Below are 54,068 nucleotides of genomic sequence, written 5' to 3' on the forward strand. Positions count from 1 at the left end.
AGCCTCGCGGCCATGAGCCACGATGCCGCAGCCCTGGAGTCCTTCGTCAAGCGTTACCTCGACACGGTCGCGGGCGGTTCCGCCGCCGAGGTCGCCGCGCTGTACGCCGACGACGCGACGCTGGAGGATCCGGTGGGCAGCGGCGAGGTGCACATCGGGCGTCAGGCGATCGAGGGCTTCTACAAGAACCTGACCGCGGCGGGCGCCGAGATCACGACCGAGCTGCTCAAGTTCCGCCCGGGCGGGCACGAGGCGGCCTTCCTGTTCGCGATCGTCGTCGGGGGAGCGATGCGCATCGAACCCATGGAGGTCATGACGTTCGACGCCGAGGGCAAGATCACCGGCATGAAGGCCTACTGGTCGGCGGCCGACATCACGCAGCTCTGACAGATTTGCGGAGCCCCGCACCGCTTCGGTGGTGCGGGGCTTTTTCGTGGCCTCAGAAGACGGCGAACCACATGGCGATGTAGTGGCAGATCGCCGCTACCGCCGTGCAGGCGTGGAAGAACTCGTGATGGCCGAACGTCGTCGGCCACGGGTTGGGCCACTTGAGCGCGTAGAGCACGCCGCCGATGCTGTAGAGCGCACCGCCGACGATCAGCAGCACCACTGCGGCCACGCCGGCACCGTTCATGATCGGCCCGATGAACCAGGCCGCGACCCAGCCCAACAGGATGTAGAGGGGCACGCCCAGCCAGCGTGGTGCCGACGGCCAGAACATCTTGAGCAGCACACCGGCGATCGCTCCACCCCAGACGATCCAGAACAGCACCATGCCTTTGGATTCGGGCAGGGCCAGCAGTGCGAACGGGGTGTAGCTGCCCGCGATGAAGATGAAGATCATCGAGTGGTCGGCGCGCTTCATCCATTTGCGTGCGCTCGCGGATTTCCAGTTCACCCGGTGATAGGTGCCGCTGACGGTGAACATCGCCACGATAGTGAAGGTGTAGAGCAGGGTCGCAAGGCCCGCGCGGGTGGACTCCACCGACCACGACACCGACACCAGAGCTGCCCCGGCGATGAACGCGACGATGGCCGAGTAGACGTGGATCCAGCCCCGTGCTCGCGGCTTGCCGAGGAACTGGGCGACGCCTTCGGCGACGGCCTCGGGCAGATCTTCTGCGGGCCGGTTCAGGGCGGCCGCAGAGCGGTAGGGCTTGGTGCTACCGGTCGGCGCAGTCATGTCACCTCCATTGAGAACCGTGGTGTACCCCGACGTTCACAGTAGTCTGGACTCTCGTGGACATCATTCCCCCGCGGCTCAAGGAACCGGCCTATCGGCTCTACGAGATGCGGTTGCGTCAGGAACTGGCGCAGTCCAGATCCGAACTGCCCCGCCACATCGCGGTGTTGTGCGACGGCAACCGCCGTTGGGCGCGTGACGCAGGTTACGACGATGTCAGCATCGGCTACCGGATGGGCGCGGCCAAGATCGCCGAGATGTTGCGCTGGTGCCAGGCCGCGGGCATCGAGATGACGACGGTCTACCTACTGTCGACCGAAAACCTGCAGCGCGATCCCGACGAGCTGTCCGCCCTGCTCGAGATCATCACCGACGTGGTCGAGGAGATCTGCGCCCCGACGAACACCTGGACCGTGCGTACCGTCGGTGACCTGGAGTTGTTGGGGGAGGAACCGGCCCGCCGACTGCGTGAGGCCGTCGAATCGACCAACGGCAGGGGCGGCAAGTTCCACGTGAACGTCGCCGTCGCCTACGGCGGCCGCCAGGAGATCGTCGACGCCGTGCGCTCGCTGTTGTCGAAGGAACTGGCCAACGGTGCCACCGCCGAGCAACTCGTCGAAGCCGTCACGGTCGACGGGATCTCGGAGAACCTTTACACCTCAGGCCAACCCGACCCGGACCTCGTCATCCGCACCTCGGGTGAGCAACGGCTCAGCGGATTCCTGTTGTGGCAGAGCGCATATTCGGAGATGTGGTTCACCGAGGCGTACTGGCCCGCCTTCCGGCGCGTCGACTTCCTGCGTGCTCTGCGCGATTACACGGCCAGGCATCGCCGCTTCGGCAAGTAGTGCCAAACTGAACATATGGCTGCGCTGTCGGCAGTGGTCTTCACGCTCAGCTGGTGGCTGGGTCTCTACCTGCTCGCCCGTGATCCGCGTAAGCCCGTCCTCGTCCTCGCGGCGATCGGGCTGACCAGCTTCGCGGTGGTCGTCGCGCTGGACGCGGTCCGGTTGGTCACCGGCTCGGAAGTGCTCAGCCGTATCGAGATTTACCTGGTGGCGCTGCCGGGTATCGCCTGGTTCGCGGTCATGGTGGAACTGGCCCGCCCGGCCGATACCTTCCGGTCCCGTGCCGGTGAGATCGCCGCGATCTTCGCCGTCGCGGTGCTGGCCCTCGCCGGTGCGGGCCTCGCGGGCAGCGTCGACGGGCCGTTGCGGACCGGCCACTGGGTGATGTTCGCGGTGATCTCGCTGTCCTCGCTGGGCGCCATGGTCAAGGCCGTGCTCGGCGGCGCCAAGCCCGGGTCGGTGGTGGGGTTCATCATCGTCGCGACGCTGTTCTTCGCCCTCGGCAACGCGATCCTGGTGATCCCGCTGGGCCTGGTGCCGAGCTGGCTCGCGCTGGCGTCGACCGGATTCGACGTCGCCCTGCTCGGTGTCGCGGTCGCGATCTGGGATGCCTTCGACGAGGGCCAGGCGCTACGCGCGGACATGCGCCGCTCGATCATCGGCACGTTGGTGATCGCGGTCCCGTTCGCCGTCCAGGCCCTGGTCGGCATGGTCGTGCTCGACGCCGGGACCGGCCGCACCGTCATGACCATCCTGCTGTTCACGAGCCTGGCGGTCGCGGTCGCGGTGGAGGTGCTGGCCGATCCGCTGGCCGGGCTGCTCGACCGGCTCGCCTTCTCCCGGTCTCCGGATCTGCGCGCCGATCGTGAAGCGCTGCGCCAGACCGAAGCCGCGCTCCCGCTGCGATCTCCCCACCCGTTGGGCGGTATCGACGACGACGCCTTCGCCCGGCTCACCCGGCGCGCACTCGGCCATTACGGCGATCTGTCCAAGCTGGTCGCCAGCCCGCTGACGTCACTGCCCGCCATCGACGACCGGCTGGCTCAACGCGGGGCACCGGATCAGCCGCTGGAACGCGCCAACGAACTCAAGGCGCTGCTGGCCGATCGCATCGCCGCGCTCAAGCCGCGGGGGAGCGGCGACTTCGGCACCACCGAGCAGTGGCGCCACTACAACTCGCTCTACTTCCCGTACGTCGTCGGCGTCCGCGCCTATGCGCAGAACGCCACCGCCGCCGGGCTGGACCCGGTGGCCCGGCAGGCCTGGCAGTGGTTGGTCACCGAAGTGCCGCAGCGGTCCCTGCACAACTGGCAGAACGCGGCGGCCCGCGTGATCGCCGCGGATCTGCGCGGCGATCTGGTCACTGCCAACGACTGACACCTGCACCGCGCTGACCTGGGCTTGGCAGTGCTTGGCAGTGTTTGGCGTCGATCTGGCAGCGGCTGGTGAGCAGTGTCGGAGGTGTTCCACCAATCGACACCCTCATCGCCGAGGAGCCCGAGATGACCGCCACGCTGCACCAACCATTGGCCGACTCCACACCCGGAGCGGTTTCGAAAGATTCCCTTCTGCGATTCGCCTTGCGCGCCGATGCCACCGTCTGCGCCGGCGTCGGCCTGATGGTGTCGATGGCTGCCGATCAGCTGGCCCGCATCGCGGGTCTGTCGGCCACCGCGGGATGGCTCGTCGGCGCCGGCCTGGTCGGCTACGGCGCGCTGCTGTACGTCCTCGCCGCCATCCCGCGCGTCCGGCGGGTGGGCATCGGCGTCCTCGCCGGCAACGTGGCGTTCGCGATCATCACGGTCGTCGCCATCGTGGCGGGCTGGTTGGCGTTGACCGGCACCGGAATCGAACTGGTTCTCGGATTCGTCGGTGCCACCGCAGTACTGGCCTGGCTGCAATACCGCGGAGTGCGCCGTCTGGCGTGACTCCCTCCCGAGCCGGTGCGGGGTGCCTGCCGGAAGAGGTTACGGCGCGTATCCCCGCACCGTGCTCCACCGCTCGAACCGAATGCATCACCAGGAAATCACCAGAGAAGGAGAATCATGTCCGCCATCACCTCCGCCGGATACGCAGGCACCACGAAGGCAACCGATTCGCTGCTGCGGCTGGCCATGCGGCTCGACGCAGTCCTCGTCGGTATCAGCGGGATCGCTCTGCTGGCCGCGGCCGGGTATTTCGCCGATCTCACCGGGCTGCCGAAATCCGTCGAGTACGGCGTCGGCATCTTCTCGGTCGTCTACGGCATCGCGGTGTTCGCCCTGGCCGGCATCGAGCGGGTGCGTCCCGCAGGCATCGGCACCGTGATCGCCAACGCGGCATGCACCGTGATCGCCCTGATCGCCGTGTTCACGATGGCACTGACCACCGCAGGCGTCGTGGTCGTGATCGGCGCCGGCCTCTACACGCTGGCGATGGCCGAACTGCAGTACGTCGGAGTCCGGCGGATCCCGGCCTGACCGTTCGCCACAGACAGCGTCCAGAGCCCAGGCTCTGGGCGCTGTCCGTGACCGATAATGGCCGGGTGGAATTGCAGTGGGGGACCGAGCACACCGAGCGGCTGCGATCGGTACGCGTCGGCTGGGACGGCACCGAAGTGGGCGCACCGTGTTTCCCGCCGGATTGGGATACCGCACCCGACGACCTCGATCTGCTGCGCATCGCCACCGGGTTCGGTGCCTGTGCCACAGGCGAATACGGATATCAGCGCCCGCCGGCCGACCATGAATACTCGTTCTTCGTCGAAGAACTGCCGGAATCGGGCGAGTTCGGTTTCACCGACCAGCACCGCACCCTGCTGGCGCAGATGAGTTGGGAACTGTCCGATCCCTATTTCGGCGAGGAGGTGCCCGGTTGTGATCCCAAGCGGCCGTACGGCGACTTCACCTTCTACCAGTTGGAGATGGCGCTGCACCTCGGGCTGATCCCGCCGAAGAAGCCGGAGGGCGAGGACCCGATGACGCCCGAGCTGGTCACCGCGATGACCGAACTGCACCAACGCATGCAGCCCGCCCTTCAGGTGTTCCTGCACCACTTCTCGATCGCCGACGGCGAGCGGTTCGTAGGCAACGACTGGGGTGGCTGGGAACGCGCCTGAGCGGTCCGGCCGACGAAACTCGGGTAGCGCACTACTCATGGCGTGGCGACCGCATGCGCCCACACTGAGCTCAAACGGCGCTACCCGGGAGATTCGCGATGCCAGAAGATTGTGACGTCTGCATTGTCGGTGCCGGCCTGTGCGGCATGAACGCGCTGTTCGTGGCCAGCACGTACCTCAGACCCGATCAGAAGATCATCCTGATCGACCGTCGTCCCCGGGTCGGTGGAATGTGGGTGGACACGTATCCGTATGTGCGGCTGCACCAACCCCATCCGATGTTCACTGCCGGCAACATCAAATGGACCCTTGACCGTGAGCCCTCCTATCTGGCCACCAAACCCGAGGTGCTCGATCACTTCAGCTACTGCCTGCACCAGATCAGACAACGAGTACGGGTCGAGGAACACTACGGCTGGGATTTCCAGTCCGCGGATACCAGCGATGGTGCCGTACAGGTCTCCTGCCGCGACGGGGACGGAGAACTGCGCACCATCCGGACCGCCCGATTGATCAAGGCCTACGGCGTGCGGGTGATGCCGAACGAAGCGCTTGAGCTGTCCAGTGAGCGGGTGCGGTCGGTGTCGCCGGACTCGTGTGATGTCCGCTCGGGGGAGATCCACGACAGCAATACCCCGGTGTGGGTGATCGGCAGCGGCAAGACCGCCATGGACACCGCGCACGCGCTGATCACGTCGAGCCCGGGACGCGAAGTGAACATGGTGGCGGGCTCGGGCACCTTCTTCGCCAGCCGGGATCGGTTCTTTCCAGCCGGTGCCCGGCGCTGGGCCGGTGGGACCTCGTTGACCAAGATGGCCATCGAGATGACCCGGCTCTTCGATGGCACCAACGAGGACGAGGTTGCGCGCTGGTTCCGCTCGGCCTACGGCACCTGCCCGACACAGCAAGCCGATCATTACGTTGCCGGCGTCCTGTCAGAGGCCGAGAACACCACCATCTCGGCGGGTCTGAACGATGTGGTGATGGACCATCTCGTCGACGTCGTCGACAGCAACGGTACCGCCGATCTGGTGTTCCGCACCGGGGCCAGAAAAGCCGTTACGCCGGGCAGTTGGATCGTGAACTGCACCGGGTATCTCACCAAAGGCGAGCATCCTTACGAGCCGTATGTTTCCGGCGAAGGTTCCGTTTTGTCGATCCAACTGCGTTCCGCCACTGTCCATTTGACGTCATTCGCGGCCTACTTCGCGACGCACCTCATGTTTTTGGGTAAGTTGAACACGGTGCCGCTCTATGAGCTCGATCTGCAGGACCTGGCGCAGAAGTCGAAAAAATCGTTGGTGTACGCGATGTTCACCCTAGCCCAGCACAACCTGAGCCTGATTTCGGATGCGGTGCCGGTCAGTGTGTTCCGTGAGTGCGGCCTGGACTTCAACCGCTGGTATCCGATGCCGCGCCAACTCTCGGCCACCGCCCGCTTCATGGCGACCCATCACCGGGACCGCGAGCATCTGCGTCGCACCCTGGACACCGTGCGGGAGCGCTTCGACGTGCGCTGCGGGCCGCTGGTCGCAACGCCGGCCGGGACCGGCTAGAGCTTCCGCAGTCGCAGCCGGTTGATCGAATGGTCGGCGTCCTTGCGCAGCACCAGGGTGGCGCGCGGCCGGGTCGGCAGGATGTTCTCGATCAGGTTGGGCCGGTTGATGGAATGCCAGATGTCGCGGGCCGCGAACACCGCCTGCTCGTCGGTCAGGGTCGAGTAGTGGTGGAAGTGCGATGCCGGGTCGGCGAACGCCGTCGAGCGCATCGTCAGGAACCGCGAGATGTACCACTTCTCGATGTCCTCGATGCGCGCGTCGACGTATACCGAGAAGTCGAACAGGTCCGAGATCATCAGGGCCGGACCGGTCTGCAGGACGTTGAGGCCTTCGAGGATGAGGATGTCCGGATGCCGGACCACCTGCTTCTCACCGGGCACGATGTCGTAGAGCAGGTGTGAGTACACCGGCGCGCAGACCTCGTCGGCGCCGGATTTCACCGCGGTGACGAACCGCATCAAGGCACGTCGATCGTAGCTTTCCGGGAAACCTTTGCGGTGCATGAGGTTCCGCCGGTGAAGCTCTTTGTTCGGGTAGAGGAACCCGTCGGTCGTCACCAGATCCACGCGGGGGTGGTGACCCCAGCGGGCCAACAGGGCCTGCAGCACACGGGCAGTGGTCGACTTCCCGACCGCGACACTGCCGGCGACGCCGATGACGAACGGCACCGGTCGGTCCGGATTCTGCTGTGGCTCACCGAGGAACTCCGCCGTCGCGGCGAACAGCCGCTGGCGGGCGGCGACCTGAAGATGGATCAACCGGGCCAGCGGCAGGTAGACCTCTTCGACCTCGAGGATGTCGAGTTTCTCGCCCATACCGCGCAGGCGCAGCAGTTCGTCCTCGGTGAGTTTCAGCGGTGTCGACATGCGCAGTGCACGCCATTGACTTCGGTCGAACTCCACATAGGGGCTCGGCTCGCTCGGCCGCGGCATCCGATCAGTCTTACATCTACGGTTGGGGGCATGGCTAACGGGATCGAGAAAAAGACGGGCTCCGGAACCGGCACAGTGACGGACTCGGCCACTCTCATTCGCGAGTATCTGCTCCTCGGACTGCGTTTCGACCGGGTCGAGGAGGGTTACGTCGATTCCTTCACCGGTGACCCCCAGCTGCGTCGTGCGGTCGAGAACGAGCCTGCGCCCGACCCGGCCGACCTCGCTCGTCAGGCGGACCGGCTGCTGGCCCAGATCCCCGACGACCTCGACCGCGACCGCGCCGAATACATTGCCGCGCACCTGAGGGCGCTCAACTGTGCGGGCCGCAAGTTCGCCGGTGAGCAGGTCGGATTCGTCGACGAGGTGCAGGCCTATTTCGACGTCCGGATCAGCAAGGGCGATCCGGAGAAATACGGGCAGGCCCACGTCAAACTCGACGAGGCCCTCGGTGGCACCGGCCCACTGGCCGAGCGGATCCAGGCGCATCGCACGGGAGACGAGATCCCTCCGGCGCGGCTGGAGGAGTGCATCCACGCGTTCTCGTCGGCCCTGCGTGACAAGGTGCGCGCCGCGTACCCGTTGCCCGAGGCCGAGACCATCACCTACGAGGTGGTCACCGACAAGCCGTGGTCGGGGTTCAACTACTACCTGGGCGACTACAAGTCCACCGTCGCGGTCAATGCCGATCTGAAACAACAGATGGCCAACCTGCCCCGACTGGTGGCCCACGAGTCCTACCCGGGTCATCACACCGAGCACTGCCGCAAAGAATCAGGACTAGTGGCCGGTCAAAATCAACTCGAACAGACGATCTTCCTCGTCAACACCCCGCAATGCCTGATGGCCGAGGGCCTGGCAGATCTGGCATTGCATGCCATCGTCGGGCCGGGTTGGGGCGCGTGGGCGGCCGATATCTACGCCGACCTGGGCCTTCGGTTCGACGGGGAGCGTGCCGAGTCGATCTCGGAGGCGGTGGCCGGGTTGGCCGACGTGCGCCAGGACGCTGCGCTGATGCTGCACGACGAGCATCGCGACGTCGACGAGGTGGTGGAGTTCCTCAAGCGCTGGCTGCTGGTCGACGACGATCGGGCCAGGCAGTCGCTGCGGTTCCTGTCCTCGCCGCTGTGGCGGGCCTACACCAGCACCTACATCGAGGGGTACAGGTTGCTGCGCGGGTGGCTGGACGACCGGCCCGCCGGCGTGACGTTGACGGAGCGCTTCGGCCGGCTGCTCGATGAGCCGCTGATCCCGTCGACCTTGCGGACTTAGTCTCGCTTGGCAGCAAATTCCTCGGACCGATCTCAATGCCTCGACCGTGGTTCGTGGGGCCTTTGCCGTACGTGTTCTGCATTGCGTTGCCTCGCCGGTATGACGGTGGTCTCAAGTGCTTGATTACCTTAGTTACCAGTCAGTAACATTGTTGCCATAGGGCCTGGTGGCAGTACCGGGTCGGGCAAAGGAAATGACCATGGCAGCAACAAGGGAAAGACTGGAAAAGATCAAGCGCATGGCCGGCGTGATCGTGGCGGCCGGCGCGGTGGCGTTTGCCGGAATCCTCGGTTCGGGCGCGGTGGCCAATGCCGCCGGACCCGTTACGAAGGTCGGCAGCGATCCGGTGGCCCCGGTCAGCCCAGGGGGTAAAAAGACTCCCTTCACCAAGGTCGGCAGCGATCCGGTGACATCCGTTATCTCGGGCATTGCCGACGCCGCCATCTCTGGTGGCTCTGGTGTCGAGATCCCGCCCCTCGTCAGCCCGTGGCCCGGCGGCGCGTGGGCCGGTCACGATTGGAGCAAGGGATACCCCGGTGGCGGCCTGGCCAATGGCAAGGGCGGTGGCGCTGCCATCCACGGCAAGGCCGGCGGCGCCTGGAATCACCGCTGACAACCGCGAAACCAGGCGAACCGATGGGTCCGCCTGGTTTTCTGCGCGGTGCCAGTTATCGGCGCCGTAGCTCGAAATTTGCTGAGGGCAACCTCGGATGTTCCGTGCCTGCGCCCGCTGACGTGTTGTACCTGCGCTGGGTGTGTTCACAAAAGCACAGTTGAATAGACAAATACTGACCTTGATTCGCTGATTTGCAGGCTCTGGGTTCTCGCATCCCGATGCCTTGATCGGGCTCGCGGGCCGGGCGTAAAATATTTGCTGAGCATCGTGCGACGTACCGGGCGGCAGCAAGGGGTCGACATGACTACAACGGGCACGAAATCGAACCGGGTCAAGCGCATGGCCGGTGTAGTCGTGGCCGGATCGATGGCCTTGGCCGGGCTGCTCGCCGGACCTGCGATGGTGGCGAATGCCGATCCCGTCGTGGTGTTGAACGGCGAGACGGTGGCCCCGCCGAAGCCTCCTCCTCTCGTGAGCCCGTGGCCCGGTGGAGCGTGGGCCGGCTGGGACTGGAGCAAGGGGTGGCCCGGTGGCGCCTGGGCCGGGCACGACTGGAGCAAGGGGTGGCCCGGCGGCGGTTATGCCAACGGCAAGGCCGGCGGCGCATGGAACCACACCAAGTAGTGATCTGACCGCCGACGCCTCCTGGGATGAGCTGCTCATAGCGCCGGTATTGCGGGCTTAGGCTCGCAGGGTGTCTGAGTTTCGGCTGTATGTCCCCCAGTTGGCCATGCCGCTCAACATGCTCCTGCTGGCGTGGATGGTGATCGGCCGGGGACTGTTTGCACAGCTCGGGTGGATGGTGGTGTTCGGCGTCCTCGCCGCACCATGGCTGGCACTGTGCCTGGTGTTCACGAGCAGGTTGATGCGTAAGCAGCCGGGCGGGGAGCTCACTTCCGGGCAGGCCTGGGCCCAGGTAATCCTGTGGGCGTCGATGTTCGTGTTCGGGCTCGCCTGTGTCGACGGCGGAGACAGCCCCGGCGCATTCCCCTCGGTCCTGATGAAGGTGATCGGCGACGGACCGCACATGGAAACCGTCAGCAACGTCCTGTGGGCCGGATCGGTGATCGTCGGGATCGCCGCCTGGTTCGTGTTGCTCACCAAGCTCACCCGCGGCATCGCTGTCCCGCCGCCGGCTCAACCGCCCTATCCCTACCCCGGATACCCGCCGGCCTATCCCCACCCCGGTTACCCGCCGGGCCAAACCGGCCCGGGACCTTCGAGCTGACCCGCTCCGACTAGGCTGAATGCCATGGCAGCAGACCCGTCCTCCACCTTGCCCGCGGCTTCCGGCGCCGATTACGCCGACACTTCAAGCGCCGCGTACCAGGCCGCATTGCAGGTCATCGAGTCCGTCGAGCCCCGGGTCGCCGCAGCCACCCGCAAAGAGCTTGCCGATCAACGGGATTCGCTCAAGCTGATCGCCAGTGAGAACTACGCCTCCCCGGCGGTACTGCTCACCATGGGCACCTGGTTCTCCGACAAGTACGCCGAGGGCACCGTCGGCCACCGCTTCTACGCGGGCTGCCAGAACGTCGACACCGTCGAGGCCCTGGCCGCCGAGCATGCCCGTGAACTGTTCGGCGCCCCGTACGCCTACGTCCAGCCGCACTCGGGCATCGATGCCAATCTGGTTGCCTACTGGGCCATCCTGGCCACCAAGGTGGAGGCCCCCGGCCTGGCCGAACTCGGCGCCAAGCACGTCAACGACCTGTCCGAGGCGGACTGGGAGACCCTGCGCAACAAGCTGGGCAACCAGCGTCTGCTCGGCATGTCCCTGGATGCCGGTGGGCACCTGACCCACGGTTTCCGACCCAACATCTCCGGCAAGATGTTCCATCAGCACAGCTACGGGACCGACCCGGAGACGGGTTTCCTGGACTACGACGCCGTGGCCGCCGCTGCCCGCGAGTTCAAGCCGCTGGTGCTGGTCGCCGGCTACTCGGCGTACCCGCGCCGGGTGAACTTCGCCAAGATGCGCGAGATCGCCGACGAGGTCGGCGCCACGCTGATGGTCGACATGGCGCACTTCGCCGGCCTGGTGGCGGGCAAGGTGTTCACCGGTGACGAGAACCCGGTGCCGCACGCCCACGTCACCACGACCACCACCCACAAGTCGCTGCGCGGTCCGCGCGGCGGCATGGTGCTGGCCACCGAGGAATTCGCCCCGGCCGTCGACAAGGGCTGCCCGATGGTGCTCGGCGGGCCGCTGAGCCACGTCATGGCGGCCAAGGCCGTCGCGCTGGCCGAGGCACGCCAGCCGGCGTTCCAGACCTACGCCCAGCAGGTCGCTGACAACGCCCAGGCGCTGGCCGACGGCTTCGTGAAGCGCGATGCGGGCCTGGTCACCGGCGGCACTGACAACCACCTCGTGCTGCTCGATGTTCGTTCGTTCGGCCTGACCGGCCGCCAGGCCGAGTCCGCCCTGCTCGACGCCGGTGTCGTCACCAACCGCAACGCCATCCCGGCCGACCCGAACGGCGCCTGGTACACCAGCGGCGTCCGGCTGGGCACCCCGGCGCTGACCAGCCGCGGATTCGGCGCCGACGACTTCGATCGGGTGGCCGAGCTGATCGTCGACGTGCTGTCCAACACGCAGGCCGAGGGCACTTCGAAAGCCAAGTACAAGCTGGCCGACGGCACCGCCGAGCGCGTGCATGCGGCCTCGGCCGAACTGCTCGACGCCAACCCGCTGTACCCGGGCCTCACCCTCTGAGCCGGCGCGGGCGACATCACATGTGGCCTGAGTTTTAGAAACCTGTAAACCTCGGTTACAGTTACCTCATGGCACAGAAACCTGTCGCTAATGCGCTGACCTTGGAGCTTGAGCCCGTTGTCGAGGCCGAGCTGCGTCGCCACCTGGATACCGAGGATCTCTGGTACGCACACGATTACGTGCCGTTCGACCAGGGCGAGAACTTCGCCTTCCTCGGTGGCCAGGACTGGGATCCCTCGCAGGTGACGCTGCCCAAGACCGTCACCGACGCCCTGGAGATCCTGCTGATCACCAAGGACAACCTGTCGGGCTATCACCGTGAGCTCGTCGAGCACTTCATCCTCGAGGACAAGTGGGGCCGCTTCCTGGGCCGCTGGACCGCCGAGGAGCACCTGCACGCCGTCGCGCTGCGCAACTACCTCGTCGTCACCCGCGAGATCGACCCGACGGCCAACGAGGACGTCCGCGTCGAGCATGTGATGAAGGGTTACCGCGCCGACAGCTACAGCCAGATCGAGACGCTGGTGTTCATGGCGTTCTTCGAGCGCGCCCACGCGGTGTACACCCGCAACCTGCGGGCCCAGATCGCCGAGCCGGTGCTGGGTTCGATGGTCGACCGCATCGTCCTCGACGAGGAGCGCCACGAGCTGTTCTTTGCCAACCTCGTGTCGCACCTGCTGGGCACCCATCGCGACGAGACCGTGGCGGCCATCGCCGCGCGCGCCCGTGAGCTCGATGTGATCGGCGCGGACATCGACGCCTACCAGGACAAGGTGGCGGTGGTGGCCGAGGCCGGCATCTTCGACAAGGCCGCGCTGGCCCAGGTCATCTCCGACCGGATCACCGCGTGGGGACTGGCCGACGAGGCAACGCTCCAGGAGTTCATCAAGGCGTAACTCGCCGGGCGTTATTCACGCGGCGCGCCAGCCAGCAACCCCGCCACGGCGGGAGTAGCGTCGAATCCGATGGCTAGCGACATGCTCTGCTGTCCGGACGGTACCGATCGGTTTGATCACGAGAGGACCGGCTCCGGTCCTGGTGCCGCAGTGTCCACCGAGCAACTCGTGTGGGGCCGCGCGGGTTCTAGGAGCGCCACGTGACTGATCTGCCTGTCCGTACCTATGTGCTCGACACATCCGTGTTGCTGTCCGATCCCTGGGCATGCACCCGGTTCGCCGAGCATGAAGTGGTGGTCCCGCTGGTCGTGATCAGCGAGCTGGAGGCCAAACGGCATCACCACGAGCTGGGCTGGTTCGCCCGGCAGGCGCTGCGGATGTTCGACGATCTGCGGCTTGAGCACGGGAGGCTGGATCAGCCGATTCCCGTTGGGGCGCAAGGTGGAACGCTACAGGTCGAGTTGAACCACATCGACCAGTCCGTCTTGCCTTCGGGCTTCCGTACGGAAACCAACGACACCCGGATCCTGGCCTGCGCTGCGAATCTCGCTGCCGAGGGCAAGCATGTCACGCTGGTGAGCAAGGACATCCCGCTGCGCGTCAAGGCCGGCGCGGTGGGCCTGGCCGCCGACGAGTACCACGCCCAGGATGTCGTGGTGTCCGGTTGGACGGGCATGACCGAATTCGACGTCGCGGCCGAGGACATCGACACGTTGTTCTCCGACGGCGAGATCGATCTGGCCGATGCTCGGGACCTGCCCTGCCACACCGGAATTCGGTTGCTGGGCGGTAGTTCGTCGGCGCTCGGCCGGGTCAACGCCGAGAAGCGGGTGCAGCTGGTGCGTGGTGATCGCGAAGTGTTCGGCCTCCGGGGAAGGTCAGCCGAACAACGCGTCGCCCTCGATCTGCTGCTCGACGAATCCGTCGGCATCGTGTCGCTCGGTGGCAAAGCCGGCACCGGCAAATCCGCGCTGGCCCTGTGCGCCGGCCTGGAAGCGGTGCTGGAGCGCAGAACCCAGCGCAAGGTGGTGGTGTTCCGTCCGCTCTACGCCGTCGGCGGTCAGGATCTCGGCTACCTGCCGGGCAGCGAGAGCGAGAAGATGGGGCCATGGGCGCAAGCCGTCTTCGACACCCTCGAAGGGCTCGCCAGCCCGGCGGTGCTCGAAGAGGTGCTCTCCCGCGGCATGCTCGAAGTGCTTCCGCTGACCCATATTCGGGGCCGTTCACTGCACGACTCGTTCGTGATCGTCGACGAGGCCCAGTCGTTGGAGCGCAACGTGCTGCTGACCGTGCTGTCGCGGCTGGGTGCCGGTTCGCGGGTGGTGCTCACCCACGACGTGGCCCAGCGCGACAACCTGCGGGTGGGCCGCCACGACGGCGTCGCGGCTGTCATCGAGAAGCTCAAGGGGCACCCGCTGTTCGCCCACATCACGCTGCAGCGCAGCGAGCGGTCGCCGATCGCCGCGCTGGTCACCGAGATGCTGGAGGAGTTCAGCCCGGGCGCGCTGCCCTGAGTCGGAGTGATTTGGGTGCGTTCGGTAACGCCTGGCGTTACCGAACGCACCCAAATCGCCAGCCGGTAGGCTGCCGGGGTGGCGAGGCTCCCCAACAGTCAGGCATGGCGGTGGACTGTGGTCGGCGTGGTCGCCGCCGTCGTGGTCCTGGTGGTGGGGGTGCTCACCGGGCACATCCGCCGCGACGACCCCGACGACGTGGATTGCGCGACGGAGCGGTGCATCGCGCTGACGTTCGACGACGGGCCCGGCCCATACACCGACCGGCTCCTGCAGATCCTCAAGGACAACGACGCCAAGGCGACGTTTTTCGAGATCGGCAACAAGGTCGCCGCCAACCCCGAGGGTGCCAAACGGGTGGTTGAGGCCGGCATGGAGTTGGGCAGCCACACCTGGGAACACCCCAACATGACGACCATCCCGCCCGAGGAGATCCCGGCCCAGTTCAGCAAGGCCAGTGACGCGATCGAGGCTGCGACGGGCCAGCGGCCCAAGCTCGTGCGCACCGCGGGCGGGCTGGTCAACGACCAGGTGCTCGCCGAGGCCGGCAAGCAGGGGCTGGCCGACATCAACTGGGACGTCATTCCGTTCGACTGGGCCAACGACGCCAACATCGCCGCGACCCGCTACATGCTGATGACGCAGATCAGGCCCAACAATGTGGTGTTGTTTCACGACACCTACTCGTCCACCGTGGACCTGGTGGAGCAGTTCATCCCGGTCCTCAAGGCCAACGGCTACCACCTGGTGACCGTGAGCCACATGCTCGGTGAGCGCGAGCCGGGCACCAGTTACGGTAGCCGGGAGAACGGCCCGCCCGTACCGCCTGCCGAGGCGCTCAAGGACATTCCGCCGGAGGAGATCCCGTTGCTGCCTGCGACGCCGTCGCCTCCGCCGATGCCGAACTTCCCGATCACCGACATCCCCGGTGCGAATTCGGGGGGCCCCAACAACGGGGCGTGAGACGTACATCGCGCCGGTTTGAGGACCAAAGACCCTAACCGGCGGGCCCGGGCGCGACGAGGCTTGAAGCATGCCCGAGACGATGTTCGATTCTGCGACCCTCACCCGTGCGGTGCAGCTGGCATCACGTGCGCCGTCATTGCACAACACCCAACCGTGGCGGCTGGTCGTCGACGGCAGTGGGGTGCACCTGCACCTGGACCCGAGCCGCGTGGTGACCGCGACCGATCGATCGGCGCGTGAGGCGGTCATCAGTTGCGGGGTGCTGCTGGATCATCTGCGGGTGGCGATGGCCGCGGCCGGATGGGCCACCAGTGTCGACCGCTTCCCGAATCCGAATGACCCCGATCATCTGGCGACGCTGCAGTTCTCGCCGATGGACTTCGTCACCGATGCGCATCGTCGGCGGGCCGACGCGATCCTGGCCCGGCGAACCGACCGGCTGCCGATGGCCGGGTATGCGGACTGGGATTCCTTCGAGAGACTCTTGAGGTTGCGGTTGCCCGACGGCCCGGTGCACTTGGACGTGCTGGCCGAGGAGATGCGCGCCGACGTGGCAGAGGCGGCGGCGCTGACCGAGACGCTGCGCCTCTACGATTCCGCCTATCATTCCGAACTTGCCTGGTGGACAACACCGTTCGCGACCGAGGACGGTATCCCGCCGAGCGCCCTGGTCTCGGCTGCGGAAAGCGAGCGGGTCGCGGTGGCGCGGACCTTCCCGGTCACCGCGCACAGCGATCGCCGCCCCTCCGTCCACGACGACTCGGCCACCCTGGTGGTGCTGTCCACCGACGGGTACAGCCGGGCAGACGCCCTCGACGCCGGCGAGGCACTCTCGGTTCTGCTGCTGGAATGCACGTTGTCGGGTCTGAGCACCTGCCCCGTGAGCCACGTGACCGAGTTGCACGCCAGCCGCGACATCGTCGGCACGCTGATCGGCCGTGACGCCTGCCCTCAGTTGCTGGTCCGCATCGGCATCGCCCCGACACTCACCGATGCACCACCGCCGACACCGCGCCGCACCGTCGACACCTTCGTGACCTTCGAATAGGAGATGACCATGACCGACACCCTGATCGCCCCCGCCGCCGCAGCTACCGCCACTGGTGCGGCCGTCGTGGTCGAAGCCGACGGCCGCACCGCGAGCAACGACGCGCTGCACGCCGCGATCGAGGAGGCCGTGGGACGCGGTGCGCCGTTGCGGGTGCTGACCACCTGGGGCGCCCGGCACCGCGAGATGTACGACGCGACCGCCGTCGCCGAGCGTGACCGGTTGTCGGCGGCACAGCTCGAGCGCCGCCTGGCCCGCGCGCTGAAACGATCCCCGGACCTCGATGTGCAGAGCATCGACGGCTACGCCGGCGTCGCGGAATACCTGACGGCACATCCGGAATCGGCGCAACTGCTCGTGCTCGGTGCCGATCACCCCGATTCCGCCGGGTTGCAGGCGGCGTTGGCGCACTCGGGTTGCGCGGTGCTCACTTGCGATCGGCGCCATCGGTTGTGAGACTCGGGGAATGATCAGAGTCTTTCTGGTCGACGACCATGAGGTGGTCCGCCGCGGGCTGATCGACCTGCTCAGCGCCGACCCTGAGCTCGACGTGATCGGTGAGGCCGATTCGGTGGCGCAGGCCCTGGCCCGGGTGCCGGCGCTGAAGCCCGACGTCGCGGTGCTCGACGTCCGGCTGCCCGACGGCAACGGCATCGAACTCTGCCGGGACCTGTTGTCGCGCATGCCCGATCTGCGCTGCCTGATGTTGACGTCGTTCACCTCCGACGAGGCCATGCTGGACGCCATCCTGGCCGGCGCCAGCGGCTATGTCGTCAAGGACATCAAGGGGATGGAACTGGCCCAGGCGATCAAGGACGTCGGGGCCGGGAAGTCGCTGCTGGACAATCGCGCCGCCACGGCGCTGATGGCGAAACTGCGCGGCGACGCCGAGCGGTCCGACCCGTTGGCCGGGCTGACCCAGCAGGAGCGCGTGCTGCTCGACCTGCTGGGGGAGGGGCTGACCAATCGGCAGATCGCGGCCCGGATGTTCCTTGCCGAGAAGACCGTCAAGAACTACGTGTCGCGGTTGCTGGCCAAGCTGGGCATGGAACGTCGCACCCAGGCCGCGGTATTCGCTTCCAACCTGGAACGTCGTAATCATCAGTGATGCCAGGGCCTTTGGTCACTGACGGATAGGGCCTTTGCCCATGGCGCCGCGCTCTACACCCGCAATAGCGTCGTCGCTATGGAAACCGGAATATCAACGCGCAGTGAGCCGGTCGAGATTCTGTCCGAGCGTGAGAGTTGGGAGCTGTTGGGCAGTGCGTCGCTCGGCCGCCTCGTCACCGCGGTCGACGACGAGGCGCACGTCTTCCCGGTCAACTTCGTGGTGCAGAACCGAACCATCCTGTTCCGCACCGCGGCGGGGACGAAACTGATCAGTGCGGCGATCAACAACCATGTGGTGTTCGAAGCCGACGACCACAACGCAGCCGAAGGCTGGAGCGTGATCGTGCGCGGCGTGGCACGCACCCTGCGCACCGACGATGAACTCGACGAGGCCGAACGGGCGCAGTTACTGCCATGGACGGCGACGGCGAAGACGCACTATGTCCGGGTCTCACCCGTCCGGGTCACCGGTCGCAGGTTTCGGTTCGGACCTGAGCCGGCCGCGCGGTGACGAGTTGGACGAGCTTGGTGCCCCACGGCCGGTAGTGCCAGCATGGTGGACGTGACTGGGCATGGTGCGCACCCCGACGATGAACAGCGAACTCCACAGTTGCGGGACACCCTCTCGCAGCTGCGACTGCGCGAACTGCTCACCGAGGTCCAGGACCGGGTCGAGCAGATCATCACCGGCCGCGACCGCATCGACGGCCTGGTGGAGGCCATGCTCGCGGTGACCTCGGGCCTGGACCTCGAGGTCACGCTCAGCACCATCGTGCGCACGGCGATCGAGTTGGTCGACGCCCGCTATGGCGCACTGGGCGTACGTGGCGACGACCACGAGCTGACCGAGTTCGTGTATCAGGGCATCGACGACGAAACCCGGGCCGTGATCGGTCATCTGCCCGAGGGGCGTGGCGTGCTCGGCGTGCTGATCGACGATCCGAAACCGATCCGGCTCAACGACATTCACGAACACCCGGCGTCGGTGGGATTTCCGCCCAACCATCCGCCGATGCGGACCTTTCTCGGCGTCCCGGTGCGCATCCGTGACGAGGTGTTCGGCAACCTCTACCTCACCGACAAGACCAACGGGCAGCCGTTCAGCGAGGACGACGAGGTGCTGGTGGAGGCCCTGGCCGCGGCAGCCGGAGTCGCGGTGGAGAATGCCCGGCTCTACCAGCTGTCCCGTGACCGTCAGGCCTGGATCGCGGCCACCCGCGATATCGGGACCGAACTACTCGGCGGCACCGATCCGGCCAGGGTGTTCCGGATGGTGGCCGACGAGGCGCTCAACCTGACCGGTGCCGACCGCATCGTCGTCGCGGTGCCCGGCAGCGAGGTTCCCGCCGATGAGGCCGACACCCTCGTGGTGGCCGCGACGGCAGGGCGTCCGACCACGATCGACTCGATCCCGGTGGGCCCGCACGCAGCGGAGGCGGCGGTGGGTGCGGCGTTCCACGATGGCACGCCGCACCGGCTGGACCGCCTCGAGCTGGACGGCGCGGGTGGCCCGGCGCTGGTGTTGCCGCTGCGTGCCACCGACACCGTGGCGGGCGTGCTGGTGGCCGTGCGGGCCGACGGTGCCCAGAGTTTCACCGCCGAGCAACTGGACATGGCCGCAGCGTTCGCCGACCAGGCCGCGGTGGCCTGGCAACTGGCCAGCTCCCAGCGCAACGTGCGCGAGCTGGAGATCCTGGCCGATCGCGACCGCATCGCCCGGGACCTGCACGACCACGTCATCCAGCGCCTGTTCGCGGTCGGACTGTCCTTGCAGGGCACGATCCCGCGCGCGCATTCTCCGGAGGTGCAGCAGCGGCTCACCGACACCGTCGACGATCTGCAGGCGGTCATCCAGGAGATCCGGACCGCGATCTTCGACCTGCACGGTGCCCACGCCGGTACGACGCGGCTGCGGCAGCGGCTCGACGACGTAATCGCCCAGTTCGCCGACGCGCCGATACACATCAGCACACGGTTCGTCGGCCCACTGTCGGTGGTCGATGCGACCCTGGCCGACCATGCCGAGGCGGTGCTGCGCGAGGCGATCAGCAATGCGGTACGTCACTCGGGGGCAAGTGAACTCGCGGTTCTCGTCGAGGTGGCCGACGACCTGTCCATCGAGGTGTCGGACAACGGCTGCGGGATCGCCGCCGAGATCACCGAGAGCGGCCTGGGGAATCTGCGGGCCCGGGCGTTGAGTGCCGACGGCCGGTTCACCATCACCGACGGGCCCGACGGTGGGACCGTGTTGCGTTGGGCCGCACCGCTTCCTGAGTAACGTTCAAACGAAAGCGCCCCGAAACCTGGTGGTCTCGGGGCGCCTCGGCAGAAAGCGAGGGCTACTCGCCTTCCTTCACCTTCGCCATGGCCAGGACATCGAGGCGCTTGTCCAGCTCGGCCTCCGACAGCTTGTCGCCGATCAGGCCGCGGTCGATGACCGTCTGGCGGATGGTCTTCTTCTCCTTGAGCGCCTGCTTGGCGACCTTGGCGGCCTCCTCGTAGCCGATCGCCGAGTTCAGCGGCGTCACGATCGAGGGGGAGGACTCGGCCAGGGTGCGCAGGTGCTCCTCGTTTGCCACCAGGCCGTCGATGCACTTCTCGGCGAACAACCGAGACACGTTGGACAGCAAGGTGAACGATTCGAGCACATTGCGGGCCATCATCGGGATGTACACGTTGAGCTCGAAGGCACCGGACAGGCCGCCGACGGTGACGGCGGCGTCGTTGCCGATGACCTGCGCGGCCACCTGGGTAACCGCCTCGGGCAGAACCGGATTGACCTTGCCCGGCATGATCGAGCTACCCGGCTGCAGGTCCGGCAGCTGGATCTCGCCCAGGCCGGTCAGTGGGCCGGACCCCATCCAGCGCACGTCGTTGGCGATCTTGGTCAGCGAGGCGGCGATGGTCTTGAGGGCACCCGATGCCTCGACCAGCCCGTCGCGGGCCGCCTGGGCCTCGAACGAGTCGGCGGCGGTACGCAATTCGGCCAGGCCGGTCTGGTTCACCAGCACCTCGACCACCTTGGGGCCGAAGCCGTCGGGGGCGTTGAGCCCGGTGCCCACGGCTGTGCCGCCGATGGCGAGCTCACCGAGGCGGGGCAGCGTGGCCTTTACCCGCTCGATACCGGCCTCGATCTGGCGGGCGTAGCCACCGAACTCCTGGCCCAGGGTGACGGGCACCGCGTCCATCAGGTGGGTCCGGCCCGACTTGACCACGGTCTTCCACTGCCTGGCCTTGGCGGCCAGCGACTCGTGGAGCACCTCGAGCGCCGGAATCAGATGGCGCACAGCGGCTTCGGTAGCCGCAATGTGGGTGGCCGTCGGGAACGTGTCATTGGAACTCTGCGACATGTTGACGTGATCGTTGGGGTGGACCTCAACCCCGTTGCGGGCGGCGATCGAGGCGATCACCTCGTTGGCGTTCATGTTGGAGCTGGTGCCCGAACCGGTCTGGAACACGTCGATCGGGAACTGGTCGTCGTGCAGGCCGTCGGCGATCTCGCCGGCCGCGGCGATGATGGCGTCGGCCTTGTCGGCGGCGAGCAGGCCCAGGTCCTTGTTGACCTGCGCGCAGGCCGCCTTCAGCAGGCCCAGCGCGCGGATCTGGGTGCGCTCCAGCCCGCGGAAGGAGATCGGGAAGTTCTCCACGGCGCGCTGGGTCTGCGCCCGCCACAGGGCGTTGACCGGCACCCGGACCTCGCCCATGGTGTCGTGCTCGATGCGGTACTCGACAGCTCCGTCGGTATCGGTGCTCATGTTGCCCTTTCTGGCGAGTTACGGGAGCGGGTAGGCGGCGGTCTTGTCGCCGGTGAAGTCGATGGCGGAATATTCGTTGAGTTTGGTCAGCCGGTGGTAGGCCTCGATCATGCGGACGGTGCCGGACTTGGACCGCATCACGATGGACTGGGTGGTGCACCCGCCCGGGTAGTACTGCACGCCCTTGAGCAGGTCACCGTCGGTGACGCCGGTGGCGCAGAAGAAGACGTTGTCACCCGAGACCAGGTCGTCGGTCGACAGCACCTGGTCCAGGTCGTAGCCGGCGTCGAGTGCCTTCTGTCGTTCGGCGTCGTCGGTGGGGGCCAGCTGGGCCTGGATCGCGCCGCCCATGCAACGGATCGCCGCCGCGGCGATGATGCCTTCGGGGGTGCCGCCGATGCCGGCCAGGATGTCGGTGCCGGAGTTGGGGCGGCAGGCCGAGATGGCGCCTGCGACGTCGCCGTCGGTGATCAGCCGGATGCGCGCACCGGCGGCGCGGGCATCCTCGATCAGCTGGGCGTGGCGCGGCCGGTCCAGGATGCACACGGTCAGATCGCTCACCGAGGCGCCGCGCACCTTGGCCACCCGCCGGATGTTCTCGCCGATGGGAGCGGTGATGTCGATGGCGTCGGCGCACTCGGGGCCGACGGCGATCTTGTTCATGTAGAACACCGCGGACGGGTCGAACATCGCACCGCGCTCGGCGACGGCGAGCACCGAGATCGCGTTGGGCATGCCCTTGCTCATCAGCGTGGTGCCGTCGACCGGGTCGACGGCGAAGTCGCACTCCGGCCCGTCGCCGTTGCCGACCTCTTCACCGTTGAAGAGCATCGGGGCTTCGTCTTTCTCGCCCTCGCCGATGACCACGACACCGCGCATCGACACCGAGTTGACCAGCTCACGCATGGCGTCGACAGCGGCCCCGTCGCCGCCTTCCTTGTCGCCGCGGCCTACCCAGCGGCCTGCCGCCATGGCGCCGGCCTCGGTCACCCGGACGAGCTCGAGGGCAAGGTTGCGATCCGGGGCTTCCCCCCGCGTGGGACTCATGGCCCAGATTGTCCCAGAACGTGGTCAGCGTTTGGGAGCTGGGATACTGGCGAGCATGTCCTCCGAGCCGACGTCTCAGCCAACCCCGGTCCCGAAGCCGGAAAAGTCGCGGTTGCTGCAGGACGGCCGGGACATGTTCTGGTCGATGGCGCCGCTGGTGGTGGCCTGCATCGTGCTGGCCGGGATGCTGGGGATGTGCTCGTTTCAGGCGGGTGGGCCCGGGGCCGGTCCGGCCCCGGAATTCGATGCTCCGGCCGCGCTGCAGGCCGACGCCGACACATTGAAGATCCCGATCCGGCTGCCTCAGCTGCCCGAGGGCTGGCAGCCCAACTCCGGCAGTCGCCATGGCATCGACGGCGGCCTGACGTTGCCGGACGGTCAACATGGCCGCGCGGTGTCGTCGCGCATCGGCTACCTCGCTCCCAACGGCAAGTACTTGAGTCTGACCCAGAGCAATGCCGACGAGGCCGCCCTGGTGGCCTCGATCAAGCCGGATTCGTATGCGTCCGGCACCCAGGACGTCGACGGGGTGACCTGGGTGGTCTACGAGAGCAGTGACCCGGAACCGGTGTGGACGACGAAGCTGAGCGGACCGGCTCAGGTCGCGATCACCGGCGCCGGTGGTACCGATGAGTACCGTACGCTGGCGAGTGCGACGCAGAAGCAGTCGCCGCTGCCGATCAAGAGGCCGTGACGCACTAACGGATGGAGCCCGTGTTGTCGTCGCCAGTTGCAGATCTCACCGGGTGGACCGCCACCCCCTTCACCGCCGCCGATCAGACCTACGACGTCTACCGCAAGGGCGAAGGCCCCGGCGTGGTCCTGATTCCCGAGATTCCCGGTCTGCATCCCGGCGTGCTCGCGCTGGGCAACCATCTGGTGGACAACGGCTTCACGGTGGCCGCACCGTCACTGTTCGGCACCCCCGGTGCCGCTGCGGTCCGCCCCGGCGCCATCGCGGTCACGGTGAAAGCGTGTGTGACACGGGAGTTTTCGGCATTCGCGACGAACGCCGACCGGCCCGTCGCGCATTACCTCCGGGCGCTGGCCCGCGATCTCAACGCCAGCACCCCGGGTAAGGGAGTCGGCATCATCGGACAGTGCTTCACGGGCGGCTTCGCGCTCGCCGCCGCCGTCGACGACAGCGTGCTGGCGCCGGTGCTGAGCCAACCGTCGGTGCCGGTCGCCCTGACCGCGGCGCAGAAACGCGATCCGGGGATGTCGGAGGCCGAGCTCAAGATCGTCGAACAGCGCGTTGCCAATGACGGACTGTGCGCGCTGGCCCTTCGGTTCAGCCAGGACAAACTGGTGCCGGGGGAGCGGTTCGCCACCCTCAAGGCCCGCCTGGGTGACGCGTTCGAGGTGATCGAGATCAATTCGAAAAAGGGCAATCCCGACGGTCTGTCCGCGTCGGCCCACTCGGTGCTGACCGATCAGGTCCGTGAGGTCGACGGGCATCCCGCGTACGAGGCGCGTAAGCGGGTGGTGGCCTTCCTCACGGAGCGGCTGGCTTCGTAGCGTCTGCTTCGGCTTTTGGATCGGATTCGGCTCGGGGTGCGTCGTGCTTGCCCCCGAGCCGCTTCTGGATCCACTCCCAGATGCGTCGCCACGGCCGCTGACCCGGCTCGTCGGGCTCGGTGGTCTCCAGCTCGACGCCCTTGAAGACTGCCAGGTAGACGCTGACCGTGGTGACGATGATGATCATCAGCACCGGCCCGATCACCAGGCCGAAGAATCCGAACATCGAGATGCCGGCGAACACCGCCAGCAGCATCAGTGCCGGATCCAAGCGGGCGGCCTTGGGTACCAGCCAGGGGCGCAGCACATTGTCGATGTTGGTGACCACCAGTAGGTGGAACACCACCACGAAGATGCCGCCGATGATGTTGCCGAAGAACATCATTCCGATGCCGAACGGAATGGTCACGATGCCGCCACCGAGCGGGATCACCGACAGGGCGGTCAGCAGGATCGCGAAGACGAAGAACCCGTTGTGGAAGCCGGCGATGTAGATCGAGATGGCCCCGGCCACGCCCTGGCAGAACGCGATCACGAACTGTCCCTTGACGGTTCCCTTCACCATGGCCCCGGTCTTGGCCAGGTACAGGTCGGTGATCTCCTCGCCGAGCGGGTTCAGCCGGCGGATCAGCGTGGCCATCTCGGCGTTGTTGACCAGCATCGAGATGAACACGTACAGGAAGATGATCGATGCCGTGATCGCGCCGACCATGCCGCCGACCGCGCCCTGCAGGATGCCGAGCAGCCACTCGCCGAGGTGCTGAGAAAGCTTGACCACGGTGTCGCGCAAGGAATCCGCCGTCAGGTGGATGTCCAGGAACGGTACCCGGCCCAGCAGTGAGTTGACCAGTTGCAGGGTCCGGTCGCCCAGGGTGCTGACATCGGTGTCGGCGATCCAGGTGCTGACCGTGTTGACGAGCTGGGTCACCTGCACGATGGCCATGAAAACCACCAGTGCCACCGGGATGATCACCATGAGGATGGCGACCAGCAGCGTGAGCGTGGCAGACAGGCCGGTGCCGAATCGGCGCTGAAACCGTTGGTAGAGCGGGGTGAACAGATACGCGCCGACGGCAGCCATCACGATCAGGACGAAGAAGCCACGCAGGAAGTACGCGCCGAGCAGCACGGCCAGCACCGTGACGACCGCCAGCGCCCGCTTCTGGGTGAGGGTGAACTCGTCTTTCATCGGGTCCCTTCCCGCCGTTGGGCTGACCCTATCGCCACGCTGGCGTGACGGTCGGCATTGAGCGTCACTCTGGCGTGACGCTCGAGCCCTCAGTCGAGCGGTGCGCGGCCTGACTGGCCCGCTGGGAGGCGACGAAGCGCATCGAGAGTCGCTGCATCAGGCCCGGTGCCACCCGCGCGAACAGCCATGAGGCCTGGGCGCGACGGGGTTTGACCAGGATGGCCTTGTTGCGCGCGATCGCACGCAGGGTGTCGGCGGCGAGCCGGTCGGCGTCGTAGGCGGTTTTGACGCCCTGGCCCTGCAGGAAGTAGTCGCGTCCGACGAAGCCGCCGACCGCGCCCTTGTCCAGGATCGGCGTCTCCACCGCCGCCGGGCACACTGCCAGCACGCCCACGCCGTGGGCGGCCGCTTCCGATCGCAGCGCCATCGACAGCCCGACGACGGCGTGCTTGGTCATCACATAGCTCGTGAGCTGGCCCGCCGCAGCCAGACCTGCCATCGAGGCGGTGTTGACGATGTGGCCGTGGCCCTGCCGGATCATCTGTGGATACGCCGCGGCGACGCCATGGACGACGCCGCGCACGTTGATGTCGATGATGGCGTTCCACTGGTCCAACGTCAGGAGCTCGGTGTCGCCGCCCCAGACGATGCCTGCGTTGTTGAACATCAGGTCGAGCCGACCGGCCCGGTCCACCACGCCGTCGACCGCGGCCTGCACGGCGGCCGCATCGGTGACGTCCAGACGTGCCGACCGGGCGCCGAGCGGAGCCGCAGTGCGGGCTGCGGCGTCCTCGTCGATGTCGGTGCAGAGCACCTCGGTGCCCGCGCCGGCCAGCGCGCGGCACAGCGCCGCACCGATTCCGGATCCGGCGCCGGTGACCAGTGCCTGCTTGCCGGCCAGAGAGGTCACGCCTGGGCCAGCTTCATGACGTGTCCGAGGATGTCCGGGTAACGCTTGAGGTGTGCGCCGCCGTTGAGATCGAGCACCTCGCCGGTCAGCCACGAGGCCTGGGGTGAACACAGGAACACCACGGCGGCCGCGATGTCCTCGGGGGTTCCGCTGCGGCCCAGTGCGGTGTTCTCGATGTACTCCTCGACCACGCCGGGGATCATCGCCGCGGGATCGGTCAGCGGCGTCTTCACAAATCCCGGCGCGATCGCGTTGACCCGGATGCCGCGTGGTCCCATCTCCAGCGCGGCCACCTGCGTCAGCATCGACAATCCGGCCTTGGCCGCGCAGTAGGCGCTCATGCCGGCCGCGGGCTGGCGCCCGTTCAGCGATGAAATCGACACCAGGACACCACCTTCGGGCAGGTTACGCCCGGCGTGCTTGGCGACGATGAACCCGCCGTTGAGGCAGACGTCGACGACTGAGCGGAAGTCCTCGGCTGCCAGGTCGGTGATCAGCCCGACGTTGCTGAATCCCGCGCAGTTGAGCACGATGTCAATAGATCCGGCCCGGGTAACGTCGGCGAACAGCTTCTCCACCGAGCTCTCGTCGGTGACGTCGGCGTAGTGGCTCGTGTGCGGCGCTCCGAGTTGAGTGGCCCGGGCTGCGGCTCCGTCAGCGTCACGGTCGGCCACCACGATGCGACAGCCGTCGGCGGCCAGGGCCTGGGCGCTGGCCCAGCCGATCCCCGAAGCTCCGCCGATGACGATCGCGACCCGCTGGTTCATGCTCGACTCCCGTCCGCTTGCTCGTCGGGACGGTGATCGCCCCACTTCTTGTCAATCGCGTTCCATGGGTCGGCCAGTGTGCCCGGATAGTCCTTGTACGCGGACTTCGACCGCAGGAACGCGCGGATCAGGGGAGCGGCCAGGCCAATCGGAAAACGCTTCAGGCCGGCGTTCGCCCTGGTGTCGGCGAGTAGCTGCGGCCACGAGTGATGCTGGAACCCGAGCGCCTCCTGCGAGCGGCTGGTGTCCATCCAGTCGGTGGCGAACCAGGCGGCGTCATCGTCGGGATTGCCGGGACGGCCGATCGGCAGGCCACCCTTGATTCCCATCGCGGCAGCCGCCTGCGAACCGACCGCGGACTGGATGTGCCGGTGCGTCTCGGCGTCGCCGCCGATCAGCAGCACCTCGTGGTTGGCGGTCTCGGTCGGGACTGTGGTGGCCGCGACGAAGGCGGCCGCGACATCGCGCACATCGACGGTCTGCAGCCGCCCGTCGGCGGGCAGCACGCTCTCGAACGAGATGAGGTCGACGTCGATGCCGAGGCTGAACTCGGAGCTCATGACCCCACCGAGACGCAGGATCAGCCAGTCCAACTTCGAGGCCCGGACCAGGGCCTCGGCCTCCACCTTGTGCGTGCCGTAGATGTCGGACGGGTTTACCGGGGTGTCGGGGGTCAGCACATCGTCGATGTGGTGCGGATTGCGGGCGCCGTAGACCGCGATGCTTGAGGCCTGGACGAATCGGGGCGGGGTCGGCTGGGCCTGGGCGGCCCGCAGCAGCGATGCGGTGGCCTCGACGTTCACCTTGCGGGCCAGCCCGCGACGCATGTAGCAGAACGGCGGGATGATGGCGGCGAGGTGGATGATCGCCGCCGGCGCGACCGCCGCCACCAGTGCGTCGACGGCCGCGGCGTCGGTCAGATCGGCCCAGCGCACGTCGACAGATGAGGGGAGCGCGGCGGCAGCCTTACGGTTCGCCGGCACGTCGAGATCGGTCGCGACCACCGTGCGTCCGCCGGCGGCCAGCGTCTTCACCACGGCTGAGCCCACCAAACCGAACGCGCCGGTAACCAAAACAGCGTCGGACATAGGCCTCCTCGCTAGAACGTGTTGCAACACTAGCGAACGCAGGTGTGGTGTGTGTCACCGCGATCCGGAACTCCATCGCGCGTTCACCGGCAGGCGTTCGCCCGGGGTTGCTCAGCAACCGGTGACCCTCCGTTGTGCTGGGAGAGCGCGAGGTCGGCGAATGTTGCTGCCGTTGCCTCAAAAGCATCGGCCAGTGGCACTTTGCGACGTTAAGTGTGACCGGAGACACGCTGGCCATCTCAGTGTGACGCATTTGCCCGAACGGTCGTCGTCGCCGGATTTGGAAATTTGCCCGAGGGGTATGCAAGGTGTGGCTGTACGTATCGACGAAAGTGAGCCAATCGCAGGCGTTTGTGATGTACTCGGTTGCACGCGTCAGTAATTGGGGAGGTGTGGGATGTCCGAAGATGTCGTGACGGGGGTTAACGACAGCGACTCCGGCGAAATTGCCGAAGAGGTTGCTGTGGGTTCCTCGGTGGTCGTTTATCCGGGAACTGACGACGAATTGCACGGCACCGTCGTCGAAGATTTCGCAGACTTGGCCGGGACCGCGGTTGAGGTCGCCGGCGAGCGAATTGTCGAACCGGCGCGCCGGTGGGCAGTCAACCTCGACGACGGCGGTCTGGTGTTCGTCGACGACGACAGCATTGCGCTCGCCGCGCAGGCTGCCTGAGTTCCAGGCAGTTCACCGCAGGCTCAGCGGAAGCTGACGTAACCGCCGCACCAACAGGCTGGGTTGCCATTCGGCAGCCCCGGCTGGACTGATGGTGTCGGTGATGCCGAGCAGAGCCGAGATCACGATGCGGGCTTCGAGACGGGCCAGTGCGGCCCCGAGACAGAAGTGCCCGCCCTTGCCGAATGCCAAGTGAGTCTTGATATTCGGCCTATCCAGCCGGAACTCGTTCGGAGCGTCGAACGCCGCCTCATCTCGGTTGGCTGCACCCCACAGCAGCAGTAGGTGGCTGTCCGCCGGCAGCGTTACGCCCGCCAGTTCGGCATCGGCCAGTACATGCCGGTAGTGGCCGCGGAACGGGGATTCGAACCGCAACACCTCTTCCAGGAACGGCGCGATCATCGTGGGATCCTGGCGCAATTTCCCTGCCAGTTCGGGCTGACGGCTTAGTATCCCGACGGCGCTGCCGATCAACGACGCCGTCGATTCGCCTCCCGCGCCCACCAGTTGGATCAGCATGAACACCGCCGTGTCGCGGGACACGCGCTCGGCCCCACAGTAGGTCGCCAGGTCGCCCAGCAGATTCTCGCCTGGATTTGCCGATGCTTCGACAAACCGTTCGGTCAGGTAGCCGCCGAGTTCGACGGCTGCGATCCCCGATGCGGTCAGCTGCTCGGAGTCGACGAGCCCGTCCAGGAGTTGGGTGCTGGCATAGGCCCACGCCACGAGTCGGTCCACGTCTTCGGACGGCAGGCCCAGCAGTTGCGCGACCACCATCATGGGCAGCCGGTCTGCCACGGCCGACATCCACTCGAACTCCCCGGCGGCCTGGGCGAGCAGGTCCGCAGCCGTGGCGGCGATGAAGGGCTCGAGCTCCGAGATCCGCTTGGCCGCCATCCGTGGCAGCACCAATTTGCGGTGGGCGGCATGAGCCGGATCGTCAGCGGTGGCCAGTACGTGGATGGGGCCGCCCGGCTCGCCCATGCCGAACGCGCTGACGGTGCCGTCGGCCTGGGACCACATGGTGGCGGTGAGGTTCGACGAGAAGTCGTGCGTGCGGGCGGTGGCCTCGAGGACGGCGTCGAACGAGCTCACCACGAAGAACGGTGAGTCGCCGACCTGTGCCACCGGTGCGTGCGCCCGCAGGCGGTCATAGAGCGGATACGGATCCTGCAGGCAAGCGGGCTGGAACAGTTCGTGTGCCAGGAGCATTTGGCCAGGTTGGCTGGCTGTTCGAGGCCCGTCAACGATGGCGGCACATGTTGATATTCGCCGCCGGGTTGCCGGTTGCGGGGGCGTCTCAATCGCGGGCGGTGATCTGCGCTTCTCGTGAGATCTTCGAGGCATTTTGTCGCATCATGCGATAAATTGGGCATCATGTCTCCCAGGCGTGAAGACTGGTTGGTCGGGGGCGACCGACGTGTCGAGGCTGCCGAACGGATCTATGCCGCCGCGGCCGAGATGGCTGCCCGCGACGGACTGGATGCTCTGGATATCGATGCGTTGGCGGCGCGGGTCCACTGCTCACGCGCGACGGTGTACCGGCATGCCGGGGGTAAGACGCAGATTCGCGACGCCGTGCTGGCCAGGTTGGCCGTATCGATCGTGGGGGAGGTGCGTCGTGCAGTCGACGGCCTGACCGGAGCGGAACGGGTGTTGGTCGCCGTTACCGTTGCGCTGCAACGCATCCGGGCCGACCCAATGTTCGGCCTGCTGCTCAGCTCACTGCGGAGCGAGGGAGGAATGGCGGACCTGGCGCAATCGCCGGTCCTTGCCGCATTCGCCACCGAACTGACCGGACTCGGCGAGGACGACCCGGCGGCCGCGGCGTGGATCGTGCGGCTGGTGTTGTCGTTGTTGGTCTGGCCGGGAGCCGACGAGGCGGCCGAGCAAGAGATGTTGAGGCGCTTCGTGGCGCCGGCGTTCGGCTAGGGCGCTTTGACGCACCGAAAACCGATGTGGCTCATGCCGGTATCCACCATCTGGGGTCGCCGGGCGGCCGGCCGGTAGCGCATGCAGTAGCTGTCGGCGCACAGGAATGAGCCCCCCTTGATCACCTTGCGCCCGATCTGGAACTGGGGCTGGTCAGGGTCATAGGTATCTGCGGCGCAGCACGGCGTGGTGGCCCGGTCCGCGCCGTACCAGTCGCTGGTCCACTCCCAGACGTTGCCTGCCATGTCGAACAGGCCGTAGCCGTTGGGCTCGAAGCTTCCGACCGGTTTCGTTGTGCCATAACCGGTGTCGGGTAGGTACGGGAATTCGCCGTGCCAGTAGTTCGCGAGGCGCTGCCCGGGTTGCTCGGGCTGGTCGCCCCACGTGTATGCCGCACCGACGATTCCGCCGCGGGCCGCGGTTTCCCACTCGGCCTCGCTCGGCAGTTCCAGGCCGGCCCAGTCCGCGTAGGCCGCAGCGTCGTCAAAGGCGATGTGCACCACGGGGTGCTGCTCGCGGCCTTTCAGTGACGAGCGTGGTCCGCGTGGGTGGTTCCAGCGCGCACCCGGCGTCCATGCCCACCATTGGCTGATGTGTCGCAGATCCACCGGCCCCGCAGTGCGCCGGAACACCATCGAGCCGGGGACGAGGTTCTCGGGTGGGGCACCCGGGAAATCGTCGGGGTTCACCGGACGTTCGGCGACTGTGATGTAGCCGGTGGCCGAAACGAACTGCGCGAATTCGCTATTCGTCACCTGGTGGCGCTGGATCCAAAACCCCGCGGTCGCAACCTCGCGTGCCGGTGCCTCTTCGGGGTAATGCGCGTCGGAGCCGAGGATCGTCGTCTGCGCCGGAACCCACACCAGATCGGCCGATGTCATGCGTCGACTCTGCGGTGAGGGCGAAGGGTACTCGCACTTTCGCGCCCTGGACGCAGAGTCGACGACCTTGGTGCGGAGTCAGTCAAAGACCGTCGTCCAATCTTTGCGCATGCTCGCCACCGTCCAGCCGCGGTCGGCGGCGAGCCCCAGCGCCTTCTCGGCCCCTGCCGTGTAATCGAATTCGCGGTCGGCATCATCGTGGCGCACCACCATGCTCAACGACGGACCCGCGCCGCCGGCGGTGTACTCCAGCATCTGGATATCGCCGTTGGAGTTGCCGACCGCGAAGATCGGCCGACGCCCGATGCGCCCCCAGATCCGCACCGCCTTGACCGGTCCATCGTTCAGGAACTCGGGGGTGGCTGTCGTCCTGAGTTGACCGTCGACGAAATCCAACCCCACCGAACTGCCGATCACGCGCTCAGGCGGGACGCCGTACATCGATACCGTCACCGGACGCATGAAATCGCGGCCGCCACCGGAGACAATGTAGTTGGTGAAGCCGTTGGCCTCCAGGTAACGCAGCAACTCGACCATCGGCAGATAGCCGCACGTGGTGTACGGACGCCCCAGCGTCGGGTGCTGCGCCTCGGCGAAGAACGCCTTGATCCGGTCGGCGTGGTCCTCGACAGTCAGTCCGGCATAGGCCGAAAGTATGCCGCCGGCAAGGATTTTGAGAGCAGAGTCATCGCCGTTGTAGTGCTTGGTGACGGCATCGCCGAACCAGGCCAGGTCGCCGGCAGCCGCAGCCTGGTACGGCTGTGTGGCTGCCAGCGCCGGGTCGGCCGCGGCTTGCTCGGCCAGTCGGCGCACCAGGAAGTCCAGCTGGATGTACGCCGGCTTCTCACACCACAGCGTGCCGTCGTTGTCGAACACGGCGACGCGCTCCTCAGGAGCCACCTGCTCGGTGACGCGCCCCACGAAGTCGACGATCGCCGACTTCGTGGGCCCGTCGTTCCAGGATTTCAACACCTGGTCAGCCGCCCATGCGTTCGAGGAAGTTGTGGAGTTGATCGACTGCGTTGCTGATGGTGAACGAGGCCGGTTCGCGGCGCGGTGGGAATTCCTTGAAGGTCTCTAGGAACTGGGTGACCAATGCGTTGGCCATGAGGGCGAGGTAGTCGTGTTCGAACCACCAATCCCAATAGGTGTTGGAGGTGATGTCGGCGCGCTCGTAGGGGTCGGTGCGCAGGTTGTACAGCTTCGGCGCGCGCAGGACAGTGAACGGTTCGAACCAGATCTGCAGCGTGCCCTGGCAGCGCTGCTCCATGAACACCACTTTCCAGTTGTCGATGCGCACCCCGAGTACGTCGCAGTCGTCGGAGAAGTAGATCAACCCGCGGCGAGGGCTCTTGCCGACCTCGCCGGTGAGGTACGGCAACAGGTTGAAGCCGTCGATGTGAACCTTGTACTTTGTGTCCCCGGCCTTGTAGCCCTTCTTGAGCTTCTCGACGATGTCGGCGTCGCCGGCCGCGGCCAGGAAGGTCGGCAGCCAGTCGTGATGCTGGACGATCTCGTTGGAGACGCTGCCGGCTTCGATCTTGCCGGGCCAGCGGATCAGCTCCGGGATGCGAAACGCGCCTTCCCAGTTGGTGTTCTTCTCACTGCGGAACGGCGTGGTCGCACCATCGGGCCAGGTGTTGGCGTGCGGACCGTTGTCAGTCGAGTAGATGACGATGGTGTCCTCGGCCAGGCCCAACTCGTCGAGCGCATCCAGCAGCTGACCGACATTGCGGTCGTGGTCGACCATCGTGTCGTGGTAGCCGGACTGCCAGCGCCCAGCCTGTCCGACGCTTTCGGGCTTGGTGTGCGTGCGGAAATGCATGTGGGTGGTGTTCATCCAGACGAAGAACGGCTTGTCCGCTTCCTTCTGGCGTTTGATGAAATCGATGCAGGCCTCGGTGGTTTCGTCGTCGATGGTCTCCATGCGTTTCTTGGACAGCGGTCCGGTGTCTTCGATGCGTTGTTTGCCTACCGGGCCGAAGCGCTCGTCGACCTCGTCGGACTCCTCCTCGGTCGCCCAGGAATGGACCACCCCACGCGGCAGCATCTTCCTGCGCAAATGGGGGGCCTCTTCTTCGGTCGGGTAGTCGGGGTGCTCCGGCTCCTCTTCGGCGTTGAGGTGGTACAGGTTGCCGAAGAACTCGTCGAAGCCGTGATTGGTCGGCAGATACTGGTTGAGGTCACCGAGATGGTTCTTGCCGAACTGACCGGTGGCGTAGCCGAGCGGTTTCAGCAGCGATGCGATCGTTGGGTCTTCGGGGGACATTCCGACGTCCACTCCGGGCATGCCGACCTTGGACAGGCCTGTGCGATACACACTTTGGCCGGTGATGAATGACGATCGGCCGGCCGTACAGCTCTGCTCGCCGTAGGAATCGGTGAACAGCATGCCTTCTTTGGCGATGCGGTCGATGTTGGGTGTTCGATAGCCCATCAGTCCCATGCTGTAGCAGGACAGATTGCTGATCCCGATGTCGTCGCCCCAGATGACCAGGATGTTGGGTTGGTTGTTCGGCATGTGCCAGGCCTCGCTTTCGTATCGGATGCTGTTGTCGCGCCTGCTACCTGTCCCCTCGACCCAGTCCTGACGTTATGTGCCCACAGCGCATCGGAGGACGGACTTGCCCGTCTCTCAGGGAAAACACAACTCCTGCTTGGTCAGTCCTTGGCCAGGAACGCGTGCAGCTTCTCGACCGCGTGGTCGATGCTGAAACTGGCCGGTGGGTGCCGCGGCTTGAACTCCTCGAACGTTTCGAGGAATTTCGTCGCCATCGCCGTCGCGTAGAACACGAAGTAGTCGTGGCGCAGCATCCACTCGTAGTACGTGTTCGACGTGATGTCGGCGTACTCGTAGGGGTCGGTGCGCAGGTTGAACAGCTTCGGCACGCGCAAAGGCGTGAACGGTTCGGCCCAGATCCGCAGTGTGCCCTGGCAGCGCTGCTCGGCGAACACGATCTTCCAGTTCTCAAACCGCATCGCCACCAGATCGCCGTCGTCGGAGAAGTAGAAGAACCCGCGTCGAGGGCTCTCCTCGACCTCGCCGGTCAGGTACGGCAACAGGTTGTACCCGTCGACGTGGACCTTGTACTCAGTCTCGCCGTCGGCCCCGGCTTTGTGCCCCTTCTTCAGCTTCTCGCTGATGTCGGGGTCACCCGCGGCCGCGAGCAGGGTGGGCAGCCAGTCGTGGTGCTGGACGATCTCGTTGGAAACCGTGCCCGCCTTGATCTTTCCGGGCCACCGGATCAGCTCCGGCACCCGGAAGGCGCCCTCCCAGTTGGTGTCCTTCTCACTGCGGAACGGGGTGGTGCCGGCATCGGGCCAGGTGTTGCGGTGCGGGCCGTTGTCGGTGGAGTAGATGACGATGGTGTCGTCGGCGATCCCGAGCTCGTCGAGCACGTTGAGCACCGTGCCCACATTGCGGTCGTGGTCGATCATCGTGTCGTGGTACGGCGACTGCCACAACCCGGCCTGCCCACGGCTTTCCGGCTTGGTGTGGGTGTAGAGGTGCATATGGGTGAAGTTGCACCACACGAAGAACGGGTTGCCCTCGCCGTGCTGGCGCTTGATGTAGTCGACGGTCGCGTCGGCGATGTCCTCGTCGATGGTCTCCATGCGCTTGGTGTTCAGCGGACCGGTGTCCTCGATGGTCTGCTTTCCGACCGCCCCGTACTTCGGGTCATCGGGTTCGGTCGAGACCGTGTCGGTGGCTTTGCACTTCAAGACGCCACGCGGTTTGGCCAGGTTGTAGAGCCTCGGGTAGCGATCCTCGTGCGGATAGTCGAAGTTCTCCGGCTCTTCTTCGGCATTGAGGTGGTAGAGGTTGCCGAAGAACTCGTCGAAGCCGTGCACGGTGGGCAGGTACTTGTTGAGGTCGCCGAAGTGGTTCTTGCCGAACTGGCCGGTGGCGTAGCCCATCGGTTTGAGCAGCTCGGCGATCGTCGGATCTTCGGCGGCCCAGCCGATGTCGGCTCCGGGTATGCCGACCTTGCTCATTCCGGTGCGGTAGACGCTTTGTCCACTGATGAAGGCCGCTCTGCCGGCGGTGCAACTTTGCTCACCGTAGGAGTCGGTGAATCGCATGCCCTCGTTGGCAAGGCGATCGATGTTCGGGGTGCGGTAGCCCATCAGCCCGTCGCTGTAGCAACTGAGGTTGCTGATGCCGATGTCGTCGCCCCAGATCACGAGAATGTTCGGCTTGCCGTTAGGCATGTTGGCTCCTCGCCTCGACAGATCCACCCCGACCCGATTCCGACCTTAGGCGCTCTGTGGCGTGCTCGCCGCGGCTTCGTCCGCCTGTCGCCGGATATTTACGCATTCGTCCAGCGTTGCAGTGGTAAGACCAAAGCCATGAGTGAGCCGACAGTCCGCGAGGCAGTGCGCACCCTGCACCCCGGTTACTTCGCGCTCGTCATGGGCACCGGAATCACGTCCATCGCAATGACATACCACCGTGCGCATGCGATTTCGGTGGTGCTGTTGTGGATCGCGGGCGTCGCCTACGTGGTTCTGGTGACGCTGACGGTCATCCGTATCGTCGCCTCCCGCCGTGAGTTCATGGCCGACCTGACCGATCCGAGCCGCGGTTTCGCCATGTTCACGTTCGTGGCCGCGACCTGCGTGGTCGGCACCCGATTGGCCGCCGACGGCCATTACGGGTTGGCGTTCACACTCTTGGCGATCGGCTGGGTCGCCTGGATGGTGCTGGGCTATGTGGTGCCGTGGACGGCGGTGCTCGGTCAAGCCGTCCGACCGGTGCTGCAGAGCGCCAACGGCACCTGGTTCATCTGGGTGGTGGCCAGCCAGTCCATCGCGGTGCTGGCCGCGGCATTGCAGCCCGAAATAGCCGTGGGCCGTTCGGAATTGGCGTTGCTGGCGGTGTTCTCCTGGTCGGTCGGGATATTCCTCTACGGTGCAGCGGGCATCTTCGTGGCCGTTCGGATGCTGGTGTACCCGCTGCTGCCCACCGATCTCACGCCGCCGTACTGGGTGGCGATGGGTGCCACCGCCATCACCGTGGTGGCCGGGGCTCGGATCGTGGAGATGGCGGATGCACCCATGGTCGCCGCCACGCGCGGCCTGATCGCGGGAACGTCGGTCTTCTTCTGGGCCTTCGGCACCTGGCTGATCCCCCCGCTGATCGCGGCCGGGATCTGGCGCCACTGGGTCCATCGCATTCCGTTGCGCTACGACGCCACCCTGTGGAGCGTGGTCTTCCCGCTCGGCATGTACGGCGTCGGTGGCCACTACCTCGGGCAGGCCGATCAGCTGCCGATCGTGGAGCGCATCGGATACATCGAGAGCTGGATCGCGCTGGCGGTGTGGGCGCTGGTATTCGTGGCGATGCTCCGCCACATCGTCCTCACGCTCTGGCTGGATCGCGATGTCGCCTCTGGCGTGGACGCCGTATCCGGCGCACCCTTGGAGGTGGAGGGTGATTGACATGTACGACAAGGATCTGACCAACAAATGGCTCGTCGAGATCGCGTTCTCCGAGGACGAGGTCCACACCCACGCGTCGGCCCGGGCACAGGTGCGCGATGACACCATGTCCACCACCGGGGACGCCTACCGCAACCCGAAAGACCCCGGCGCACCGATGATCGGCGAGGAGATCGCTGCGGCCCGTGCCCTCATCGCCTTGGGCAGCGATCTCCTGCATGCCGCATCGGCACGCATCGAGCAGTCCACGCACCACCCCGTGCATCTGTACCGCTGAACCGGGCTGGCCGGGTGTCCGCACCGGGTGCGGCACACTCTTCGGCATGTCCGACCACTCTTTGCGCGGGGTCATGTCGGTGACCGCGCCGATCGGCCTGGCGTTCATTCCGCTGGGCATGGCTCTGGGGCTGCTGGTGGTCCACGCGGGCCTGAATTGGTGGTGGGCGCCGGCCTTCGCCGCGGTGATCTACGCCGGATCCCTGGAATTCCTGATGGTGGGGCTGGCGGCCACGGCGGCACCTGTGGGCTCGGTCGCACTGACCACGTTCATCGTGAACAGCCGGCACGCGTTCTACGCGCTGTCGTTCCCGCTGGACCGCGTCAAGAGTCCGGTGGCCAAGCTCTACAGCACCTACGCGCTGTCGGATGAGGCGTACGCGGTGGCGGTGAGCCCGGCTGCCGAGCACTGGACGAGTCGGCCGATTCTGATGATGCAGGCGGCGTTGCAGGCGCTCTGGGTCACCGGTGCCGCGCTGGGGGGATTGATCGGTTCGGCGCTGCCGGTCGAACGATTGCAGGGGCTGGATTTCGCCCTGACGGCGCTGTTCGTCGTGCTGGCCATCGATGCGTACCGGCAGCGGCCCGACCGGCTGACCGCATTGACGGCGGTGGCCTGTGCAGTGGTTGCCTGGCTGTTGGTGCCCGGCCAACTGCTCGTCTGCGCGTTCGCCGGCTTCACAGTGGTGCTGCTGGCCCGACTCGGCGTCGAACGGCGCCGCCATGCCTGACGGCACCGGTCACATCGCGCTGCTGGTGGCTGTCGCGGCCGGTATCACCTGGGCGTTGCGCGCGCTGCCGTTCGCGGTTCTCGCGCCGATGCGGCACAGCACCGTGGTGCGCTACCTCAGTACGCACATGCCGCTCGGGGTGATGGCCATGCTGGCGATCTATACCTTGCGCGGCCACACCGATGGCAGTATTCGGCAAGTGCTGTGGTTGGGCATCGCGGTGGCTTCGACGGCGGCCCTGCACTGGGTGCGCGGCAGCGCGCTGTTGTCGATCCTGGCCGGTACGACGATCTATGTCGTGCTGATGTCGTTGTGGGCGTGAGGGATTCGCGCGGTCGGGCTCAGCGAGCGACCGCTGCGGCCGGCTCCTTCTTCGCCGACTCCATCTGGCGGAACATGTCGACGTAATAGGGCGTGCACTCTGCCATTGCCTGTTCGGTGGTGAACAACGGCTCGTAGCCCAGGTCGCGCTTGGCCTTCGCGATGGAGAAGTAGTTGTTGAGGTAAAGCCGTTCCACCGCAAGGGGTTCGATCAACGGCTCCGGCAGGGCGAACTTGAAGTGCAGCCACTGCCAGGCCATCATCACCTTGTGCACCAGGCGCCCTGACACATAGAACGTCGGCAGCGGGCGGCCGCACGCCGCGAGGACGGGGCGGGCGAACTCGAACATGTTGATGGGCTCGCCGTCGTTGATGAAGTAGGCCTGGCCGGGTGCGGTGCCGCCGGGGACCAGGTGCTGGCCGGCCAGGATGAACCCGTGGATCAGGTTGTGCACGTAGGAGTTGTCCAGCTTGATGTTCTTGTTGCCGACCAGGACCTTGACGTGTCCGGCGAGCACGTTCTCGAACACTTTGCGGAACATGGTCTGATCGCCGCGGCCCCAGATGCCGCTGGGCCGGATCGCGCAGGTGAGCATGCCGTGCTCGCCGTTCTGTGCCAGCACGAACTTCTCTGCCACGACCTTGGTCTCGGTGTAGAGGTCGTTGAACCGGGCGGTGTACGGCATGGTCTCGTCGCCGTTGACGATGTCTTGTCCGCCCATCACCACGCTGTTGGACGCGGTGTAGACGAAGCGCTTGACGCCGGCCTCCTGGGCCGCGTGTACGAGGTTCTTGGTGCCCTCGACGTTGACGGCGAAGCTGCGCTGCCGGTACTCCTCGGTGACCGAGGCGCCGCCCATCAGGTCGATGATGGCCGCGGTGTGAATGACGGTGTCGATGTCCTTGACGGCCGCGGCCACGGTCTGCTTGTCGCAGATGTCGCCCTCGATGACCTCAAGGCCGGCGTGGTCGGCCAGCGGTGACGGCGCGCGGTCGAAGGAGCGCACCACGTATCCGCGGTCGAGCAGCTCGGTCACCAGATTGGCGCCGACGAAGCCGGAGCCTCCGGTCACCAGGACGCGGCCGAGTTCAGTGGTCAAAGATGCGTCACCCATGACGGGCAGCTTAACTGAAACAGGTTCCAGTTTCGAGCGCGATCGGCAAAAATAGTTGCTGGATCAATCTTCTTCGGCCTCGCGTGCAGCCAGTGCCTGCTCGACGCGCTGGCGGGCTCCGGCTAAGTGTTCCTCGCACCGTTGTGCCAGCTTCTCGCCTCGCTCCCAGAGGTTGAGCGAAGCATCGAGGTCGAGCCCACCCTGCTCCAGCTGCTGCACGACGGCGATCAGCTCATCGCGGGCCTCTTCATAGCCCAACTCACTAATAGGATTAATACTCACGATGCTCACACCTTCTATTCGCTGCCGTCACTGACGGCGGTGATCACTCCGTCCGACACCCGGACCCGCAGACGGGTGCCTTCCGGTGCGTCCGACACCGAACGCAGCACCGTCGGCTCACCCGACGCCGGGACCGTCTGCACCACCGCATATCCGCGGGCCAGCGTCGCTGCCGGGCCGAGCGCGGTCAGCCGCGCAGACAGATGGCCGATGGTATCGGTCTCCGCGGCGATCAGCCGGGTGATGTCGCGTTGGGCGGTGGCCCGGGCCCGCGAGATCTCGTCGGACCGTGCGGTGAGCCCCGCCAGGGGCTGCGCGAGGACCGGGCGGCTGCGCAGCTGCTCCAGGTGGTGCTGCTCGCGGTGCACCCAGTTGCGGAGCGCGCGGGCGCTGCGTCGATGCAGATCGGTGATCAGCGCCTGTTCGGCGGCGGCGTCGGGAACGATCCGCTTGGCCGCGTCGGTCGGGGTGGCCGCGCGGAGGTCGGCGACGAGATCGGACAGGGGAGCGTCGGGCTCGTGGCCGATCGCGCTGACCACCGGGGTGCGGCAGGCGACGATGGCGCGGCACAGCGTCTCGTCGGAGAACGGCAGCAGGTCCTCGACGCTGCCGCCGCCGCGCGCGAGGACGATGACGTCGACGTCGGGATCGGCGTCCAGCGCCGCCAGCGCGTCCACGATCTGGGGAACGGCATTGGGTCCCTGGACGATCGTGTTGCGGATCGCGAAACGCACCGCGGGCCAGCGGGTGGTGGCGACCGTCGTCACGTCCCGTTCGGCGGCTGACGCGCGTCCGGTGATCAGGCCGATGGTGTTGGGCAGGAACGGGATCGGCCGTTTGAGGCGGGGGTCGAACAGTCCTTCGGCCTCCAGCAGCCGACGCAACCGCTCGATCCGGGCCAGCAGCTCACCGATACCGACCGCACGAATCTCGCTGACCCGCAACGAGAATGTGCCCCGACCGGTGTAGAAGTTGGGCTTGCCGCAGATGATCACCTGGGTGCCCTCGGACAGCTTGACCGGCGCATTGCGCACCAGATCGCGCGGGCACGTCAGGGTCAGGGACATGTCGGCGGCCGGATCCCGCAGCACCATGAAGACGGTTTTGGAGTCCGGCCGGATCTTGAGCTCGGTCAGCTGCCCTTCGACCCACACCGTGCCGAGTCGGTCGATCCACTTGGCGACGCGGGTCGCCACGGCCCGCACCGGCCAGGGGTTCTCCGGCGACTGGCCCGGTTCGGTCACTTCGCGGTCGCGCGGGTGATCCTGTTGGCGAGCAACGTGACGAACGGTGCGCGGGCCCGGCCGGCCTCCTCATAGGCCAGCAGCGCTTCGAGGTCGGCCACGCGCAACGACGTCAACCGGGCCCGAAGCTGAGCCAGCGTCAGCGCGTCGTAGCCGAGCTCGCCCGCGATGTCAGGCGCCGCCCCTGTGCCGGCGGCACGTGCGGACTTGCCGTTCGTCCCAGCTGCGGCCTCGGGCTCCCCGGTGCTGTACAGCGCGAACCGCCCCTCGGTACGCCGGTCGCCGTCGGTGGCCTCTGCGTCGTCTACCGTCGCGCCGTCGAGGTCGGAGTCGAGATCCTCGTCGAAGGTGGCCCACTCGGGCTGCTCGTCCTTGGGCGGAAACAGCTGTTCGAGCGTTTCATCGCCCTTGACCACCAGCTCGGCAAGGTTCTGCTGGACGTGCATCACGATGTTGGCCGCCTGGCTGGCCACCGTCATGGGGTACGTCAGGATGGTTTGGGGCAGCTTGCGAGTTTCCTCGATCGCGGTCGCAGCCGCGCCCACCAGCAGCCGGACCCCGTACGGTGCAGTTCCCATGTGCATAGACTAGCCACAGCCACGGCTGGCTCCGTTGCATTGTCGCCCCGTACCCTGGAGCCATGCCGCCGACAATCAATATGGGTATCCCGGGTGCCACGAGCTCGGTGAGGTCAGGCGGCGGTTCGCAAGCCTCTGGCAAGCGAGTCCTGCTGGCCGAACCGCGCGGATACTGCGCGGGTGTGGACCGCGCCGTCGAGACCGTCGAGCGCGCCCTGGAGAAGCACGGCGCACCGGTCTATGTGCGCCACGAGATCGTGCACAACGTGCACGTCGTCGAAACGCTGGCCAAGGCCGGCGCGGTGTTCGTCGACGAGACCGACGAGGTGCCCGAAGGGGCGATCGTGGTGTTCTCGGCACACGGCGTCGCGCCGACCGTGCACGTCGAGGCCGCCGCCCGCAATCTCCGGACGATCGACGCCACCTGCCCGCTGGTCACCAAGGTGCACAACGAGGCCAAGCGGTTCGCCCGCGACGACTACGACATCCTGCTCGTCGGTCACACCGGCCATGAGGAGGTCGTCGGCACCGCGGGTGAGGCACCCGACCACGTCCAGGTCGTCGACAATCCGGACGCGGTGGACCAGGTGACAGTGCGTGACCCGAACAAGGTCATCTGGCTGTCGCAGACCACGCTGAGCGTCGACGAGACCATGGAGACGGTGCGCCGGCTCCGTGAGAAGTTCCCGACGTTGCAGGATCCGCCGAGCGACGACATCTGCTACGCGACGCAGAACCGTCAGGTTGCCGTCAAAGCGATGGCGCCCGAGTGTGAGCTCGTGATCGTGGTCGGCTCGCGTAACTCGTCGAACTCGGTGCGGCTGGTCGAGGTGGCCCTCGGCGCCGGATCCGACGCCGCCCACTTGGTCGACTACGCCGAAGACATCGACCCGACCTGGCTGGAGGGCGTCACCACGGTGGGCGTCACCTCCGGTGCATCGGTGCCCGAGGTGCTCGTGCGCGGTGTGCTCGAGCGGCTCGCCGAATATGGTTACGGCACTGTGCAGCCCGTGACCACCGCCAACGAGACGTTGGTGTTCGCGTTGCCGCGTGAGATCCGCCCGCCGCGCGCCTGATCCCGGACCCGGCTGACCCGCCTTCAGTCGTCGTATTCCCAGGAGTGACGTCCTCGGGCTGCCGTGCCCTTCGTCGAGCGCGGTCGCGTCCGGTGTCCTACGCGGTGATCCTCGTCGTCGGCACCGCGGTACCGCACCCGCGACACCGGGTGGTGCGTCGAACGGCCCGAACCGTTGGGCTGATTCGGCTGCTCGAATGATTCCTCGAACGGCTGATAGTCGTCGAATCGGCGACGCTGCCGCTGCGGGCGCTCACGCGGGGCCTCGAATGCGCCGGCCTCGCGCCGCTCGGGCGGTGGTTGCTTGCGCGGTTCACGCGGCTGGGTGCGCACCCGCCGGCGCGGCTCACCCGCCCCGGGCTCGGCCGAACGTGGGGGCCTGGGCCGTCGTGGCCGCTCGGGAATCGCACCGTCGGGTTGGTTGCCGAGATCGCCGACGGCCGCACGGTCGGGGCGGGGGCGAGGCGGCGCCGTGCGTTTGGTGGGCCTGCGCTCGCCTCGGGGGCGCCCGGCGCCTGCTCCGGCCGCCGCTGCAGCCCCTGCGCCGGATTCGGCACCGGCGGGACGTCGCCGTGGCGGTCGTTCGGAGGGACGACGTCGCGGCGGGACATCAGCGGCGGGATCATGCTCGGCGGTCCGGTCCCGGCGCGTAGACGCCGTGGCGGGTTTGCGGAGAACCAGCCCGGAAAGTTTTGTTGTGACGGATGACACAATTCCCGAGACGGGCGTCGCCATGGCTGTTTTCGGCGTTGCGGAGCCGGCCGCTTCGTCGGCGCCGGCGTCCTTGCGCGATGTCAGGCCGACATACCACCGGCCGAGGCCGATCAGCAGCACTGTGGCCGAGAGGAACAGCATCAGCGGGAAGCGTTCGATCAGGGGATATCCGCAGTTGATGGCCAAGTCTTTGGCGCCCTGCAGCTCGCCCCCGTGGAACAGGAAATAGGACCCGGGTACGGCGACGAACAGGATCAGTGGGGGCTGGATCACCGCGGTGAACAGACCGGCCTGCTGAACGGCGAGGACGGCTGCGATGCACCCGAGGGAATAACAGATCGCGAAGACCGAACTGAGCTCCCGGTTGCCTGCACCGGCATCGAAGGCAAAGCCGATCGCGGTAGCCGTGATCGCCAAAAGGACAGCTCCCCACCACGGCACACCGGCGAATCGCGGGTGTACAGAGCGATGGTCAGCCGGCACTGCCGACTGTGCGCGCTGTCCTGACACACGTTGACCGTACCGGCTCTGTCTGGCCGCGTGCTGCCAGCTCGCGCTGGCGTGCCGGTCACACGGGCCTAGACTCTCTTCTCTGTGAGCCTGAACCTGGGAATCGTCGGTTTGCCGAACGTCGGAAAATCGACTCTGTTCAATGCCCTGACGCGTAACGACGTGTTGGCGGCCAACTACCCGTTTGCGACCATCGAGCCCAATGAGGGCGTGGTGCCGTTGCCCGATCCCCGGCTCGACAAGCTCGCCGAGATCTTCGGCTCGGAGAAGACCGTGCCGGCCCCGGTGACATTCGTCGACATCGCCGGCATCGTCAAGGGCGCGTCCGAAGGTGCGGGCCTCGGCAACAAGTTCCTCGCCAACATCCGTGAGTGCGATGCCATCTGTCAGGTGGTGCGGGTGTTCGCCGACGACGACGTGGTGCACGTCGACGGGCGGGTGGACCCGCGCTCGGACATCGAGGTGATCGAGACCGAGCTGATCCTGGCCGACATGCAGACGCTGGAGAAGGCGGTGCCGCGCCTGGAGAAGGAAGCCCGCAACAACAAGGAACGCAAGCCGGTGCTGGACGCGGCGGTCGCGGCGCAGGCCGTGTTCGACGACGGCAAGACTCTTTTTTCGACCGGTAAGGACTGGTCGATCCTGCGTGAGCTGAACCTGATGACCACAAAGCCGTTCCTGTACGTGTTCAACGCCGACGAGTCGGTGCTCACCGACGCCGAGAAGCAGGCCGAGCTCCGGGCACTGGTGGCCCCGGCCGACGCGGTGTTCCTGGACGCGAAGATCGAATCGGAGCTGATCGAGCTTGACGACGAGTCCGCCCAAGAGCTGCTGGAGTCGATCGGGCAGACCGAGCGTGGCCTGGATGCGTTGGCCCGCGCCGGTTTCCACACTCTGCGACTGCAGACGTATCTGACGGCGGGACCGAAGGAATCGCGCGCCTGGACCATCCACCAGGGCGACACCGCGCCCAAGGCCGCCGGCGTGATCCACACCGACTTCGAGAAGGGCTTCATCAAGGCCGAGGTGGTCTCGTTCGACGATCTCGTCGAGGCCGGGTCGATGGCCGCGGCCAAGGCCGCCGGCAAGGTCCGCATGGAAGGCAAGGACTACGTGATGGTCGACGGGGACGTCGTGGAGTTCCGCTTCAACGTGTAGCGCGGCGTCGTCAGTTGCTACGCATACCGTCTTTGGCATGAGTGAGTGGGAAGCATTCGTCTGCTGCACCTGCTATCGCGACGGCCGAGCCACGGAGCCGCCATGCTCGCACGATGAATTGATGACCAACCACCACGGCATCGTGACGCTGAAGCGAAGTAAGAATCCGGGTCAAGACCCAGATGACCTGTGGAACTGGCGCGTCGGCGACCGCGACGATCTCACGGGACGCGCCTGTGTTCACCCGTGGATGCATCTCGTCGATGAGATCTTCTATTGGCCCGGTAGCTTCTCTCATTCCGCTAGCTATCCCACAGTCGAGCGCTTGGTAGGCGGCTCCGACTATCCCAACCTCAATGAGGCGATTCACTCACCACCTCAGTACGAATACGCATCCGGTGGTATATGGCTCACCGCAGCTCAAGCCGCCGACACACTTGCGGAATTGACGACCCTCCGCGCGAAGTCGTCGCGCGATCTCGATGTTGCCGACGTGCATTTCCTGAAGGTTTTGGCTCGGCTCTTGATCGCGGCGACGGGAACTGGCAATCCCATCATCAACCACTACAACGGCGTCGGTGATGACTCGGGTTGGTGAACTGCCGCGGCAGGTCATTTCGAATGTCATTCCGGCCATACCCGTGTATCCCGACGGTGATTACTACGTGCACATGACCTCGGACCTTCGTTGGGGAACGTTCGGACACCCCTGGCAGCAGACCCTGACGATCTGGGGCGACGAACTGATCGCCAGTCTCGGCACTGAACTCGTCACCTGGCTCCTGCGACATCGGCAGAGCCCGGCCTAAAGCTGCGCGCCGCGACGACAGCGACCGGCCGCGCTATATAATCATTCATATAGCGAGCTAGGGGAGTGCATCATGGCTGTCACCAGCGTGGACCTTGATCCGGAACTGATAGAGCGTGCCAGGGCTCTCACGGGCGAGCGATCGAACCGAGCCGTTCTGGATCTTGCATTACGCCGGCTCATCGCGTCGAAACAGAAGGGCGCAATGATCGACGGCATCGCGGGATTGGCCGACCTCGCCACCGAGTTGGGTGCGCCCGTGATCTCGCCGGACGTGACCGAGACCTCGTGACGGACTACCTCGTCGACAACTCGGTCTGGGCAAGGTTGGCCATCGGAGACGAGGCAATCGCTGCGCGACTGCGGCGCATCGAGCGAGCGCCTGCCGACTTGTTCGTCACATGTCCGCCGCAGGTACTCGAGTTCTGCCACAGCGCTCGCACGCCCGAGGAGCACGCGCACTATCGCGAGCAGATCTCGCTCGGCTTCCCGCTCGAGCGGGCGCCCGACGAATCGGTGGTGCTCGAAATTCAAAGCGCCCTATGGAATTCAGGCCTCGTTCGGGCGGCAGGTTCACTCGACATCCTCATTGCCGGATATGCCATTCTGAATGATGCGACTGTGCTGGCCGCAGACCACGACTTCGACCACATCGCCAGGGTCGTCGAGTTACGCCACGAGTACATCGCACCTTCGTCGTGACGTTGTTTGGCGCTGAAACGTCGTGGAGTTCCGCTTCAATGTGTAGGTCTGGTGGCAAGCCTGCTGCCAAGTAACCGGGAGGCGTGCGCGTGGATTCAAAGGCTGGCGTGCTGTTCGATGTATGTGCTGCGCTTCATGTCGGGGACCCTCGGTCTGCTAAGGCGACCCTGAGGTCGCGCTATCCGTTCGAGCCGGCAGAGAAGATCGCCCGCCGGTTCTCTGTACGTCAGTCGATGGCCCTGTTCATGCGTGATGGCTTTATCGACATCTATAAGGGCAACCGACTCATCAACCCCGGCGTTCTCCGCCTCCTCCATGTTGTGCTGGGGGACGACTTCCCGGCACATCCAAACTGGAAGGTCTCAGAGACGCACCCCGCTTTCTGGGAGTTGTTCCCGACGGTCGATCATGTCGTGCCCGTCAGCCGAGGTGGGCCCGACGACGCGTCGAACTGGGTAACAGCGTCGATGCTGAGCAATCAGGCTAAGGCCCAGTGGACGTTGGACGAACTCGGTTGGGAGCGGCATCAGGCTGGCGTTGTTGAGGAGTGGGACGGGATGTCGCGGTGGCTGGTCGGCTATCTCGCGGCGAACCCGACCGTGTTGGCGGAGGCAGCTGAGCCCCACCGTCGCTACATCCAAACATGGCTTACCGTCACCAAGGCGGCGATAGAAGGGGATGACCAACCGGTGGAGTACCGCTTCAATGTGTAGCGCGCTCGCGCGTTGTCATGCTCATTTCAGGTAGTAGTGATCGAACAGGGGTGAGCCATTCGGCTTACGGCCGGCCCGAAATCGCGCAAACACATGTTCAACTTCAGCGGCGATGGGTGAGATGTAGTCGTGCCAAACGTCCCACCGCCCGTGTGGGTAGCCAAGCAAGTTGTTCAGCGCGTTGTTGATTGCGAGATCCTGCTCGGCCTCGTCTGCCCAATCTGGCCAGTGCTCGGCGATGCGTCGGACCTCGGTGCGGTGCAGTCCGAACAACGCATGAAATTCCCAGTCGGGGAAGAACGGCCCGTCGACAGCGGCCCACAGACATTGTCGGATCACCGCGGCGTCGTCGACTTCGTCGATCACATTCGGAAACTTAACGCCAAGCCCGACACTGCGGAGAGTTGATTGGGTGTGGTAACTCGGTGCAGTCGCGCTTCAACGGGTAGGGGCGGCTCTGTCGAAGTACTGCACCAGGCAGAACTCATGCCCCTCGGGATCCAGCATGTTCAGCACAACCCCCTCGTCGTAGTCGTGCCGGACGCCGGAGAAGCGTCCACCCAGCTCCTCGACCTGAAGACGTCCGGCGTCGATGTCATCGACCTCGACGTCCAGGTGGATGCGTACCTTTCCGGCTTTCGGTTCGGCTACGCGCTGGAAGGTGAGGCGGGGAAACCGTCCCGCGCGCGAGCCCACAGTCGCCCAGGCCGGATCATCTCCGTGTTCGCTCGACGCTGCAATGCCGAGCACTGCGGCCCAAAAGGTCGACATCCGAATGGGATCGGCGCAATCGATGGTTACTCCGGACCAACGGTTGCCCATCGTCTCTCCCGGTGTTCTCGGCACGGATTTCCGCGTTTACGTTCTTCGTAACTAGTTGATGATTTCGCCACGGCCCTCGGCATGGATCGCGGACAGACGGTCCCGCCACAGCTGGAGCGCCTCGGGCGTCAGTCGCGTCCAGTCGGTGACCTCGCCGACGATGCGGAGTGGCTCCCTGGTCCGGTAGGACCGGGTGGGATTGCCAGGGAACTTCTTGTCGGTGACGTTGGGATCGTTCTCGAAGTCCCCGGTCGGTTCCACGGCGTAGACCCGCGGAATCCCGTCGCCCGCGGCGAGCTCGGCAGCGAGGCCTGCGCCGTCGCGTAGCGCGGTGAAGTAGATGTGGTTCATCACGACTTCGGGCCGGTAGTTGGAACGGAACCCGGCGGTGAGGTGATCGCCCACCCGCAGGTCGGCCTTGGTGCCGTGAAAGAACGGCCCGTCATCCGAAACCTCGTCCATCTCGACAGGTTACAAACAAGCCAGGGATGCCGAACGCTCTTCACATTCGGGGCTCGGCCTGCGGATCGAACGCGGCTTCGCGTGCACTGTGAACCGCGGTGACGACGGCCGCGGCCGCGGCCTCCACTCCCGACGCAGTATCGACGCGAAGAACTTCGCGGTCCCACGGCTCGTAGATCCGGTCCTCGACCTGTTGCCACGTCGGCACGGTCAATCCATCGATGTCTGAGGTCCGGGTATCGACGCGTCTGCGGTGCAGGCTCCGATCACTGCAGATCACCTCGACGTCAAGAAGTGTGGCTCGCGCGGTCCGTGCAGCCTCAGCCCAGGCTCGTCTGGTGATGCCGAGCGGATTCACGCTGTCGGCCACGACGTCGTGCCCCGCGCTCAGGAAATCGGAAGCGATCGCATAGGCGATCCGATAGCCGGCATCGGGGACCGCGTCCCAACCGCCGGCCCGACCGATGAATCCCGACGCCGTCATGGCCGCCTCGATCGTGTCGAGTCGTACATGTACTGCGCCGATTTCAGCGCTCACGTGGCGTGCCACGGTGGTCTTGCCGACGCCAGGGAGCCCCGACAGCACGACGAGAACCGGTGTGCGCTTCCGGGTGGTCACGGCACCTGATGCTACGTCCGGTTTGTCGGAGTGCGTGTCTAGCATGCTGCGGTACCGGCCGCCGAGCGGTCCGGTGCAGTGACGGTGAACCCTCAGGAGTTGTTGACATGAAGTTTCTTTCGACCCGCATCATCACGGCCGACGTCCAGCGGCTCGCGTCGTTCTACGAGTTGGTCACCGGGGTCAGGGCGGTCTGGGGCAACGAACTCTTCGCCGAGATACCGACGCCGGTCGGCACGCTGGCGATCGGCAGCGAGAAGACCGTTCCGCTGTTCGGGCAGGGTTCTGGCGAGCCTGCGGCCAACCGAAGTGCGATCTTCGAGTTCATCGTCGACGACGTGGATGCCGAGTACGCGCGGTTGGCCGGTCAGTTGGACGACGTCGTCACCGAGCCCACGACCATGCCGTGGGGTAACCGCGCGCTGATGTTCCGGGATCCCGACGGCAATCTCGTCAACCTGTTCACGCCGGTCACCGATGCCGCACGCGCCAAATTCGGGCTGTGACTCGGCGATGCCGACGTAGCATTTCGAGGTGAGCTTCGAGGTTCCGCCGGACGCCTATGCGCGATTCATGGGCCGCTACGCCGAGCCTCTTGCGAAGGTCTTTGCGGCGTTTTCCGGGGTGAGCGCCGGCGACAACGTACTCGACGTGGGATGTGGGCCGGGTGCGCTGACAGCGCATCTGCTGTCGGTCGGAGCCCGGGTCGCGGCGATCGATCCCTCACCGCCGTTCATCGACGCGCTCCGTGCGCGCTTCCCGGATGTCGACGTGCGCCAGGGTACGGCAGAAGAATTGCCCTATGGCACGGCTGCCTTCGATGCCGCCCTCGCCCAGTTGGTTGTGCACTTCATGACAGATCCGGTAGTCGGCATCGGGCAGATGGCCCGCGTCACGCGGCGTGGCGGAATCGTCGCAGCATGCGTGTGGGACGGGCCGACCGGTGCACTGGCACCCTTCTGGGAGGCCGTTCACCTGATCAATCCTGACGCTGAGGATGAAGCACTACTTTCCGGTGCTCACCGAGGGCATCTGACCGAGATATTCGAAGCCGCCGGGCTGCGTGATGTGGAAGAGCGTCCGATTGCCGCCGATGTGGTGCATCCGACGTTCGAGGAGTGGTGGGAGCCATACACATTCGGTGTCGGCCCGGCTGGTGACTATGTTCAGGGCCTCGACGACGCCGGTCGTGCGCATCTCGAATCGGTGGCTCGCGAACATCTCGGCAGTGGCTCCTTCACCGTCACCGCCACCGCGTGGGCCGCGCGCGGGACAGTCTGACCGGAGCCGGTGACGCTCTAATCGGTCAGAACAGCTTGCGCGCCAGCTTCCAGGCCTGGTCGCTGTAGGGCGGGTACAGCATCTTGGACAGGTCGGGCCGCGTGGGCTTGGTGAGCACCGTCTTGGCATGGCTGAACTCCTGGAAGCCCCAACGCCCGTGGTAGGCACCCATCCCGGAGTTGCCCACGCCGCCGAACGGCAGCCGGGTGGTCGACGCCTGGAATGCCACATGATTGATGAGCATTCCGCCTGCCGACACCTCGGACACCACACGATTGCGGACCGCGCGGGATCGGCTGAAGAGGTACGCGGCAAGTGGTTTCGGCCGGGAGTTCACGAAATCGATGGCGTCGTCAACGGAATCGACGGTCACCACCGGCAGGATCGGCCCGAAGATCTCCTCGGTCATCAGCGGTTCTGAAGGGGAGGGATTGAGCACCACGGTCGGCTCGACCGTGAGCGACGAGTGGTCGAGCCCGCCTCCGAAGACGATCTCCCCGCGGGTATCGATCAGATACTCACTCAGCCGCTCAAGATGATCGAGGTTCAAGACCCGCATGCCTTTTGACTGGTTCACCTGCTGACGGACCCAGGCATCACACAGTCGGTCGACGAATCGCTCGGCGACGTCGCGGTGAGCGAGCACATAGTCAGGGGCGACGCACACCTGGCCGGAGTTGATGAGCTTGGTCCACGCGATCCGGGCGGCGGCGACATCGACGTCGCAGTCGTCGGCGAGGATCACCGGGCTCTTGCCGCCCAATTCCAGAGTGACGGGTGTCAGATGTCGTGCTGCCGCGGCCAGAATCTTGCGGCCGGTCTCGGCGCCACCGGTGAACAAGATGCGGTCGAATTCCTGCTCGAGCAACAGCTCACTGGTCGAGCGTGCGCCTTCGACCACGGCCACGGCATCGTGATCGAGATAGCGCGGCACAAGGTCGGCCAGCAGTCGTGATGTTCGCGGTGCGAACTCAGAAGGCTTGATCAGCACGGTGTTTCCGGCCGAGATGGCACCGATGGCGGGGCCGAGCGTCAGCAGGTAGGGCAGGTTCCACGTCCCGATGATCAGGACGGTTCCGTAGGGTTCGTACTCGACCCAGCCCCGCCCGGGCCACTGGGGCAGTTCGAGCATCCTCCGGTCGCGGCGCATCCAACGCTTGACATGCTTTGCGGCGTAACGGGCTTCGGCCACCGTGCCTGCGATATCGGTCAACCAGGATTCGAAGGGCGCCCGACCGAGATCTGCCGACAGCGCTTCGATGATCTCCGTCTCGTTGTCGATCATCAGGTCCGCGAGCCGATGCAGCTGATCTGCTCGCCAGTGCGCCGATCGCGTCCGGTCGCTACGGAAGGTCGCTCGCAGGGTCTTGATGATTCGACTGATGTCGACCTCGGTCGCCTCGTCATCGACCGCTGCGTCGTTGCCGTTCCTGGATGTTGTTCCCGTCATCGCTGCCCCCGGTGAGTGAATATGTATTCACATATATTCTCGACGGTGTGTTCTATTTCCACCATCAGACCTGATAGAGACCCTATCTATCAAGAATGGACATTAACATAATGCCGCGTGCGGGGGAACCGTGTGCAGGCCGGGCGCCACTCTTGACCGATTGATCCGGGCGGGCTCGTTGATCCGAGGAATCGACTACCCGTCGGGCCATGTCGGTCTCAGTCGACGATTACCGAGACTTCGTCACCCAGTCGGTAGCCCACGGCCAGGGGCAATTGATCGCCGCTCCAGAACGAGCCGGGATCGAACCAGTTGTAATGCTTCTCGGTGGTCAGCAGGCCCATCTCCTCGTAGGCGATGGCCACGGTTTCGGCGCAGTAGGCGGTCTCCAGCCCGACCTGGCGGCTGCGCGCCTTCTTGCGGTCGGCTGACTCGCGAACCTTCTTGTGCACAAAGGGAATTCCGCGGGTGAAGTCGCTGACGATCGGTACCCGCCCGCGCAGCCAGCGTCCGGTCAGTCGCGCGGTGGTGGGGAAGGCGGTGCCGTTCATCCGGGCGATCACCTTGAGCAGCTGGTCTTCCTGCTCGCGCGACGCGAAGGGGGTGAGCTGACGCAACCAGCAGCGTTGCCCGTAGCTGTGCGCCCATCGTTCGACGACTTCGCGGGCATCGTTGAGTTGCACCCCGCGGTGGTTGGTGCCGGTCCATACGTCGAGCATCTTGTCGCCGAGTTCGGCGTGCCAGATCAGCGGAGGCAGGTCATCGATGGCCACCGTCATCCCGACGTGGTTGACCGGGCTGTTGGTGAGGGTCTGGATCGCCCGGTCTGGTCCGGAGCCGCCGCGGAACAGCCAGATGTCACCGGTCCGAGTCTCCTCGAGCGCCTTGGTCAACGACACGGTGTTCGCTTTCACATGCGCAGCTTATGCACACTGGGTGCATGCGAAGCATGTGGAAGTGGGCGGGACTGGCCGGTGTCGCCGGGGTCGTGGCGGGCGGCGTCATGGTGGCGCGTGATCAGCGCCGCCGAAATGCCTACACCCCGCAGGATATTCGCGAGCGTCTGCACCAGCGATTGGCCGAGGCCGAGCACGGCGAGCCGAAGCGCTGAGTCCTACTGCATCAACTCGGCAATGTCGGTAGGGATCGGTGCGACCGGCTCGCGGCGCACGCCGTGGTGCGGTGACCACACCAGGTTCACCTGCAGCGCCGGGTCGAGATCGGGGTAGTCGGAACGGATGTGACAGCCCCGGGTCTCGCGTCGTTCCAGCGCGCACTCGAGCGTGGCACGGGCAGAAAGCACTGCAGACCGGAGGTCGAAGGCGTGTGCCAGGTCCGCGAAGCCGCTGATGTCGGTGTGCACACCCACGTCGGCCATGCGTGCCTCGATCTCCCCGAGCGCTGCCAATCCGGAGAGCAGGCCGGCCTCGTCTCGGACCACTCCGGCGTGCTCGGTCATCAGGTTGCGGACCACACGCTGCAACCCGCGGATGTTCTCGCTGCCATCGGCGGCCAGCAGTCGGTCGACTCGCGCCTCAGCTTCACGGACCGCCGCCAGTGACCGACGCTGGGCGGTGAGCCGCGCCGAGTAGTCGGCTGCGGCTTGCCCGGTCAGCCGGCCGTAGACCATCACCGCGATCAAGGAGTTTCCGTCCAGCAGGCCTGCGCCGTGCAAGCCGGTGGTGGCTTCGCCGGTGACGAACAGCCCGTCGATCTCGGTGCCGTGGTCCTGGGGCCGGTCAGCGATCCCGCCCAACGAGTAGTGCGCGATCGGGGCCACCTCGATCGGGTCCCGGGTGACGTCGCGCCCCTGGAGCTCCAACACGGTCTGGTAGACCTGCGGCAGTCGGGTCATGACCTTCTCGGCAGGCAGATGCGACAGGTCCAGCCAGACCCCGCCGGTCCGGGTGCCGCGCCCCGCCTTGATCTCGGCGTAGGACGCCATCGCGACCCGGTCCCGACCGGCGCGCTCCAGGTGCTCGGGGTCGTAGCGGGTCATGAACCGTTCGCCGACGGTGTTCAGTAGTAAACCGCCCTCTTCGCACACCGAATCGCTGATCAGCGTCCCTGCCACGTTCTCGGGACCGAGTAAGCCGAACGGCCGGAACTGCACCAGCTCGGCGTCCCGCAACCGGGCGCCCGCCTCGACGGCGAGGCGAAACGAGTCGCCGGTGTTCTCGTCCCGGCGGGCCGATGTCCGGCGCCAGATCCGGGTGTGGCCACCTGTCGCCAGGACGACCGCGTCGGC

General features: G+C 66.1%; 63 protein-coding genes and 1 pseudogene (2 of these 64 only partly in view). 39 read left to right on the forward strand and 25 right to left on the reverse strand.

All coding sequences use genetic code 11. The features are described from left to right. Window positions 1–2 carry a 2-nt sliver of a thioredoxin domain-containing protein gene (locus tag AB0876_RS05060; RefSeq protein WP_526041388.1) on the forward strand. 2,029 nt of this gene lie to the left of the window's left edge, so a 2-nt sliver of its 2,031-nt coding sequence is all that appears in the window; the start codon falls outside the window, past its left edge; the stop codon is cut by the window's left edge — 2 of its three bases fall inside, at window positions 1–2. Window positions 3–12: 10 nt separating this feature from the next. Next, on the forward strand, window positions 13–387 hold the full coding sequence (locus tag AB0876_RS05065; protein ID WP_491839405.1) for a nuclear transport factor 2 family protein: 375 nt from the start codon (window positions 13–15) through the stop codon (window positions 385–387). A 52-nt stretch (window positions 388–439) separates the two neighbouring features. Here the strand turns inward: AB0876_RS05065 and trhA are convergent, their stop codons facing one another. Next, window positions 440–1,183, reverse strand: a complete 744-nt coding sequence (gene trhA, locus AB0876_RS05070) for a PAQR family membrane homeostasis protein TrhA (protein WP_491839406.1) — start codon at window positions 1,181–1,183, stop codon at window positions 440–442. Window positions 1,184–1,239: 56 nt separating this feature from the next. Between trhA and AB0876_RS05075 the strand changes: the two genes are divergently transcribed. The 6 genes from AB0876_RS05075 (at window position 1,240) to AB0876_RS05100 (ending at window position 6,684) form a co-directional block, all read left to right on the forward strand. Beyond that, entirely contained in the window at window positions 1,240–2,031 is a 792-nt protein-coding gene (locus tag AB0876_RS05075) for a (2Z,6E)-farnesyl diphosphate synthase (protein ID WP_055116753.1), read from the forward strand. A 15-nt stretch (window positions 2,032–2,046) separates the two neighbouring features. Next, entirely contained in the window at window positions 2,047–3,408 is a 1,362-nt protein-coding gene (locus tag AB0876_RS05080; RefSeq protein ID WP_491839407.1) for a hypothetical protein, read from the forward strand. Window positions 3,409–3,533: 125 nt separating this feature from the next. Then, complete coding sequence (locus tag AB0876_RS05085) at window positions 3,534–3,959, forward strand: hypothetical protein (RefSeq protein ID WP_491839466.1); 426 nt, start codon at window positions 3,534–3,536, stop codon at window positions 3,957–3,959. A gap of 117 nt (window positions 3,960–4,076) precedes the next feature. Then, the gene (locus AB0876_RS05090) at window positions 4,077–4,490 is read left to right on the forward strand and encodes a hypothetical protein (protein ID WP_491839408.1); all 414 of its coding nucleotides are present in this window, start codon (window positions 4,077–4,079) and stop codon (window positions 4,488–4,490) included. Window positions 4,491–4,537: 47 nt separating this feature from the next. After that, window positions 4,538–5,128: a hypothetical protein gene (locus AB0876_RS05095; RefSeq protein ID WP_526041389.1), complete on the forward strand. Its 591-nt coding sequence runs from the start codon at window positions 4,538–4,540 to the stop codon at window positions 5,126–5,128. 98 nt (window positions 5,129–5,226) lie between these two features. Beyond that, window positions 5,227–6,684 (forward strand): NAD(P)/FAD-dependent oxidoreductase, encoded by a 1,458-nt coding sequence (locus AB0876_RS05100; RefSeq protein WP_526041390.1) that lies wholly within the window; start codon window positions 5,227–5,229, stop codon window positions 6,682–6,684. Here the strand turns inward: AB0876_RS05100 and coaA are convergent. Then, window positions 6,681–7,619, reverse strand: a complete 939-nt coding sequence (gene coaA, locus AB0876_RS05105; protein WP_491839411.1) for a type I pantothenate kinase — start codon at window positions 7,617–7,619, stop codon at window positions 6,681–6,683. The genes AB0876_RS05100 and coaA overlap by 4 nt on opposite strands. Window positions 7,620–7,649: 30 nt before the next feature. On the opposite strand from coaA, the gene AB0876_RS05110 reads away from it, so the two are divergent. The 13 genes from AB0876_RS05110 to AB0876_RS05170 all read left to right on the forward strand — a co-directional run bounded on the left by AB0876_RS05110 (window position 7,650) and on the right by AB0876_RS05170 (window position 20,035). Next, window positions 7,650–8,891: a DUF885 domain-containing protein gene (locus AB0876_RS05110; protein WP_491839412.1), complete on the forward strand. Its 1,242-nt coding sequence runs from the start codon at window positions 7,650–7,652 to the stop codon at window positions 8,889–8,891. 199 nt (window positions 8,892–9,090) lie between these two features. Continuing rightward, entirely contained in the window at window positions 9,091–9,504 is a 414-nt protein-coding gene (locus tag AB0876_RS05115) for a hypothetical protein (protein ID WP_526041391.1), read from the forward strand. Between the two features lie 303 nt (window positions 9,505–9,807). Beyond that, on the forward strand, window positions 9,808–10,131 hold the full coding sequence (locus AB0876_RS05120; RefSeq protein ID WP_491839414.1) for a hypothetical protein: 324 nt from the start codon (window positions 9,808–9,810) through the stop codon (window positions 10,129–10,131). Window positions 10,132–10,201: 70 nt separating this feature from the next. Next, window positions 10,202–10,735 carry a hypothetical protein gene (locus tag AB0876_RS05125; RefSeq protein WP_526041392.1) on the forward strand — a complete coding sequence of 178 codons (534 nt, stop codon included), beginning with the start codon at window positions 10,202–10,204 and terminating at the stop codon, window positions 10,733–10,735. A gap of 24 nt (window positions 10,736–10,759) precedes the next feature. After that, window positions 10,760–12,223, forward strand: a complete 1,464-nt coding sequence (locus tag AB0876_RS05130; protein WP_526041393.1) for a glycine hydroxymethyltransferase — start codon at window positions 10,760–10,762, stop codon at window positions 12,221–12,223. Between the two features lie 68 nt (window positions 12,224–12,291). Further along, the gene (locus tag AB0876_RS05135) at window positions 12,292–13,119 is read left to right on the forward strand and encodes an acyl-ACP desaturase (RefSeq protein ID WP_491839416.1); all 828 of its coding nucleotides are present in this window, start codon (window positions 12,292–12,294) and stop codon (window positions 13,117–13,119) included. Window positions 13,120–13,319: 200 nt separating this feature from the next. After that, window positions 13,320–14,633, forward strand: a complete 1,314-nt coding sequence (gene phoH2, locus AB0876_RS05140) for an RNA 5'-3' helicase PhoH2 (RefSeq protein WP_064882852.1) — start codon at window positions 13,320–13,322, stop codon at window positions 14,631–14,633. A gap of 78 nt (window positions 14,634–14,711) precedes the next feature. Continuing rightward, the gene (locus tag AB0876_RS05145; protein WP_526041394.1) at window positions 14,712–15,596 is read left to right on the forward strand and encodes a polysaccharide deacetylase family protein; all 885 of its coding nucleotides are present in this window, start codon (window positions 14,712–14,714) and stop codon (window positions 15,594–15,596) included. Between the two features lie 70 nt (window positions 15,597–15,666). Then, window positions 15,667–16,647: an Acg family FMN-binding oxidoreductase gene (locus AB0876_RS05150; RefSeq protein WP_526041395.1), complete on the forward strand. Its 981-nt coding sequence runs from the start codon at window positions 15,667–15,669 to the stop codon at window positions 16,645–16,647. Window positions 16,648–16,656: 9 nt separating this feature from the next. Beyond that, window positions 16,657–17,103 (forward strand): universal stress protein, encoded by a 447-nt coding sequence (locus AB0876_RS05155; RefSeq protein ID WP_157923437.1) that lies wholly within the window; start codon window positions 16,657–16,659, stop codon window positions 17,101–17,103. 10 nt (window positions 17,104–17,113) lie between these two features. Continuing rightward, the gene (dosR, locus tag AB0876_RS05160; RefSeq protein ID WP_491839418.1) at window positions 17,114–17,755 is read left to right on the forward strand and encodes a hypoxia response regulator transcription factor DosR/DevR; all 642 of its coding nucleotides are present in this window, start codon (window positions 17,114–17,116) and stop codon (window positions 17,753–17,755) included. Window positions 17,756–17,833: 78 nt separating this feature from the next. Further along, window positions 17,834–18,268: a pyridoxamine 5'-phosphate oxidase family protein gene (locus AB0876_RS05165; RefSeq protein WP_055116705.1), complete on the forward strand. Its 435-nt coding sequence runs from the start codon at window positions 17,834–17,836 to the stop codon at window positions 18,266–18,268. A gap of 42 nt (window positions 18,269–18,310) precedes the next feature. After that, window positions 18,311–20,035, forward strand: a complete 1,725-nt coding sequence (locus tag AB0876_RS05170) for a GAF domain-containing sensor histidine kinase (RefSeq protein ID WP_491839419.1) — start codon at window positions 18,311–18,313, stop codon at window positions 20,033–20,035. A 61-nt stretch (window positions 20,036–20,096) separates the two neighbouring features. Here AB0876_RS05170 and AB0876_RS05175 read toward each other — a convergent pair whose 3' ends face one another. Both AB0876_RS05175 and glpX read right to left on the reverse strand, forming a co-directional pair. Continuing rightward, a complete protein-coding gene (locus tag AB0876_RS05175; RefSeq protein WP_491839420.1) occupies window positions 20,097–21,512 on the reverse strand; it encodes a class II fumarate hydratase in 1,416 nt (471 codons plus the stop codon). A gap of 18 nt (window positions 21,513–21,530) precedes the next feature. Beyond that, window positions 21,531–22,559, reverse strand: coding sequence for a class II fructose-bisphosphatase (glpX, locus tag AB0876_RS05180; RefSeq protein WP_166906048.1), 1,029 nt, complete (start codon window positions 22,557–22,559; stop codon window positions 21,531–21,533). Window positions 22,560–22,614: 55 nt separating this feature from the next. On the opposite strand from glpX, the gene AB0876_RS05185 reads away from it, so the two are divergent. Both AB0876_RS05185 and AB0876_RS05190 read left to right on the forward strand, forming a co-directional pair. After that, a complete protein-coding gene (locus AB0876_RS05185; protein ID WP_491839421.1) occupies window positions 22,615–23,253 on the forward strand; it encodes a DUF4245 domain-containing protein in 639 nt (212 codons plus the stop codon). Window positions 23,254–23,264: 11 nt separating this feature from the next. After that, entirely contained in the window at window positions 23,265–24,077 is an 813-nt protein-coding gene (locus AB0876_RS05190) for a dienelactone hydrolase family protein (RefSeq protein ID WP_491839422.1), read from the forward strand. Here the strand turns inward: AB0876_RS05190 and AB0876_RS05195 are convergent. The 4 genes from AB0876_RS05195 to AB0876_RS05210 form a co-directional block, all read right to left on the reverse strand. Beyond that, window positions 24,055–25,266: an AI-2E family transporter gene (locus AB0876_RS05195; protein WP_491839423.1), complete on the reverse strand. Its 1,212-nt coding sequence runs from the start codon at window positions 25,264–25,266 to the stop codon at window positions 24,055–24,057. The genes AB0876_RS05190 and AB0876_RS05195 overlap by 23 nt on opposite strands. A gap of 64 nt (window positions 25,267–25,330) precedes the next feature. Further along, window positions 25,331–26,176 carry an SDR family NAD(P)-dependent oxidoreductase gene (locus AB0876_RS05200; protein WP_526041396.1) on the reverse strand — a complete coding sequence of 282 codons (846 nt, stop codon included), beginning with the start codon at window positions 26,174–26,176 and terminating at the stop codon, window positions 25,331–25,333. Beyond that, window positions 26,173–26,943 (reverse strand): SDR family NAD(P)-dependent oxidoreductase, encoded by a 771-nt coding sequence (locus AB0876_RS05205; RefSeq protein WP_526041397.1) that lies wholly within the window; start codon window positions 26,941–26,943, stop codon window positions 26,173–26,175. Before AB0876_RS05205 ends, AB0876_RS05200 begins: the two co-directional genes overlap by 4 nt. Then, the gene (locus AB0876_RS05210) at window positions 26,940–28,031 is read right to left on the reverse strand and encodes a cholesterol dehydrogenase/isomerase (protein WP_526041398.1); all 1,092 of its coding nucleotides are present in this window, start codon (window positions 28,029–28,031) and stop codon (window positions 26,940–26,942) included. Before AB0876_RS05210 ends, AB0876_RS05205 begins: the two co-directional genes overlap by 4 nt. Window positions 28,032–28,428: 397 nt before the next feature. Between AB0876_RS05210 and AB0876_RS05215 the strand changes: the two genes are divergently transcribed. Next, on the forward strand, window positions 28,429–28,704 hold the full coding sequence (locus AB0876_RS05215) for a hypothetical protein (RefSeq protein WP_236732109.1): 276 nt from the start codon (window positions 28,429–28,431) through the stop codon (window positions 28,702–28,704). Window positions 28,705–28,716: 12 nt separating this feature from the next. On the opposite strand, the gene AB0876_RS05220 is transcribed toward AB0876_RS05215, so the two are convergent. Then, complete coding sequence (locus AB0876_RS05220) at window positions 28,717–29,916, reverse strand: cytochrome P450 (protein WP_526041399.1); 1,200 nt, start codon at window positions 29,914–29,916, stop codon at window positions 28,717–28,719. A 165-nt stretch (window positions 29,917–30,081) separates the two neighbouring features. Between AB0876_RS05220 and AB0876_RS05225 the strand changes: the two genes are divergently transcribed. Next, window positions 30,082–30,636 carry a TetR/AcrR family transcriptional regulator gene (locus AB0876_RS05225; RefSeq protein ID WP_491839428.1) on the forward strand — a complete coding sequence of 185 codons (555 nt, stop codon included), beginning with the start codon at window positions 30,082–30,084 and terminating at the stop codon, window positions 30,634–30,636. On the opposite strand, the pseudogene AB0876_RS05230 reads toward AB0876_RS05225, so the two are convergent. From AB0876_RS05230 to AB0876_RS05245, 4 genes and pseudogenes are all read right to left on the reverse strand, one after another. Continuing rightward, a pseudogene (locus AB0876_RS05230) lies at window positions 30,633–31,520 on the reverse strand (formylglycine-generating enzyme family protein); the annotation flags it as partial. The gene AB0876_RS05225 and the pseudogene AB0876_RS05230 overlap by 4 nt on opposite strands. A gap of 75 nt (window positions 31,521–31,595) precedes the next feature. Continuing rightward, entirely contained in the window at window positions 31,596–32,489 is an 894-nt protein-coding gene (locus AB0876_RS05235; protein ID WP_491839429.1) for an HAD family hydrolase, read from the reverse strand. Window positions 32,490–32,493: 4 nt separating this feature from the next. Beyond that, complete coding sequence (locus AB0876_RS05240) at window positions 32,494–34,038, reverse strand: arylsulfatase (protein WP_526041400.1); 1,545 nt, start codon at window positions 34,036–34,038, stop codon at window positions 32,494–32,496. Window positions 34,039–34,178: 140 nt separating this feature from the next. Then, complete coding sequence (locus AB0876_RS05245; RefSeq protein WP_491839431.1) at window positions 34,179–35,729, reverse strand: arylsulfatase; 1,551 nt, start codon at window positions 35,727–35,729, stop codon at window positions 34,179–34,181. Window positions 35,730–35,867: 138 nt separating this feature from the next. Between AB0876_RS05245 and AB0876_RS05250 the strand changes: the two genes are divergently transcribed. The 4 genes from AB0876_RS05250 to AB0876_RS05265 are packed head-to-tail and all read left to right on the forward strand — an operon-like array spanning window position 35,868 to window position 38,288. Beyond that, window positions 35,868–36,959, forward strand: a complete 1,092-nt coding sequence (locus AB0876_RS05250; protein WP_526041401.1) for a tellurite resistance/C4-dicarboxylate transporter family protein — start codon at window positions 35,868–35,870, stop codon at window positions 36,957–36,959. A gap of 1 nt (window position 36,960) precedes the next feature. Further along, on the forward strand, window positions 36,961–37,236 hold the full coding sequence (locus AB0876_RS05255) for a dsRBD fold-containing protein (RefSeq protein WP_491839433.1): 276 nt from the start codon (window positions 36,961–36,963) through the stop codon (window positions 37,234–37,236). Between the two features lie 46 nt (window positions 37,237–37,282). Further along, entirely contained in the window at window positions 37,283–37,966 is a 684-nt protein-coding gene (locus AB0876_RS05260) for an AzlC family ABC transporter permease (protein ID WP_526041402.1), read from the forward strand. Continuing rightward, window positions 37,959–38,288: a branched-chain amino acid transport AzlD family protein gene (locus AB0876_RS05265; protein WP_526041403.1), complete on the forward strand. Its 330-nt coding sequence runs from the start codon at window positions 37,959–37,961 to the stop codon at window positions 38,286–38,288. Before AB0876_RS05260 ends, AB0876_RS05265 begins: the two co-directional genes overlap by 8 nt. A gap of 19 nt (window positions 38,289–38,307) precedes the next feature. On the opposite strand, the gene AB0876_RS05270 is transcribed toward AB0876_RS05265, so the two are convergent. The 4 genes from AB0876_RS05270 to AB0876_RS05285 all read right to left on the reverse strand — a co-directional run bounded on the left by AB0876_RS05270 (window position 38,308) and on the right by AB0876_RS05285 (window position 41,506). Further along, the gene (locus tag AB0876_RS05270; RefSeq protein WP_526041404.1) at window positions 38,308–39,402 is read right to left on the reverse strand and encodes a 3-beta-hydroxysteroid dehydrogenase; all 1,095 of its coding nucleotides are present in this window, start codon (window positions 39,400–39,402) and stop codon (window positions 38,308–38,310) included. 63 nt (window positions 39,403–39,465) lie between these two features. Then, a complete protein-coding gene (locus AB0876_RS05275; RefSeq protein WP_526041476.1) occupies window positions 39,466–39,678 on the reverse strand; it encodes an exodeoxyribonuclease VII small subunit in 213 nt (70 codons plus the stop codon). Between the two features lie 20 nt (window positions 39,679–39,698). Then, complete coding sequence (gene xseA / locus AB0876_RS05280; RefSeq protein WP_526041405.1) at window positions 39,699–40,928, reverse strand: exodeoxyribonuclease VII large subunit; 1,230 nt, start codon at window positions 40,926–40,928, stop codon at window positions 39,699–39,701. After that, complete coding sequence (locus AB0876_RS05285) at window positions 40,925–41,506, reverse strand: lipid droplet-associated protein (protein ID WP_491839438.1); 582 nt, start codon at window positions 41,504–41,506, stop codon at window positions 40,925–40,927. The genes xseA and AB0876_RS05285 overlap by 4 nt, the downstream gene beginning before the upstream one ends. Window positions 41,507–41,568: 62 nt before the next feature. On the opposite strand from AB0876_RS05285, the gene AB0876_RS05290 reads away from it, so the two are divergent. Continuing rightward, a complete protein-coding gene (locus AB0876_RS05290) occupies window positions 41,569–42,582 on the forward strand; it encodes a 4-hydroxy-3-methylbut-2-enyl diphosphate reductase (RefSeq protein ID WP_055116664.1) in 1,014 nt (337 codons plus the stop codon). 23 nt (window positions 42,583–42,605) lie between these two features. Here the strand turns inward: AB0876_RS05290 and AB0876_RS05295 are convergent, their stop codons facing one another. Then, window positions 42,606–43,805 (reverse strand): DUF6542 domain-containing protein, encoded by a 1,200-nt coding sequence (locus tag AB0876_RS05295; RefSeq protein ID WP_526041406.1) that lies wholly within the window; start codon window positions 43,803–43,805, stop codon window positions 42,606–42,608. Between the two features lie 84 nt (window positions 43,806–43,889). On the opposite strand from AB0876_RS05295, the gene ychF reads away from it, so the two are divergent. The 6 genes from ychF to AB0876_RS05325 all read left to right on the forward strand — a co-directional run bounded on the left by ychF (window position 43,890) and on the right by AB0876_RS05325 (window position 47,186). After that, window positions 43,890–44,963, forward strand: a complete 1,074-nt coding sequence (ychF, locus tag AB0876_RS05300; protein ID WP_526041407.1) for a redox-regulated ATPase YchF — start codon at window positions 43,890–43,892, stop codon at window positions 44,961–44,963. Window positions 44,964–45,000: 37 nt separating this feature from the next. Then, window positions 45,001–45,561: a hypothetical protein gene (locus AB0876_RS05305; RefSeq protein WP_526041408.1), complete on the forward strand. Its 561-nt coding sequence runs from the start codon at window positions 45,001–45,003 to the stop codon at window positions 45,559–45,561. After that, window positions 45,545–45,772: a DUF2716 domain-containing protein gene (locus tag AB0876_RS05310; RefSeq protein WP_526041409.1), complete on the forward strand. Its 228-nt coding sequence runs from the start codon at window positions 45,545–45,547 to the stop codon at window positions 45,770–45,772. Before AB0876_RS05305 ends, AB0876_RS05310 begins: the two co-directional genes overlap by 17 nt. A gap of 72 nt (window positions 45,773–45,844) precedes the next feature. Further along, complete coding sequence (locus tag AB0876_RS05315; protein ID WP_491839442.1) at window positions 45,845–46,063, forward strand: type II toxin-antitoxin system VapB family antitoxin; 219 nt, start codon at window positions 45,845–45,847, stop codon at window positions 46,061–46,063. Further along, a complete protein-coding gene (locus tag AB0876_RS05320) occupies window positions 46,060–46,473 on the forward strand; it encodes a PIN domain-containing protein (protein ID WP_526041410.1) in 414 nt (137 codons plus the stop codon). Before AB0876_RS05315 ends, AB0876_RS05320 begins: the two co-directional genes overlap by 4 nt. Window positions 46,474–46,562: 89 nt before the next feature. Further along, window positions 46,563–47,186 (forward strand): HNH endonuclease signature motif containing protein, encoded by a 624-nt coding sequence (locus AB0876_RS05325; protein ID WP_526041411.1) that lies wholly within the window; start codon window positions 46,563–46,565, stop codon window positions 47,184–47,186. 21 nt (window positions 47,187–47,207) lie between these two features. On the opposite strand, the gene AB0876_RS05330 is transcribed toward AB0876_RS05325, so the two are convergent. The 4 genes from AB0876_RS05330 to AB0876_RS05345 all read right to left on the reverse strand — a co-directional run bounded on the left by AB0876_RS05330 (window position 47,208) and on the right by AB0876_RS05345 (window position 49,089). After that, window positions 47,208–47,552, reverse strand: coding sequence for a hypothetical protein (locus AB0876_RS05330; RefSeq protein ID WP_526041412.1), 345 nt, complete (start codon window positions 47,550–47,552; stop codon window positions 47,208–47,210). Window positions 47,553–47,624: 72 nt separating this feature from the next. After that, a complete protein-coding gene (locus AB0876_RS05335; RefSeq protein ID WP_526041413.1) occupies window positions 47,625–48,008 on the reverse strand; it encodes a VOC family protein in 384 nt (127 codons plus the stop codon). Window positions 48,009–48,059: 51 nt separating this feature from the next. Next, entirely contained in the window at window positions 48,060–48,470 is a 411-nt protein-coding gene (gene arr / locus AB0876_RS05340) for an NAD(+)--rifampin ADP-ribosyltransferase (protein ID WP_526041414.1), read from the reverse strand. A gap of 40 nt (window positions 48,471–48,510) precedes the next feature. Beyond that, window positions 48,511–49,089, reverse strand: a complete 579-nt coding sequence (locus AB0876_RS05345) for a P-loop nucleotide/nucleoside kinase family protein (RefSeq protein ID WP_526041415.1) — start codon at window positions 49,087–49,089, stop codon at window positions 48,511–48,513. Between the two features lie 107 nt (window positions 49,090–49,196). On the opposite strand from AB0876_RS05345, the gene AB0876_RS05350 reads away from it, so the two are divergent. Both AB0876_RS05350 and AB0876_RS05355 read left to right on the forward strand, forming a co-directional pair. Beyond that, the gene (locus AB0876_RS05350; RefSeq protein ID WP_526041416.1) at window positions 49,197–49,595 is read left to right on the forward strand and encodes a VOC family protein; all 399 of its coding nucleotides are present in this window, start codon (window positions 49,197–49,199) and stop codon (window positions 49,593–49,595) included. Between the two features lie 28 nt (window positions 49,596–49,623). Continuing rightward, entirely contained in the window at window positions 49,624–50,370 is a 747-nt protein-coding gene (locus AB0876_RS05355; protein WP_526041417.1) for a class I SAM-dependent methyltransferase, read from the forward strand. Between the two features lie 25 nt (window positions 50,371–50,395). Here the strand turns inward: AB0876_RS05355 and AB0876_RS05360 are convergent, their stop codons facing one another. Together AB0876_RS05360 and AB0876_RS05365 are read right to left on the reverse strand one after the other, a co-directional pair. Further along, entirely contained in the window at window positions 50,396–51,820 is a 1,425-nt protein-coding gene (locus AB0876_RS05360) for an aldehyde dehydrogenase family protein (protein ID WP_526041418.1), read from the reverse strand. Window positions 51,821–52,038: 218 nt separating this feature from the next. Beyond that, window positions 52,039–52,719 carry a guanylate cyclase gene (locus tag AB0876_RS05365; RefSeq protein WP_491839468.1) on the reverse strand — a complete coding sequence of 227 codons (681 nt, stop codon included), beginning with the start codon at window positions 52,717–52,719 and terminating at the stop codon, window positions 52,039–52,041. 41 nt (window positions 52,720–52,760) lie between these two features. On the opposite strand from AB0876_RS05365, the gene AB0876_RS05370 reads away from it, so the two are divergent. Then, window positions 52,761–52,931 (forward strand): hypothetical protein, encoded by a 171-nt coding sequence (locus tag AB0876_RS05370; protein ID WP_491839450.1) that lies wholly within the window; start codon window positions 52,761–52,763, stop codon window positions 52,929–52,931. 3 nt (window positions 52,932–52,934) lie between these two features. Here the strand turns inward: AB0876_RS05370 and AB0876_RS05375 are convergent, their stop codons facing one another. Continuing rightward, window positions 52,935–54,068, reverse strand: the 3' portion of a protein-coding gene (locus AB0876_RS05375; RefSeq protein WP_491839451.1) for an FAD-binding protein. The gene runs 531 nt beyond the window's last position; the window shows 1,134 of its 1,665 coding nt (coding positions 532–1,665); its start codon lies off the right edge, out of view; it ends in the stop codon at window positions 52,935–52,937.

It is taken from the genome of Mycobacterium sp. NPDC049093, assembly GCF_040704635.1.
Lineage (GTDB): Bacteria > Actinomycetota > Actinomycetes > Mycobacteriales > Mycobacteriaceae > Mycobacterium.

What these genes read in the sequence shown, in the direction of transcription:
- AB0876_RS05065 (WP_491839405.1), top strand. Translation starts at nt 13, where the DNA reads ATGAGCCACGATGCCGCAGCCCTGGAGTCCTTCGTCAAGCGTTACCTC.
- trhA (WP_491839406.1), bottom strand. Translation starts at nt 1,183, where the DNA reads ATGACTGCGCCGACCGGTAGCACCAAGCCCTACCGCTCTGCGGCCGCC.
- AB0876_RS05080 (WP_491839407.1), top strand. Translation starts at nt 2,047, where the DNA reads ATGGCTGCGCTGTCGGCAGTGGTCTTCACGCTCAGCTGGTGGCTGGGT.
- AB0876_RS05085 (WP_491839466.1), top strand. Translation starts at nt 3,534, where the DNA reads ATGACCGCCACGCTGCACCAACCATTGGCCGACTCCACACCCGGAGCG.
- AB0876_RS05090 (WP_491839408.1), top strand. Translation starts at nt 4,077, where the DNA reads ATGTCCGCCATCACCTCCGCCGGATACGCAGGCACCACGAAGGCAACC.
- AB0876_RS05100 (WP_526041390.1), top strand. Translation starts at nt 5,227, where the DNA reads ATGCCAGAAGATTGTGACGTCTGCATTGTCGGTGCCGGCCTGTGCGGC.
- coaA (WP_491839411.1), bottom strand. Translation starts at nt 7,619, where the DNA reads ATGCCGCGGCCGAGCGAGCCGAGCCCCTATGTGGAGTTCGACCGAAGT.
- AB0876_RS05110 (WP_491839412.1), top strand. Translation starts at nt 7,650, where the DNA reads ATGGCTAACGGGATCGAGAAAAAGACGGGCTCCGGAACCGGCACAGTG.
- AB0876_RS05115 (WP_526041391.1), top strand. Translation starts at nt 9,091, where the DNA reads ATGGCAGCAACAAGGGAAAGACTGGAAAAGATCAAGCGCATGGCCGGC.
- AB0876_RS05120 (WP_491839414.1), top strand. Translation starts at nt 9,808, where the DNA reads ATGACTACAACGGGCACGAAATCGAACCGGGTCAAGCGCATGGCCGGT.
- AB0876_RS05130 (WP_526041393.1), top strand. Translation starts at nt 10,760, where the DNA reads ATGGCAGCAGACCCGTCCTCCACCTTGCCCGCGGCTTCCGGCGCCGAT.
- AB0876_RS05135 (WP_491839416.1), top strand. Translation starts at nt 12,292, where the DNA reads ATGGCACAGAAACCTGTCGCTAATGCGCTGACCTTGGAGCTTGAGCCC.
- AB0876_RS05150 (WP_526041395.1), top strand. Translation starts at nt 15,667, where the DNA reads ATGCCCGAGACGATGTTCGATTCTGCGACCCTCACCCGTGCGGTGCAG.
- AB0876_RS05155 (WP_157923437.1), top strand. Translation starts at nt 16,657, where the DNA reads ATGACCGACACCCTGATCGCCCCCGCCGCCGCAGCTACCGCCACTGGT.
- dosR (WP_491839418.1), top strand. Translation starts at nt 17,114, where the DNA reads ATGATCAGAGTCTTTCTGGTCGACGACCATGAGGTGGTCCGCCGCGGG.
- AB0876_RS05165 (WP_055116705.1), top strand. Translation starts at nt 17,834, where the DNA reads ATGGAAACCGGAATATCAACGCGCAGTGAGCCGGTCGAGATTCTGTCC.
- AB0876_RS05170 (WP_491839419.1), top strand. Translation starts at nt 18,311, where the DNA reads ATGGTGGACGTGACTGGGCATGGTGCGCACCCCGACGATGAACAGCGA.
- AB0876_RS05175 (WP_491839420.1), bottom strand. Translation starts at nt 21,512, where the DNA reads ATGAGCACCGATACCGACGGAGCTGTCGAGTACCGCATCGAGCACGAC.
- glpX (WP_166906048.1), bottom strand. Translation starts at nt 22,559, where the DNA reads ATGAGTCCCACGCGGGGGGAAGCCCCGGATCGCAACCTTGCCCTCGAG.
- AB0876_RS05185 (WP_491839421.1), top strand. Translation starts at nt 22,615, where the DNA reads ATGTCCTCCGAGCCGACGTCTCAGCCAACCCCGGTCCCGAAGCCGGAA.
- AB0876_RS05190 (WP_491839422.1), top strand. Translation starts at nt 23,265, where the DNA reads ATGGAGCCCGTGTTGTCGTCGCCAGTTGCAGATCTCACCGGGTGGACC.
- AB0876_RS05195 (WP_491839423.1), bottom strand. Translation starts at nt 25,266, where the DNA reads ATGAAAGACGAGTTCACCCTCACCCAGAAGCGGGCGCTGGCGGTCGTC.
- AB0876_RS05205 (WP_526041397.1), bottom strand. Translation starts at nt 26,943, where the DNA reads ATGAACCAGCGGGTCGCGATCGTCATCGGCGGAGCTTCGGGGATCGGC.
- AB0876_RS05210 (WP_526041398.1), bottom strand. Translation starts at nt 28,031, where the DNA reads ATGTCCGACGCTGTTTTGGTTACCGGCGCGTTCGGTTTGGTGGGCTCA.
- AB0876_RS05215 (WP_236732109.1), top strand. Translation starts at nt 28,429, where the DNA reads ATGTCCGAAGATGTCGTGACGGGGGTTAACGACAGCGACTCCGGCGAA.
- AB0876_RS05220 (WP_526041399.1), bottom strand. Translation starts at nt 29,916, where the DNA reads ATGCTCCTGGCACACGAACTGTTCCAGCCCGCTTGCCTGCAGGATCCG.
- AB0876_RS05225 (WP_491839428.1), top strand. Translation starts at nt 30,082, where the DNA reads ATGTCTCCCAGGCGTGAAGACTGGTTGGTCGGGGGCGACCGACGTGTC.
- AB0876_RS05240 (WP_526041400.1), bottom strand. Translation starts at nt 34,038, where the DNA reads ATGCCGAACAACCAACCCAACATCCTGGTCATCTGGGGCGACGACATC.
- AB0876_RS05245 (WP_491839431.1), bottom strand. Translation starts at nt 35,729, where the DNA reads ATGCCTAACGGCAAGCCGAACATTCTCGTGATCTGGGGCGACGACATC.
- AB0876_RS05250 (WP_526041401.1), top strand. Translation starts at nt 35,868, where the DNA reads ATGAGTGAGCCGACAGTCCGCGAGGCAGTGCGCACCCTGCACCCCGGT.
- AB0876_RS05255 (WP_491839433.1), top strand. Translation starts at nt 36,961, where the DNA reads ATGTACGACAAGGATCTGACCAACAAATGGCTCGTCGAGATCGCGTTC.
- AB0876_RS05260 (WP_526041402.1), top strand. Translation starts at nt 37,283, where the DNA reads ATGTCCGACCACTCTTTGCGCGGGGTCATGTCGGTGACCGCGCCGATC.
- AB0876_RS05265 (WP_526041403.1), top strand. Translation starts at nt 37,959, where the DNA reads ATGCCTGACGGCACCGGTCACATCGCGCTGCTGGTGGCTGTCGCGGCC.
- AB0876_RS05270 (WP_526041404.1), bottom strand. Translation starts at nt 39,402, where the DNA reads ATGGGTGACGCATCTTTGACCACTGAACTCGGCCGCGTCCTGGTGACC.
- AB0876_RS05285 (WP_491839438.1), bottom strand. Translation starts at nt 41,506, where the DNA reads ATGGGAACTGCACCGTACGGGGTCCGGCTGCTGGTGGGCGCGGCTGCG.
- AB0876_RS05290 (WP_055116664.1), top strand. Translation starts at nt 41,569, where the DNA reads ATGCCGCCGACAATCAATATGGGTATCCCGGGTGCCACGAGCTCGGTG.
- AB0876_RS05305 (WP_526041408.1), top strand. Translation starts at nt 45,001, where the DNA reads ATGAGTGAGTGGGAAGCATTCGTCTGCTGCACCTGCTATCGCGACGGC.
- AB0876_RS05310 (WP_526041409.1), top strand. Translation starts at nt 45,545, where the DNA reads ATGACTCGGGTTGGTGAACTGCCGCGGCAGGTCATTTCGAATGTCATT.
- AB0876_RS05315 (WP_491839442.1), top strand. Translation starts at nt 45,845, where the DNA reads ATGGCTGTCACCAGCGTGGACCTTGATCCGGAACTGATAGAGCGTGCC.
- AB0876_RS05335 (WP_526041413.1), bottom strand. Translation starts at nt 48,008, where the DNA reads ATGGGCAACCGTTGGTCCGGAGTAACCATCGATTGCGCCGATCCCATT.
- arr (WP_526041414.1), bottom strand. Translation starts at nt 48,470, where the DNA reads ATGGACGAGGTTTCGGATGACGGGCCGTTCTTTCACGGCACCAAGGCC.
- AB0876_RS05350 (WP_526041416.1), top strand. Translation starts at nt 49,197, where the DNA reads ATGAAGTTTCTTTCGACCCGCATCATCACGGCCGACGTCCAGCGGCTC.
- AB0876_RS05360 (WP_526041418.1), bottom strand. Translation starts at nt 51,820, where the DNA reads ATGACGGGAACAACATCCAGGAACGGCAACGACGCAGCGGTCGATGAC.
- AB0876_RS05370 (WP_491839450.1), top strand. Translation starts at nt 52,761, where the DNA reads ATGCGAAGCATGTGGAAGTGGGCGGGACTGGCCGGTGTCGCCGGGGTC.